This is a genomic window from Gilliamella sp. Pas-s95 (assembly GCF_009795795.1).
Classification (GTDB): Bacteria; Pseudomonadota; Gammaproteobacteria; order Enterobacterales; family Orbaceae; genus Gilliamella; species Gilliamella bombicola.
Genome location: NZ_WTFC01000017.1, coordinates 1 through 46,627, shown reverse-complemented (window position 1 = coordinate 46,627; position 46,627 = coordinate 1). Strand labels below are relative to the sequence as shown.

General features: G+C 35.2%; 38 protein-coding genes and 4 tRNA genes. 33 read left to right on the top strand and 9 right to left on the bottom strand.

Going from position 1 to position 46,627, the window contains the following annotated elements:
• Window positions 1-109: 109 nt before the first annotated feature.
• From GQ598_RS06185 to GQ598_RS06175, 3 genes are all read left to right on the top strand, one after another.
• Window positions 110-186: transfer RNA gene (locus GQ598_RS06185), tRNA-Asp, on the top strand.
• An 8-nt stretch (window positions 187-194) separates the two neighbouring features.
• Window positions 195-270, top strand: a tRNA-Trp gene (locus GQ598_RS06180).
• 134 nt (window positions 271-404) lie between these two features.
• Complete coding sequence (locus GQ598_RS06175; protein ID WP_091350762.1) at window positions 405-743, top strand: DUF413 domain-containing protein; 339 nt, start codon at window positions 405-407, stop codon at window positions 741-743.
• A 5-nt stretch (window positions 744-748) separates the two neighbouring features.
• On the opposite strand, the gene GQ598_RS06170 is transcribed toward GQ598_RS06175, so the two are convergent.
• The 3 genes from GQ598_RS06170 to znuC all read right to left on the bottom strand — a co-directional run bounded on the left by GQ598_RS06170 (window position 749) and on the right by znuC (window position 3,980).
• Entirely contained in the window at window positions 749-2,272 is a 1,524-nt protein-coding gene (locus GQ598_RS06170; RefSeq protein WP_160402956.1) for a YifB family Mg chelatase-like AAA ATPase, read from the bottom strand.
• Between the two features lie 132 nt (window positions 2,273-2,404).
• Window positions 2,405-3,205 carry a zinc ABC transporter permease subunit ZnuB gene (gene znuB / locus GQ598_RS06165; protein ID WP_091350760.1) on the bottom strand — a complete coding sequence of 267 codons (801 nt, stop codon included), beginning with the start codon at window positions 3,203-3,205 and terminating at the stop codon, window positions 2,405-2,407.
• Window positions 3,198-3,980, bottom strand: a complete 783-nt coding sequence (gene znuC, locus GQ598_RS06160; RefSeq protein ID WP_160402954.1) for a zinc ABC transporter ATP-binding protein ZnuC — start codon at window positions 3,978-3,980, stop codon at window positions 3,198-3,200. Before znuC ends, znuB begins: the two co-directional genes overlap by 8 nt.
• 141 nt (window positions 3,981-4,121) lie before the next feature.
• On the opposite strand from znuC, the gene znuA reads away from it, so the two are divergent.
• From znuA to GQ598_RS06110, 10 genes are all read left to right on the top strand, one after another.
• On the top strand, window positions 4,122-5,039 hold the full coding sequence (znuA, locus tag GQ598_RS06155; protein WP_160402962.1) for a zinc ABC transporter substrate-binding protein ZnuA: 918 nt from the start codon (window positions 4,122-4,124) through the stop codon (window positions 5,037-5,039).
• 28 nt (window positions 5,040-5,067) lie between these two features.
• On the top strand, window positions 5,068-6,417 hold the full coding sequence (gene mepM, locus GQ598_RS06150) for a murein DD-endopeptidase MepM (RefSeq protein WP_160402952.1): 1,350 nt from the start codon (window positions 5,068-5,070) through the stop codon (window positions 6,415-6,417).
• Window positions 6,418-6,547: 130 nt separating this feature from the next.
• Window positions 6,548-8,881 carry a bifunctional glycosyl transferase/transpeptidase gene (gene mrcB / locus GQ598_RS06145; RefSeq protein WP_202112700.1) on the top strand — a complete coding sequence of 778 codons (2,334 nt, stop codon included), beginning with the start codon at window positions 6,548-6,550 and terminating at the stop codon, window positions 8,879-8,881.
• 13 nt (window positions 8,882-8,894) lie between these two features.
• The gene (mutM, locus tag GQ598_RS06140; RefSeq protein ID WP_160402950.1) at window positions 8,895-9,704 is read left to right on the top strand and encodes a bifunctional DNA-formamidopyrimidine glycosylase/DNA-(apurinic or apyrimidinic site) lyase; all 810 of its coding nucleotides are present in this window, start codon (window positions 8,895-8,897) and stop codon (window positions 9,702-9,704) included.
• 414 nt (window positions 9,705-10,118) lie between these two features.
• Window positions 10,119-11,414 carry a Tol-Pal system beta propeller repeat protein TolB gene (gene tolB, locus GQ598_RS06135; protein ID WP_370516530.1) on the top strand — a complete coding sequence of 432 codons (1,296 nt, stop codon included), beginning with the start codon at window positions 10,119-10,121 and terminating at the stop codon, window positions 11,412-11,414.
• A 166-nt stretch (window positions 11,415-11,580) separates the two neighbouring features.
• Window positions 11,581-12,060 (top strand): peptidoglycan-associated lipoprotein Pal, encoded by a 480-nt coding sequence (gene pal, locus GQ598_RS06130; RefSeq protein ID WP_160402947.1) that lies wholly within the window; start codon window positions 11,581-11,583, stop codon window positions 12,058-12,060.
• 66 nt (window positions 12,061-12,126) lie between these two features.
• Window positions 12,127-12,867 carry a tol-pal system protein YbgF gene (ybgF, locus tag GQ598_RS06125; protein WP_160402945.1) on the top strand — a complete coding sequence of 247 codons (741 nt, stop codon included), beginning with the start codon at window positions 12,127-12,129 and terminating at the stop codon, window positions 12,865-12,867.
• A 132-nt stretch (window positions 12,868-12,999) separates the two neighbouring features.
• Window positions 13,000-13,075 (top strand) — tRNA-Lys (locus tag GQ598_RS06120).
• A gap of 216 nt (window positions 13,076-13,291) precedes the next feature.
• A complete protein-coding gene (murJ, locus tag GQ598_RS06115; protein WP_160402943.1) occupies window positions 13,292-14,830 on the top strand; it encodes a murein biosynthesis integral membrane protein MurJ in 1,539 nt (512 codons plus the stop codon).
• Window positions 14,831-15,364: 534 nt separating this feature from the next.
• Entirely contained in the window at window positions 15,365-17,041 is a 1,677-nt protein-coding gene (locus tag GQ598_RS06110) for a hypothetical protein (protein ID WP_160402941.1), read from the top strand.
• A gap of 347 nt (window positions 17,042-17,388) precedes the next feature.
• On the opposite strand, the gene dusC is transcribed toward GQ598_RS06110, so the two are convergent.
• From dusC to GQ598_RS06085, 5 genes are all read right to left on the bottom strand, one after another.
• Complete coding sequence (gene dusC, locus GQ598_RS06105) at window positions 17,389-18,351, bottom strand: tRNA dihydrouridine(16) synthase DusC (protein WP_160402939.1); 963 nt, start codon at window positions 18,349-18,351, stop codon at window positions 17,389-17,391.
• 8 nt (window positions 18,352-18,359) lie between these two features.
• Window positions 18,360-19,121 carry a molybdopterin-synthase adenylyltransferase MoeB gene (locus GQ598_RS06100; protein WP_160402936.1) on the bottom strand — a complete coding sequence of 254 codons (762 nt, stop codon included), beginning with the start codon at window positions 19,119-19,121 and terminating at the stop codon, window positions 18,360-18,362.
• Between the two features lie 77 nt (window positions 19,122-19,198).
• Window positions 19,199-20,518: an amidohydrolase gene (locus GQ598_RS06095; RefSeq protein WP_160402935.1), complete on the bottom strand. Its 1,320-nt coding sequence runs from the start codon at window positions 20,516-20,518 to the stop codon at window positions 19,199-19,201.
• Window positions 20,519-20,538: 20 nt separating this feature from the next.
• A complete protein-coding gene (locus GQ598_RS06090) occupies window positions 20,539-20,988 on the bottom strand; it encodes a hypothetical protein (protein WP_160402933.1) in 450 nt (149 codons plus the stop codon).
• Window positions 20,985-21,776 (bottom strand): DUF3100 domain-containing protein, encoded by a 792-nt coding sequence (locus tag GQ598_RS06085; protein ID WP_160402932.1) that lies wholly within the window; start codon window positions 21,774-21,776, stop codon window positions 20,985-20,987. Before GQ598_RS06085 ends, GQ598_RS06090 begins: the two co-directional genes overlap by 4 nt.
• A gap of 277 nt (window positions 21,777-22,053) precedes the next feature.
• Between GQ598_RS06085 and aspS the strand changes: the two genes are divergently transcribed.
• The 5 genes from aspS (at window position 22,054) to GQ598_RS06060 (ending at window position 27,476) form a co-directional block, all read left to right on the top strand.
• Window positions 22,054-23,811: an aspartate--tRNA ligase gene (aspS, locus tag GQ598_RS06080; RefSeq protein WP_160402930.1), complete on the top strand. Its 1,758-nt coding sequence runs from the start codon at window positions 22,054-22,056 to the stop codon at window positions 23,809-23,811.
• 9 nt (window positions 23,812-23,820) lie between these two features.
• Complete coding sequence (gene nudB / locus GQ598_RS06075; RefSeq protein ID WP_160402928.1) at window positions 23,821-24,270, top strand: dihydroneopterin triphosphate diphosphatase; 450 nt, start codon at window positions 23,821-23,823, stop codon at window positions 24,268-24,270.
• 14 nt (window positions 24,271-24,284) lie between these two features.
• Window positions 24,285-24,701 (top strand): hypothetical protein, encoded by a 417-nt coding sequence (locus GQ598_RS06070; RefSeq protein ID WP_160402927.1) that lies wholly within the window; start codon window positions 24,285-24,287, stop codon window positions 24,699-24,701.
• A 91-nt stretch (window positions 24,702-24,792) separates the two neighbouring features.
• Window positions 24,793-26,256 (top strand): 4-hydroxy-3-polyprenylbenzoate decarboxylase, encoded by a 1,464-nt coding sequence (gene ubiD, locus GQ598_RS06065; protein ID WP_160402925.1) that lies wholly within the window; start codon window positions 24,793-24,795, stop codon window positions 26,254-26,256.
• Between the two features lie 155 nt (window positions 26,257-26,411).
• Window positions 26,412-27,476, top strand: coding sequence for an SEL1-like repeat protein (locus GQ598_RS06060; RefSeq protein WP_160402923.1), 1,065 nt, complete (start codon window positions 26,412-26,414; stop codon window positions 27,474-27,476).
• Window positions 27,477-27,840: 364 nt separating this feature from the next.
• On the opposite strand, the gene ppc is transcribed toward GQ598_RS06060, so the two are convergent.
• Window positions 27,841-30,486: a phosphoenolpyruvate carboxylase gene (gene ppc, locus GQ598_RS06055; RefSeq protein ID WP_160402921.1), complete on the bottom strand. Its 2,646-nt coding sequence runs from the start codon at window positions 30,484-30,486 to the stop codon at window positions 27,841-27,843.
• 352 nt (window positions 30,487-30,838) lie between these two features.
• Here ppc and GQ598_RS06050 point away from each other — a divergent pair, with 352 nt between their 5' ends.
• The 15 genes from GQ598_RS06050 to GQ598_RS05980 all read left to right on the top strand — a co-directional run bounded on the left by GQ598_RS06050 (window position 30,839) and on the right by GQ598_RS05980 (window position 46,539).
• Window positions 30,839-31,330, top strand: a complete 492-nt coding sequence (locus GQ598_RS06050; protein ID WP_160402919.1) for an NADH-quinone oxidoreductase subunit J — start codon at window positions 30,839-30,841, stop codon at window positions 31,328-31,330.
• A gap of 1 nt (window position 31,331) precedes the next feature.
• Window positions 31,332-31,634, top strand: a complete 303-nt coding sequence (gene nuoK / locus GQ598_RS06045) for an NADH-quinone oxidoreductase subunit NuoK (protein ID WP_160402917.1) — start codon at window positions 31,332-31,334, stop codon at window positions 31,632-31,634.
• A complete protein-coding gene (locus tag GQ598_RS06040) occupies window positions 31,631-33,478 on the top strand; it encodes an NADH-quinone oxidoreductase subunit L (protein ID WP_160402915.1) in 1,848 nt (615 codons plus the stop codon). The genes nuoK and GQ598_RS06040 overlap by 4 nt, the downstream gene beginning before the upstream one ends.
• 15 nt (window positions 33,479-33,493) lie before the next feature.
• Window positions 33,494-35,038, top strand: a complete 1,545-nt coding sequence (locus GQ598_RS06035) for a NuoM family protein (protein WP_160402913.1) — start codon at window positions 33,494-33,496, stop codon at window positions 35,036-35,038.
• Window positions 35,039-35,044: 6 nt separating this feature from the next.
• Window positions 35,045-36,808, top strand: coding sequence for an NADH-quinone oxidoreductase subunit N (locus tag GQ598_RS06030; protein ID WP_160402911.1), 1,764 nt, complete (start codon window positions 35,045-35,047; stop codon window positions 36,806-36,808).
• Between the two features lie 185 nt (window positions 36,809-36,993).
• Window positions 36,994-37,323: a preprotein translocase subunit YajC gene (gene yajC, locus GQ598_RS06025; RefSeq protein ID WP_091348553.1), complete on the top strand. Its 330-nt coding sequence runs from the start codon at window positions 36,994-36,996 to the stop codon at window positions 37,321-37,323.
• A gap of 59 nt (window positions 37,324-37,382) precedes the next feature.
• The gene (gene secD, locus GQ598_RS06020; RefSeq protein ID WP_160402909.1) at window positions 37,383-39,239 is read left to right on the top strand and encodes a protein translocase subunit SecD; all 1,857 of its coding nucleotides are present in this window, start codon (window positions 37,383-37,385) and stop codon (window positions 39,237-39,239) included.
• Between the two features lie 15 nt (window positions 39,240-39,254).
• Entirely contained in the window at window positions 39,255-40,250 is a 996-nt protein-coding gene (secF, locus tag GQ598_RS06015; protein ID WP_160402959.1) for a protein translocase subunit SecF, read from the top strand.
• A 126-nt stretch (window positions 40,251-40,376) separates the two neighbouring features.
• Window positions 40,377-40,452 (top strand) — tRNA-Ala (locus GQ598_RS06010).
• A 183-nt stretch (window positions 40,453-40,635) separates the two neighbouring features.
• Entirely contained in the window at window positions 40,636-41,886 is a 1,251-nt protein-coding gene (locus tag GQ598_RS06005; RefSeq protein ID WP_065737821.1) for an integrase domain-containing protein, read from the top strand.
• Between the two features lie 720 nt (window positions 41,887-42,606).
• A complete protein-coding gene (locus GQ598_RS06000; protein ID WP_202112696.1) occupies window positions 42,607-42,975 on the top strand; it encodes a terminase small subunit in 369 nt (122 codons plus the stop codon).
• 417 nt (window positions 42,976-43,392) lie between these two features.
• Window positions 43,393-44,388: an Abi family protein gene (locus GQ598_RS05995; protein ID WP_160402905.1), complete on the top strand. Its 996-nt coding sequence runs from the start codon at window positions 43,393-43,395 to the stop codon at window positions 44,386-44,388.
• A gap of 323 nt (window positions 44,389-44,711) precedes the next feature.
• A complete protein-coding gene (locus tag GQ598_RS05990; protein ID WP_160402904.1) occupies window positions 44,712-44,894 on the top strand; it encodes a hypothetical protein in 183 nt (60 codons plus the stop codon).
• Entirely contained in the window at window positions 44,881-45,432 is a 552-nt protein-coding gene (locus GQ598_RS05985) for a hypothetical protein (RefSeq protein WP_202112695.1), read from the top strand. The genes GQ598_RS05990 and GQ598_RS05985 overlap by 14 nt, the downstream gene beginning before the upstream one ends.
• A gap of 162 nt (window positions 45,433-45,594) precedes the next feature.
• Complete coding sequence (locus GQ598_RS05980) at window positions 45,595-46,539, top strand: hypothetical protein (protein ID WP_160402902.1); 945 nt, start codon at window positions 45,595-45,597, stop codon at window positions 46,537-46,539.
• The last annotated feature ends 88 nt before the right edge of the window (window positions 46,540-46,627 follow it).

Sequence of the window (46,627 nt, the reverse complement as noted above, 5' to 3'; positions counted from 1 at the left end):
CGAACTCAGAAGTGAAACGCCGTAGTGCCGATGGTAGTGTGGGTATTACCCATGTGAGAGTAGGGTGCCGCCAGACTTTTAAATTTTATGTATACACACCAAATACGGTGGAGCGGTAGTTCAGTTGGTTAGAATACCTGCCTGTCACGCAGGGGGTCGCGGGTTCGAGCCCCGTCCGTTCCGCCACCTTATCTAGGGGCGTAGTTCAATTGGTAGAGCACCGGTCTCCAAAACCGGGTGTTGGGAGTTCGAGACTCTCCGCCCCTGCCAAAAAAAACGATAATTTGCTCTAATTTTAGTCATTTAGCCATTTTCATCTATATAAATAAAAGAATTTTGTTTACAGATTAACTTTGTCAATTATAATTCTCGCCCAAATACTTTTACAATCTAGAGGATAGAACATGGCTGAGAGTTTTGTAAGTCAACAACGTTTTTTTGATAATAAAAATTATCCAAGAGGATTTTCCCGCCATGGGGATTTTACTATTAAAGAAGCTTTGATTTTAGAAAAGCATGGTTGTGCTTTTAAAGATCTTGATGCAGAAACTAGAAATCCATCTACTGCAGAAGAAAAATCATTTGTAGCTGTTTGCAAAGGTAAAAAAGAGCCATCTACAGATTTTGAAAAAACATGGTTGAAGTATCTTTCTCGTATAAATAAACCAAAACGGTTTCATACATTATCCGGTGGCAAACCACAAGTTGATGTGACTGATGATTTTGTAGATAGTGATGACTAATTCTTTTAACCGATATTTTTGTGTAATTGAATTAGTAATCGATCCATAGAACGATAACTCAAAGCTTCTGAAATGTGTTTTCGTTCTATGTTTTTTGACAAATCTAAATCAGCAATTGTGCGTGATACTTTTAATATTCGATGCCATGCCCTAGCAGATAGCCCTAATTTTATTAACGCTTGCTCTAAATATTCATTATTTTCATTTGATAACTGACAATAGCATTGAATTTCTTTTGTAGTTAACTGACTATTTAATTTATTGTTTCTTTTAAATTGAATTTTTCTTGCCTGTAAAACTCGTTGTTTTACTGTTTCAGTTGATTCTGATTGAGTGGCATTTTGACTCAGCGTACCTTTAGGTAATAAAGGTACTTCAATAGAAATATCAAACCTATCAAGAAATGGTCCTGAAAGTCGATTTAAATAGCGTATTGTTTGTTGTGGTGTTGTTCTATTATGTGTTCCTTGATAATGTCCTGTTGGACTTGGATTCATTGCAGCTATTAATTGAAACTTTGCAGGAAATTTTATTTTTGCGTTTGCTCTAGAAATGATAATTTCACCCGATTCAATTGGTTCTCTCAAAGCATCCAATACTTTTCGATTGAATTCAGGTAATTCATCTAAAAATAATACTCCATTATGTGCTAGTGAAATTTCTCCTGGTTTAGGTATCGATCCTCCGCCAACTAGTGCAGCGGTTGATGCACTATGGTGAGGAGATCTAAAAGGTCTTTTACGCCAGTTTTTAATTGAGCCATTTGGACTAACTAAACTGGTTATTGCAGCACTTTCAAGTGCCTCTTCATCAGACAGTTGGGGTAATAAAGATGTTAAACGAGTTGCTAACATGGTTTTTCCTGTTCCAGGAGGACCAATTAATAATAAATTATGACTACCTGCTGCTGCAATTTCTAATGCTCGTTTTGCATGTTCCTGTCCGATTATATCTTGTAGATTAGCCGAGTTATTATCAATATCATAATATTCACGATATTGGACTGTTGGTAAATCAATTTCTTTGGATAAATACTGACATAACTCTAATAAGCTACTAGTAATCAATGTATTATTTTGATTAATTAAAGATATCTCAGATTGGTTTTCAGCCGAAATTATTAAGGTACGCTTTTTCTTTTTAGAAGAAATTGCAGCAGGAATAGCGCCCTTTACCGCTCTGATATTTCCTGACAAGGCTAATTCACCCAAAAATTCATAATGCAATAAATTATCTGTTGGAATTTGTTCTGTTGCAGCAAGAATAGCAATAGCTATTGGTAAATCAAAGCGACTTCCTTCTTTGGGTAGATCTGCTGGAGATAAGTTTACTGTTATTTTTTTAGCTGGAAAGGTAAAACCGCTATTAATAATGGCACTTCTAACTCGATCTTTAGCCTCTTTAACTGTTGCTTCAGGCAGACCAACTAAGACAAAGCCTGGTAGGCCATTACTAATATGAACTTCAACGTTTATTAAGGGCGCTTGTATTCCAATAGATGCTCGCGTATAAATAATTGCAAGTGACATAGTTTCTAATTATTAAAATGTTGATTTGTATTCTTATAATATTAGAAAATATCAAACAAGCCATTAATACCATTTTATTAATGGGATACAAAACGCAATAAATAATCCAATTTTGCAATGATTTTAATTCTTTCAATTCTTTTTATTTAAAATTAGTTTTGAAATAAATAGTGATATAAAAAATAGACAAGTATTACTTAATACTATTGATGGGCCTGTTGGTGTGTCGTAAATAAATGAAAATATCAATCCAGCAATAACTGATAACATACCGATTATTATTGCAACTAATGCCATTGTTTCGGGGGTTTTCGAATAATATTTGGCTGTTGCGGCAGGAATAATAAGCAAAGATGTGATAATCAGGGCTCCGACAAATTTCATCGATAGACCTATAGTTAACGCTAATAGGAGCGTCAAAAGTAATTTTGTGATCTGTACATTAATTCCATGGCTAAAAGCTAATTCTTCACTCACAGTAATGAATAAAATGTTATTCCATTGCCAAAATAATAAGGCACCAATAAATGCTACACAAATAATAATTTGATAAAGATCTGAATATGTTACTGATAACAGATCACCAAATAAGTATCCCATTAAATCAATACGAATATTGCTCATTAAACTAATTACTACCAAGCCAAGCGATAATGCACTATGAGCTAAAATACCAAGTAAAGTATCAATGGGAAGTTGTTTTTGAGCTTCTAACCAAATTAATCCTAAGGCGAGTAAAAGAGTTATAAAAATGACAGCATAAAATAAATTGATATTCAGTAAAAATCCAAATGCGATACCAAGTAAAGCGGCATGTGATAACGTATCGCCAAAATAGGACATCCTACGCCAAACAACGAAAGTACCTAACGGTCCTGTTATACTAGTTAAGCATAATCCAGCTAATAAAGATGGTAATAGTAACTCAATCATTATTTTTCCTTCCATAACTAGGCAAAACAATAGTCTTATTTTGATCAATAGAGGATTTGCAACAATCATGTTGGTGAGTGTGATGGTGTTTATAAACAGCAATTTGTGATGCCCCGTATTGGCCAAAAAGAGAAATAAACTCGGGGTCATTAGAAACGATGGCTGGCGTACCAGAACAACAGATATGATGATTTAAACAGATTACCTCATCTGTTTTTGCCATGACTAAATGAAGATCATGAGAAACCATTAATACACCACAATTAAATTGATTTTTTGCATCGGTGATTAAATCATATAATAACACCTGACCATTGACATCTACGCCTTGAGTTGGTTCATCAAGAATCAATAACTGAGGCTTCTTTGCTAAGGCTTGAGCTAGTAGAACACGTTGTAATTCACCACCTGATAATTGATGCATCGATTTATTGATCAAATATTCAACTTTTACCATGGATAATATATTAAGTATATCTTCGTTATTTAATTGCTTATTTAAGCGCATAAAACGTTTAACTGTAATAGGTAGTGTTGAATTTAGGTTGATTGACTGTGGCACATAGCCAATCGTTAAATTAGGTGAACGTACGATTGTCCCTGAGGTGCAAGGGACTAATCCCAAAATAACTTTTACTAGGGTCGATTTACCCGCACCATTAGGTCCTAATAATGTAATAATTTGATTAAGACGTATTCTTAATGAAACATCATATAATATTTTTTGATGGTCAATTTCCACCGAAATATTATTAAGAGAAATTAATGGCGTCATATTGTTGGGGGCCCTTGCCTATAAATATGTTATGTTATATTATAACAATAATTGGTTCTATTCTATCATAATTTATAAATATAGGATAATGATGTGAAAAAATATATTGTACGAAATAGTAAACAATTAGCTTCTTTTTTAATGATACTAAGTTCATTAGCATTTCTTCAAAGTATCACTAATTATGCTAACGCGAAAATTATTTCGTCTGTCAAACCGATAGGTTTTATCACTGAAGCCATTGCTTCTGGAGTGACTGATACTGATATTTTACTCCCTGATGGTGCATCTCCTCACACGTATTATTTAAAACCATCTGATTTAGCTAAACTAAAATCAGCTGAGCTTGTGGTTTGGGTTGGTGAAGATATGGAAGCTTTTATGCCAACAATTCTAAAAAGTATTGATAAGCAAAAGCAAATCGAATTAATGGTAATACCAGAAATTAACGCGTTGCTTCGTACTAGCCATGATGATGAGGAGGAGGAAGATAACCATTCTCATGATGAGTCTGTTCAAGATCATCATCACCAGCATGGTGAATATGATGAGCATATTTGGCTTTCCCCTGAAATTGCTAAGATTGTTGCGCAGTCAATTCATGATAAACTCATCAAGCTTTATCCAAATAAAAGCGCATTGATTGGTGAAAATTTAAACGAATTCAACATAAAGCTTGCAGAAACAGAACAAAACATTGCAAAAAAACTAATTACCGTACAAAATAGAGGGTATTTTGTGTTTCATGATGCTTATGGGTATTTTGAGGCACGGTTCGGATTGAAAAAACTAGGTAGTTTTACTATAAATCCAGCAGTTCAGCCAGGTGTTCAAAAAGTTTATTCTATTCAGCAAAAGCTCAAAGAACACCAAGCTGTATGTGTATTTCGTGAACCACAGTTTAGCCCAGCGGTTATTGAAAAATTAGTGGATGGGACAGATGTTCGAATTGGAGAATTAAATCCATTAGGAACAGGTATCGCTCTTTCAAAAGATGCATATTCACAATTTTTATTAAAACTAACACAGCAACTGTTGGATTGTTTAGATAAAAATTAGTTTTAGTAATAAATAGTTAAGGTTAATTTTGGCAAAACAAATAAAATCCCCTGATATTGAAAAAAATAATTTTAACATTCCCTATTTTTCAATATTAGGCGTTCTTTTTATTGTTATTTTATTTACCATTCTGTGGCGTCCACTTAATTTGGATCGCACTGTTTATGTTCCTTTAACTCCTCAAGTTGAAACTACTGTAAATGATAACTCTCATTATCTTTCTGATGATGGTAGAGTCGAGATAGTCAATGGGAAAGCAGCTACTGTTACCGAATCATCAGATGTTCCTGAAGATGAAATTGTAAAAGATGAATTAGATGATATCGTTGATGATAAAGATAACTCAGTGCAATATACTATTGTGCGCGGCGATACTTTGCATGATATATTAATTCGCTATAATGTTAATCGAAATGATATTTATCAGTTAACGACTAAATTTAAGCAACTGGCAAATTTAAGAATAGGCCAACAAATTAGCTGGACGACTGATGATAATCATAATTTGCAAACTTTTAGTTGGACAATATCAAGTAATAATATTCGAATCTATGAAAAATCGGGCAATAAATTTGTAGAAAGTTCCGAAATAGCTGAAGTTGTGCCACAAGATATTGTTATAAAAGGTGATATTAAAACTAATTTTGTTGCTGATGCTCGCAAAAGTGGGCTAACTAGTAATGAAATTGGTATTATTACTCGCGCTTTACAATGGCGTTTAGATTTTCGTCGATTACAAGTTGGTGATAAATTTTCAGTTGCTTTAACACGAGAAATGCATGGTAAAAATTTATCCAATAGCCAGTTGCTAGGCGTCCGTATAAAAAATGGAACCAGAGATTATTATGCTATTTTAGCTGATGATGGTAAATATTATGACATCAGTGGTAACAGCTTATCTCAAAGTTTTTTTCGTTATCCTTTAGCCACAAAAGCACGTGTTTCTTCTGGATTTAACCCACGCCGTTTGCACCCTGTTACAGGACAAATAGCACCTCATAACGGTGTTGATTTTGCGGTATCGCGTGGAACACCTGTATTATCTGTTGGTAACGGTGAAGTGGTCATTGCAAAGTATAGTGGTTCAGCGGGTAATTATATTGCTATCCGGCATGGTCGTCAGTATATGACCACTTATATGCACTTGGATAAAATTTTAGTCAAACCAGGGCAACAAGTGAAGCAAGGTGATCAAATTGGGCTATCAGGAAATACAGGGCGTTCCACTGGGCCTCATTTGCACTTTGAATTACATATTAATAACAAGCCTGTTAACCCGTTAACGGCAAGTTTGCCTATCTCGGAAGGATTAACTGGTAAGTCGAAAAAAGCGTTCTTATCAAAAGTTAAAAGTATTAGCTCACAGCTAAATTTCTAAATTTATACATTTATTCTACAGTTAAACACCTACTTACTTGAAACTTTTTCACAAAAAGAAGGGCGAGGTATCCTTCAAAAATTATGTTATCATAAGCTAATTTTATTGGATAATAAATGTTAGGTGCAGTTTGAACACATCAACTAAAACAGCAAAAAAACGATCTTCTAAAAGGACTAAAAAAAATAAAAAGACTACACTTTGGCGACGATTTTTAACATTACTATTTAAGTTATTTCTCGTATTTGCTGCTGTGGCTATCATTTATGGCGTCTATCTTGATCAACAAATCAAAGAGCGGATTGACGGAAATGTGTGGGAGTTGCCAGCAGCGGTTTATGGTCAAATTATTGATCTTGAGCCTGATAGTGAATATAGCTTAAACGATGTAGTGACACTATTAGTTGGTGCACAATATCGTCAGCAAGATACTAAAGCTACTCGTCCCGGTGAATTTATTGTAAGTAATGATGCAGTTGAAGTTTATCGTCGACCTTTTACTTTTCCTGATGGTGAAGAGCAAGCGTTTAGAGTCAGAATTACTTTTTATGAAAATCGTATCGATCGTATTACTAATCTAGAGACAGGACGTGATTTTGGATTACTTAAAATTGATCCTAAATTAATTACTATGATGCATTCTCCAAATGGCGAGCAACGGTTATTTGTGCCATTAAAGGAGTTCCCAGATTCGTTGTTACAAACATTAGTTGCAACGGAAGATAAACGTTTTTATGATCATCATGGTGTAAGTTTATATTCTATTGGCCGTGCTATTTTTGTTAATTTAACAACAGGTCGTACCGAAGGTGGGAGTACATTAACCCAGCAAACGGTTAAAAATCTTTTTTTAACTAATGAACGTAGTTTAAGTCGAAAAATACGTGAAGCTTATATGGCATTGATTTTGGATGGTCGTTATAGCAAAGAACGTATTTTAGAACTTTATTTAAATGAAGTTTATTTGGGACAAGCAGGTAGTGAAGAGATTCATGGTTTTCCATTAGCAAGTCTTTACTATTTTGGTCGCCCTGTTAATGAACTTACATTGGATCAGCAAGCAGTACTAGTTGGTATGGTAAAAGGGGCTTCACAATATAATCCTTGGACACAACCTCAACAAGTTATTGAACGTCGTAATGTGGTTTTAAAACTCGCTGAGCAACAAGGTATTATTGATGATGAGTTATATACTTTATTAAGTCAGCGCCCACTAACAGTTCTACCTAAAGGTGGCGTGATTTCACCACAGCCTGCATTTATGCAAGTTGTGCGTAGTGAACTTCGAAAACAGTTAGGTGATAAAGCAGATCATCTGTCTGGTATGAAAATTTTCACTACCTTTGACCCTGTGGCTCAATCCGCTGCAGAGCAGGCGGTTACTAATGAAATAGAGAAATTGCGTACATCAACCAATAAAGAATTACAAACAGCAATGGTGATTGTAAGTCGTGAGACTGGAGAAATTCGCTCAATTATTGGTAGCGCAGAACCTCGTTATCCGGGTTATAATCGTGCTTGGTTAACTCAACGAGCAATTGGTTCATTAGCTAAACCGTCAACTTATTTAACCGCACTTGGACAACCGGATCATTACCAACTTAATACTTGGCTTAATGATAATCCTTTATCAATTAAGCTTGATGGTGGGGGTTTTTGGGAGCCGAAAAACTATGATCGTAAATTCCGCGATCGGGTTATGTTAGTTGACGCCTTAGCGCTTTCACTCAATGTACCTACTGTTAATTTAGGTATGGCATTAGGGCTTGATGCAACAAAGAATACTTTACAAGCGTTGGGCGTACCCGCAGAGCGGATACCTAATTTACCATCAAGGTTACTTGGTGCTTTAGAATTAACACCGTTAGAAACTGCACAGATGTTTCAAACGATAGCTAATAATGGTCAACGTTCTCCACTTTCTATTTTAAGATATGTATTAACGGATAAAGGTGAGCTTGTTTATCAAAGCTATCCGCAACAGCTTCAGGCTGTATCTCAACAATCGGCATATTTAACTACTTACGCTATGCAACAAGTGGTTAATTCTGGGACATCTCGTTCATTAAAAGCTAAATACGGTTCGTTTAATTTAGCTGCTAAGACTGGAACAAGTAATGATTCTCGTGATAGCTGGTTTACAGGGATTGACGGTAAAAATGTTGCTGTTATTTGGATTGGTTTAGATGATCATTCCCCAATGAAATTGACTGGTGCAACGGGTGCTTTAAAAATTTATAGTGAATATTTACAAAATAACCCACCAAAGAAATTAGTATTACCACAACCTCAAAATATTTTTATGGTACCTATTGATAGCGATGGGCGGTGGCAATGTAATGGAAGTGGTATTCGATCTTTACCTGTATGGACGATTAATCCACAGAGCTTATGCTCTGGCAATAACCAGCCAGTACCTGCTCAGCAAGCACCAACTTGGGTTACAGACCTATTAAATAACTAAGAGAGGAAAGAATATGCCTGAATTACCGGAAGTTGAAACCAGTCGCCGAGGCATCTTACCTTATTTAAAGGGACAAACTATAGATAAAATTATTGTTAGACAATCTAAATTACGCTGGCCAGTTGATAGGGCTATAAGTAATGCTCATGGACAAGTTATTTTAGATATAAAACGGCGTGCAAAATATTTATTATTACAGCTATCTAACAATTGGATTGTAATTCATCTGGGAATGTCAGGTAGCTTACGTATTTTACAAAATCACCAAAGAGCAGAAAAGCACGATCATATCGATCTAGTCTTAGACAATGGTGTCATCTTACGTTATACCGATCCAAGGCGTTTTGGATCTTGGCTTTGGGCAAATTCATTAGACCAAATATCTCAATTACAACATTTAGGACCTGAGCCTTTAAGCAATGAATTTTCAGCAGAATATTTATTCAATAAAGCCCGAAATCGACAAGTTCCTATTAAAAACTGGATTATGGATAACCATATTGTGGTTGGCGTCGGTAATATTTACGCTTCTGAATCGTTATTTATGGCAAAAATCAATCCTAATCGTAAAGTAAACTCCTTACAATTAAATGAATTTGAAAGATTGGTTGCTTCCATTAAACAAGTTCTTACCAAATCAATAGAACAAGGCGGGACAACACTAAAGGATTTCCTTCAGTCTGATGGCAAACCCGGATATTTTGCGCAAGAGCTACAAGTTTATGGGCGCAAAGATGAACCGTGCATAATTTGTGGAATAGAAATAAAATCACAAAAAATAGGACAGCGTAACACTTTTTATTGTGAAAATTGCCAAAAATAATGGCATCTTTTTAAGCAAAATTACCACTTTCTTATGGTCACCACCAAAATTGTAAATCTTTTGATATATTCGTTCTTTTTCATGTATAAAAATATCTTTTCAAACTCTTTAAACCTTATTTAAATAGGATTAGTATAGATACATACAATTAGAATAATTTTTTTATTATTACTTTGAGTATTTTATAGAGTAAAACCATGAATATTATACAAATCTTTTTATTTTAAAGACTATGGACTTGTTACCGGATATCGGCTATCTTTCTCGCTATAAAATTGTTTATATTTTGTAAAGTTTAGTATGTGTAGCTAGTTAACGGCAATACATTAATTTTCAAAGGTTTTTTCTGTTTTTTTATCGGTTTATGTTTAATTTAACTCAATGTTTCTTGCTTTTATTAAGGAATTTAAGATGATCAAATTCGCTTCTCGCTTTTTGACAACTTGTTTTATTTTATTTTTTACCACGCTGGCTAATTCTGAAGTCAGAATTATTATTACCGATGGTGTGAATTCTGCTAAACCAATCGCTGTTGCTCCATTCAAATGGACTGGTGGCGGTGAGCCACCACAAATTATTGAAGATATTATTGCTTCTGATTTGCGTAATAGCGGTAAGTTTAATCCTATTGAAGTTAATCGCATGCCTCAAAAGCCAACCACTGCTTCAGAGGTGACCCCTGCGGTATGGAACAATCTTGGTGTTTCAGCAGTTGTAGTTGGTTCAATTCAACCTGATGCATCCGGAAAATACCTTATAAATTATCAATTAGTTGATACAGTCAACCGTCCAGGTACCGTTCTGGCACAAAACCAATTTTCTATTGAAAAACGCTGGGTTCGTTATGCGGCGCATACTGCTAGTGACGAAATTTTTGAATCACTAACGGGTATTAAAGGCGCATTTAGAACCCGAATTGCTTATGTTGTTAAAACAACCAAAGGGCCTTTTTCGCATGAATTAAGAGTATCTGATTATGACGGTTATGATCAAACCACAGTTCATCGTTCTAAAGAACCGTTAATGTCTCCTACTTGGTCACCTGATGGTAAAAAATTAGCTTATGTGACTTTTGAGGGCGGTCATTCTGCATTGGTTTTAAAAACATTAGAGAGCGGTGCTGTTCAAACAATTGCATCTTTTCCTCAACATAATGGTGCTCCGGCATTTTCTCCAGACGGTAGCAAATTAGCTTTTGCTTTATCTAAAGGAGGAAGCTTAAATTTATATATGATGGATTTATCTAGCAAAAAAATCACGCAAATTACATCTAGCCGTAGTAATGATACGGAACCATCTTGGATGCCTGATAATCAAACTATTGTTTACACATCTGACCAAGCGGGACGTCCTCAATTATATAGTATTAATATCAATAGCGGTTCTCCTCAAAGAATAACGTGGGATAATACGCAGAATCAGAACGCTCGAGTATCACCTGATGGTTCTTTTATTGCAATGATCTCAACTAATAATGGCGAACAACATATTACTCGATATGATATGGACACAAAAACTTATCAACGTTTAACCGATACTTTTTTAGATGAAACGCCAAGTATTGCACCAAATGGTACTATGATTATTTATAGTTCATCACAAGGATTAGGTACCATTTTGAATCTTGTATCTACCGATGGTAACTTCAAAGCAAGGTTACCAGCAACTGATGGACAGGTAAAATTCCCAGCATGGTCACCATATTTATAAGAAGAGCTTAAAAATTATACAATATTAAGATTATTAAAATTGTGTAAAGTTTAAGGTCGTTATAATATATACTTCTAATCTTTCTGGTTAGTAACTGGCGTTACTTTTAAGTTGGTTAGATTTATAAAATATAAGTAATAATTTATTTAACAAAGGAGTTAATACAATGCAATTTTCTAAATTTCTTAAAGTAGCAGCGGTTGCTTTACCATTAATCGCTGTAACTGCATGTTCATCTAATAGTAGCCGTAATGCAGGCGGTAATTTAAATGGTACTTTATCAAAAGAAGCCTTAGAACAACTTCAAAAATTACAACAAACTAATACAGTATATTTTGATTTTGATAAATATAATGTTAAGTCTGAATATGAAACATTATTAAATGCACACGCTGTATTTATTCGTGCAAATAACGTAAAAGTTGTTATCGAAGGTCATGCTGATGAACGCGGTACTCCTGAATATAACATCGCTTTAGGTGAACGTCGTGCAGCTGCGGTTAAATCATACCTACAAGGTAATGGTGCTTCTGCAAGCCAAATGGAAATTGTTTCTTATGGTAAAGAAAAACCAGCTGTATTAGGGCATGATGAAGCAGCTTATGCTAAAAACCGTCGTGCTGTAGTAACTTATGCTGGATATTAATAGCATCTTATAACGGCTGATTATTCAGCCGTTTTTATTTTTTAAGTTCACGCCGAGTCTAATAATATGCATAAAAAAATACTCACATTGTTCCTGTTCCTTTTATTTACAGGTTATGGTTGTGCTGCGGGTAGTTCTGATATTGATCGAACTATTCAAGCTCAAGGGCAGTTAATAATTCAAAACCAACAAAAAATTAGCGATTTACAAGCCGATGTAGATACACTCCGCGGTCAGTTAGAGGAAACAAAATATCAACTGAATCAGACAATTGAACGCCAAAAAATGATTTTACAGCAAATGGCTAATGGTTCTGGATTTTCATCAAATTCTAATTCTGACTCACAAGAAAATAGCTCCGCTCCATCTTCTGATTCGACTTCATCAACATCTTCGTCGTCAGATTTATCGGGATGGACAACCTCAGGTGATGATAAAGCTGATTATAATTTTGTTATGCAGTTTGTTAATGAAGGTAAACAAAATAACGAGGCCATTGCTGCGTTTCAAAAGTATTTAAAAACCTACCCAAAGTCTAATTACCGAGCCAACGTTAATTATTGGCTTGGTCAACTTTCATATAAACAAAACAAAAAAGATGATGCTTCATTTTATTATGCGACTGTGGTAAAAGATTTCCCCTCTTCACCAAAAGCCGCTGATAGCCTTTATAAAGTAGGATTAATTTTACTTGATAAAGGAGACACTAAAAATGCCAAAGCGGTTTTTCAACAAGTGGTGAATAAGTATTCAAAAGATAAGAATGCAGTTGCGCTTGCGAATAAAAAATTAGCGTCACTAAAGTAAAGTGTATAAATAACCGGCTATTGCGTAAAAATGACAATAAAAGGGTTGCGTAGCATTATAATTATAAGTATTATACCAACCCGAAATTGCTTGTGGCTTTAAGCATTAAAGCTAAAGTGGTTTTTGTCAAATGGGTCGTTAGCTCAGTCGGTAGAGCAGCGGACTTTTAATCCGTTGGTCGAGCGTTCGAATCGCTCACGACCCACCATTTATCTAACAAATTCATATCAATATTTATTACTTCATAAAGAATCCATAATCACAGTCTTCGAATTGATTAAGTGCACAAGAGCTGAATATAAAAATCATTAAATATAATTTTTGTGTTTTTCTTAAAAGCCAAGTTAATGGAAAAAAGATGGTGATTTTAGTTAATAATTTGTAGACTATGTCCATTGTCCGTTTTAGGCACGTTATATTATCAATGAATCTTCTAAAATCTTTAGCCACAGTTAGTTCAATGACGATGGTCTCTCGCGTATTAGGTTTTGTGCGTGATGCTATTATTGCGCGTTTTTTTGGCGCTGGCATGGCGACCGATGCTTTTTTTGTGGCCTTTAAACTTCCTAATTTACTACGGCGTATTTTTGCTGAAGGTGCTTTTTCGCAAGCCTTTGTGCCTATTTTAGCTGAATATAAAAATCAGCAAGGGATTGAAGCAACGCGTACCTTTGTTGCTTATATTGCAGGTTTATTAACGCTAGTATTAGCTATTGTTACTTTAATTGGTGTTGTCAGCGCACCTTTTGTTATTATGTTAACTGCACCAGGATTTATGCAAGAGTCAACCGAAAAATTTGAACTTGCAACGACCATGTTGCGTATAACCTTTCCTTATATCTTTTTTATATCACTGGCTTCACTTGTTGGCGCTATACTCAACACATGGAATCGTTTCTCTGTTCCCGCTTTTGTGCCAACACTACTTAATGTGAGTATGATTATATTCACGCTATTTTTAACACCTTACTTTAACCCTCCGGTATTAGCGCTTGCTGTGTCGGTTGGTGTTGGTGGGATTTTACAATTACTCTATCAGCTACCTTATTTAAAAAAGATTGGCATGCTAGTCTTGCCTCGTATAAATTTTAAAGATAGTGGTGTTTGGCGGGTTTTAAAACAGATGGGGCCGGCAATTTTAGGGGTATCTGTTGGGCAAATATCATTAATTATTAATACTATTTTTGCCTCATTTCTTGTTTCTGGCTCGGTTTCGTGGATGTATTATGCGGATCGATTAATGGAATTCCCTGCCGGTGTGCTTGGTGTGGCATTAGGTACTATATTATTGCCATCGTTAGCTAAAAGCTTTTCTAAAGGCGATCATAAACAATATTCAGAGTTGTTAGATTGGGGATTGCGCCTCTGCTTTTTATTGGCTTTACCAAGCACGATTGCATTAGGTGTTATTTCTCGCCCGCTTATATCAACGTTATTTGAATATGGCCAATTTACCTTAAATGATACATTGATGACACAGCGAGCTTTAGTTGCTTACTCTATCGGTCTACTTGGATTGATTTTAATTAAAGTGTTAGCACCCGCATTTTATTCGCGTCAAGACATTAAAACACCCGTCAAAATTGCAATTGTCACCTTAATTTTAACACAGCTAATGAATCTCGTTTTTATTGGGCCATTACAGCATGCAGGCCTTTCACTATCCATTGGTTTAGCCGCTTGCTTTAATGCTGGATTATTGTATTGGCAATTACGTAAAAAACAACTTTATCAACCGCAATCCGGTTGGTATGGATTTTTAATCAAAATCATCATAGCGGTAATTTTAATGTCTGCGGCATTATGGTTTGGTTCACACTTATTACCTGACTGGTCAACCGGTTCAATGTTGGTTCGTATTGGGCGATTGTTTGCATTGGTAATTGTTGGAATCGTTGTCTATTTTGCGTCGTTGATTGCTATGGGATTTAAGATCAAACACTTTATTAAACGAATTGATTAACAACAAACAATAATTAAAATTTTGTTAAAAATTTTAGATAACAGGAACGTTTAGGTAAAATTAATAATGAAATAAGATGAATAAAGTGTCTTTTTTTACTCTCCCCATTATTGGTGGTGTAGTTTATTTTTTATTGAGTTGTTTTTTTTTAGACGTATTTCGGTTACTAGATTTTGATATTTCAATTTATTTCTATCAAAATAAATTTGTAGATACATTATGGTTTTTTGGCCTGTTGTCGCTTGTTCTTCATTACGCTAATGTTCATATTGTTAATAAAATCAATGTAATATTATTGATTTTTATGATGATAATATTTTCAATAATTGCTGCATTTATTCAACAAAGTATAATTATTTATTTCTACGAGCTATCTATTTAATAAAACTTTACAAATTTTCAACAAAAAAAATAGCGCATTATTAATCAACAGGATATGATTCAGGCACTTTAAAATAAAGTAGTGCTCATTAATTGAGCTGTTTTTATTTAAATTTAAATAAAAACATAAATTTAATTGACTGGATAATCGAAATGCGTTACCATGACTATCATATCTGGCATCTTGCTTGCCAAACCTACGCCCTAAATCTTTTTTATTTTCACTATAGTCAAAATCAGACTCTTTTCTTATTTTTATCACCGAAGTTATCGAAATCATCACGTTTAGTAAAGTTGTCGGATATATCGGTGTTTTTTTTGTGGAGGTTGAGTTTTTTACCTTTTTCATTTTTCTTCTCTAACCTATCTAATTTATTTAGGTTATCTAAATCACATAACTTATTTAAATCAACTAAATTCTCGCTGTTCTTTGCACCACTGCTTTTATTATCATACACGCAAGGTTCTCAGGCATTAACATCGCATACATCAAGGAAAATTGAGGGTAACGCGCCGTATTTAACGTTTGATGGTGGACTAACTAAAGTGACTTCGACGGATAATCTATTAGCTATTGAGTTGCCGGATGGTAGAACCCTCAAGCCATCAACTAACACATCAAGTTCGAGAAATCCGATAAAGCTAGTCAATGGAACTACTTTTAATGATATACACATGGTGGTGCCATTATCGGTAAATACAGTCAGTTTAAATGACTTAATTACTCAAGGTAATTGGGGAGATGACGATGGGGATGGTCAGGGTACTAATGGTGTTACTGCGACGGGAAGTGTATCGGTGAGTTTTACTGATGCGGATAATAATACTGTAAGTCGTAGTGAAGCATTAGATATTTGTAAGGTTCCTTATAAGATGACATTAAGTAGTACAGGAGGAGGTTTACAAACAAAGTACGGGTTACCTAATACAAGAAATTTTAGTAGTCAAACAGTGACGTATTATATTAATCCGTATGGTGGTACTCGTATTTGTTTTGTCAGGCCGAATACTAATGGTTCTGTCTTCAAACCCTCTAGCATGGTTCCTAATAAGGGATTTTTAGTTCAGTCAACAAGTTCGTCATCTTACGGCCTTAATTTTCCAACAATGGGGGGGGATGGTTTGTATTTTGATTTACTCATAGCTGGGGTTGATGCCAGTCAGTTGACATGGCCTTCAGTCTCGCGTGGAGGGATAACAGCTACGGTGAGTTGGAGACTGCCAAAACAAGGTGAGGAAGAGGATGCGTGGATTTATGAGGATGATGATAGATCTAGTTATGTAACGCGAGTAACCTTAACGGGACCTAAGGCAAGTGATGCTCAAATGCAGTCAGATAATCCTAGCCCTTTAACCGTGCCATCTTTGCCGCAGACATTTGAGTTGGTGGGTAGAGATAGTAGTGGGAATGAGGTGAGGTATGGATTTGTGTTGAGACAGTGGTTTGTCCATCGAGGTACTAAACAGGATTATTGGTCTAACCAAATATCTTGGTGTGGTAGTTTGGGTTATCGTGCGCCAAAGCTCAAGGAGTTAACTAACGCGAAGTGTGGTTCAGATAATCGGTTCCCATGTTATGATGGCATAGATGGTGCCACGCCGTCGTCAAATACATGGTATAACACGCGTTATATAGGCGCAGGATTTTTCACGGAGTGGGGCGACTTAGGCCATTATTACATTGACGGGGGCTCCAACTTTATAGGCTTCTGGGACTCCAGCTGGACAAGCGACGCTACAGATAGCGGTGTCTACTTTGTTGTCTATGGCGGTGATGTCCGCATTAGAGATGGGTCGTACCGCGAGCACATTTATTGCACCACACCTTAGCTTTTATTTCTTAGCCCTTAATCCTTAGGCCGTGGAGGGGGGGGAGATGGTGCAAACAGAGGATAATTTATTAAAGAACAGCGCCCTAGCGTAGTTGGGGCGCTTTATTGGGAGTGCGGTTGTTGTGGTTTAAATTCGAAGTTTATTTTGTTCAACAAAGCTAATACGTCCGAAACCACTGCACCCAATCAATTATAATCACAAAAAAGTATTGATTTATTAAAGTTTTTTGGTGAAATAGCTTGTCAAAAACTTTAATAAAATCAATACCTTTCCTGACCGATTTTTATGAACCCCCATCCCTCTACATCGTTATAATAAATGAACACCAATTAGCTATTTTATTATTACCTAAGGCGCTTATTTAGGCTATTATTCGCTAAAAAATCACAGATCTCTTGCTGTGATTTGAGTGTTCGAATATTTTGTAGAACGTCTGCTGCTTGAGCATAGTGCTGTTTTAAGTAAGCAAGCCACTGTTTGATGCGTGCAGAATGATAAAGCGGTTTAACGTCATCTATGGAGGATGTTGCATAGTGGATCAATATTTCCATCACTTGTTGCCAATTGAATGGTGATTGTTCAGTTCGAATCATATTGGCTAAGTTAGGAATCGTTAAAATACCACGGCCTAGCATAATATCGTTAGTTTGGCTTTGGTTTATGCAATTTTTTGCATCCTCAATAGAAAAAATTTCACCATTAGCAATAACGGGTATGTTTAGATGTTGTTTGATTTGACCTATTGTTTGCCAATCTATTTTTTCGGCTTTATAGCCGTCTTCTTTGGTTCGACCATGAATGGCAATTTCATTGGCACCGGCAAGTTCAATTGCGCTTGCGATGTCGTGACAATGTGATTTATTATCCCATCCTAAGCGAATTTTGACTGATAACCTATTGGTTACTCCGATCGCTTGCCTTACTTGGCTGACAATATTAAATATCTGCTCGGGATATTGTAATAAATAAGCGCCTCCGTGACTACCAACGACCGTTTTGGCAGGGCAACCAAAATTGATATCGATACCATAGGAGCCTAATTCAATGGCTTTAACGGCATTTTCTGCCATCCATTCTGGCGACTGGCCAAGAATTTGCACCCGAACTGGCGTGCCAGATTTAGTTTTTCCGTTATGGTAAAGCTCAGGACATAGGCGATAAAAGGTTCGATTAGATAATTTATGATGGGTTACTCTAATAAATTCAGTCACACAATAATCAAATTGGTTAATTGAAGTTAAAAGTTGTCTGACTTGATAATCAAGCACACCCTCCATGGGTGCTAAAATAATGCGGTTAATTTTCATTGCGAAACCTAATTAGTATGACTGTTTCCACAAATGCGACAGTTAAGTTGTTTGGTAAATTTAACTTGGTTAAATTCCATTGTCATTGTATCAATCATTAGTACACGACCAATTAATGGTTTTCCATATTGGGTTAGCACTTTGATGGCTTCTAAGGCTTGCATGGTGCCAAACATGCCAACAAGCGGCGCCATGACACCTGCTTCAACACATGTGAGTTGATCTTGACCAAATAAGCGACTCAAACAGTGATAACAAGGCTCATCAGGCTGATAAGTAAATACGCTTAATAACCCCTCCATACGGATAGCTGCACCAGAAACGAGCGGTCTTTTTACATGAAAACAACAACGGTTAATTTGCTCTCGTGTCACTAAGTTATCAGTACAGTCGATGACAATATTATGCTGTTTGATAAGCGTAATGAGCTTGTCATCGTCAAGTTGCTGATGCACTGTGTCAATTAACGTATTGGCATTGATATTGGTTAAGGCTTTTTTTGCGACCTCGACTTTGTATTGATTGATATCTGTTTCGGTATATAAAATTTGTCGATTTAGGTTGGATTTTGATATGGTGTCAAAATCAACTAACGTTAATTTGCCTAAACCCGATGCAGCCAAATAGAGTGATGCCGCACAGCCAAGTCCGCCTAAACCGATGATCAGTGCTGAACTGTTTTTTAATATTTGTTGTTTATCAATATCAAAACCACGCAATGTGATTTGTCTATCATAACGAAACAGTTCTTGATCAGTCAGTTCTTGCATAGTGGATGATTATTGGGTTAATTATGACAAAGCATTATAACAGAAACTTGGCACACCAATGTGCCAAGTGATTAAGATTATTTGTCAAAGCCAGATAGGAATGTTAAATATTCTTCTTTGGTCATAAGTGGCTTATATTCTGACATCAGCGTTTGTGCAGCTTTGGCGTCGTCATAAAGTAAATCGATAATTGTACAAGCCATCATTTGCGCAGGACGGATATAAGCCATCTCCTCATCAAATACGGTATAATCTTTACCGTGTAAAACACCCCGAACCGAACCAATCCATGGGTGGCTAACAGGCATTATGTGGGATAGATCGCCAGTATCGGTGCTTCCTGTCATATGAGGGGCAACTGAAACATTTTCTTCACCAATTAACTCTTCGGCATTACGTTTTAAAAGCTCGTTAAGCGTTGGATTGTTATTTAATGGTAAATAGCCAGGCAAGTCCTTAATTTCACAGGTGGCACCAACTGCCATAGCGCCTGCTTTTAGTGCTTGATTAATTCGTTCATTGGCATCAATCATGGCGGGCACATTGCCTGCTCGCACATAACTTTCCATTCTCACATCGCTTGGAACTACATTAACTAAATCACCGCCCTGAGTAATAATCGGATGGAATCGAATATAGTCTTTTTCTTGAAATGTTTCGCGAATCGCGTGTACACCCATCATTCCCATCATTGCTGCGTTTAAGGCATTGACACCTGCATGTGGTGCAGCAGCTGCGTGTGATGCTTCGCCTTTATATTTAATCAGTTTACCGATAAAACCATTACTGGTGGTTGATATTTCGATAAAACCATCTTGGCGGTCATTGGGTACGCTAGTTAAGTGTATTTGCAGTGCCATATCAACATCGTCAAATTCACCCCGCGAAATTAGCTCTGGTTTGCCACCAATATATTTGATTTTACCTTCTTTAATTAAGCGATTTCGATAAGTGATTTCAACATATTCTTCAGCAGGCACCGCAAAAGGTACGACATCGCCCGCTAAAAATTGCATAGCTCCTGCATCAATTAATCCCATCGTAACTGCCATCATATTGGCAATTTGCGCATTATGCCCACAACAGTGCGCAGCGCCAGATGTTTCGTCAGCAGCAGGGTGATCAGCACAAATAATGGCATCAAGCTCACCAATAACAGCAATGCTGTACTGACTACCTTTTCCGCCTTTTAAGCGACCTTTTACGCCAGTTAGAGCTAATTTATTTTTAAATGGTACACCCAATTTTTCAAAGGCTTCTTCGACTTTTTTAGCGGTTTTGTGTTCTTTATAACCAAGTTCTGGTTCTGCCCAAATTGACTGAGCAATCGCTTTGATGTCAGCTTTTCGGTTTGCTATTGCGTTACAAACCTTTTTTTTAAGTTCTTCTTTTGTCATACGTTAAATCCTAATTCAAATTAGATAACACCTTCCCAATGCAAGGTGATTTGTGCAATGATTGCCGCAAAAATAAAGGTACCTGAAAACACGGCTAAAGAAACAGGAATGATTCGCCAAGAGATACTTTTAAATAATGCTAAATCTTTGCCAATAGCTAGTCCTGCATAAGCAAGTACTGGGGTACAGACAGCCAATAAAGAAACTTGATCAGTAATTGAAACAACTTGTTCGTGATAAGGAAAGATTGGTGATGAAACAACTGCGGCTACGACTGATACCCATAATATAACTGGAAATTTGTTTAATAGTGGAGTTTTACCAACTAAATAGCCGGCTATTGAGATAGCAACTAAGATTGATAATGCTTGTAGTGACAGCATAAAATCAATTTTGTAACCTACAGTATTGCCGGCGGCCATAATAATGGCAACTAAGATCAGTAAAAATATTGTTTCTAGGCATTTCATGATAACGCTCCTTCTTTGTTACGTCGTAAGCGGGCAAAAAGGTTATATAAGAAAGAGGCAAAAGGTAACGAAAATAGTGTATAAATATAAATACCAACAATACTTGATATTAAATTTGCTGTTGTTGCATAGGCTTTGATTTCGCTAGCCATTTGAGGATAAAGATCACTTATTGGTGCAAGTGATGCCGCCATCATACTACCACTTCCAACCCCAGCCCCCATCGCTAACGCATAAGGATGGAGGATATCTAATTTTGCCATTACGCTAGCAAGTATGCTCATCCAAATAGCGCCATAAAGCGTGCCACACACATACATTGCCATAACACCACGACCTTCAGCAGAATCTAATCCATATTTGTCGGCAACGATCGCGATATTGGGTTCGCGAGCAACTGAATAAGTTGCGCCCACCGCTTCGCGTTTCATGCCTAATATCATTGCCAGTGGTAAGCCTAATAAAATCGTGCCGGCAAAATGACCTAACTCTTGAAAAACTAAGGCTAATTTCGCATCTTCTAAAATCATATCAATTTTAGGACCAACCGAAACGCCAAGCTTGGCAACAAGTAGCATTAAAGTAACCATCATGATGGTACTGGCATGATTCATATTTTTTAGTTTTAATATTTTAAATTTGGGAAGACTAATTATTCCGCCAATAATCATGGCGTATAACATCGGGTACACTGAGATAGTCCAAATCGATTGTTTACCGATGAACTCACATACTAAAACAACGACTAGTGCAAGAGCATGCACTCTGTAGTCTTTTAACATTTCCATCCTTATGGCCTCATAGAATATTTTATTGTTAATAAAATTAGTTATGGTCACTAAAATCATAAGCAACAATTATCATTGTGTAGTTAATATACATAACCTAATTTACTTACGTCAACAAACAAGTTCCATCAATTACACGTTAGTAAACAATATGGTAATAACAACACAAAATATTTAAACAATTAAAGAAGAAATCTCAATAAATGCCTTTATAAGGGTTTTATTTGTTTTATAATAAACACTATTTTTAAAGATTGATACTTAAACAGGATATTTTATGCGTTCAATTTATTGCGGTCAGTTAACGGCATCTCATATTAATCAAGAAGTAACATTGTGTGGGTGGGTCAATAAACGTCGGGATTTAGGCGGTATGATTTTTATTGATATGCGCGATCGTGAAGGCATTGTTCAGGTGTTTTTCGACCCAGATTATCAACAAGCGTATCAACTTGCGGGTGAGTTACGTAATGAATTTTGTATTCAAATCAAAGGAAAAGTAAGAGCTCGCCCTGAAGGTCAAATCAATAAAGAGATGGCAACTGGCGAGGTTGAAATTCTGGCCACTGAGCTGACTATATTTAACCGTAGCGATGTTTTACCTCTTGATTTTAATCAAAACAATAGTGAAGAACAGCGTTTAAAATATCGTTATATTGATCTTCGTCGCCCTGAAATGGCAACGATTTTTAAAACTCGAGCCAAAATTACTGCGTTTGTTCGTTCATTTATGAACGAGCATGGTTTTTTAGATATTGAAACCCCTATGTTAACCAAAGCAACACCGGAAGGAGCTCGAGACTATTTAGTGCCAAGCCGAATTCATAAAGGTGAATTTTATGCCCTTCCACAATCGCCACAGTTATTTAAGCAATTGCTGATGATGTCAGGATTTGATCGCTATTATCAAATTGTAAAATGTTTTCGAGATGAAGATTTGAGAGCTGATCGTCAACCTGAATTTACCCAAATCGATGTTGAAACGTCATTTATGACGGCCGAACAAGTGCGTGAGGTTATGGAACAAATGATTCGTGAACTTTGGTTGCATGTTAAAAATGTCGATTTAGGCCAGTTCCCTATCATGACTTTTGCTGAGGCGATGCGTCGTTTTGGTAGCGATAAACCCGATTTACGTAATCCGCTCGAAATTATTGACGTGGCTGATATTGTTAAAGATGTTGATTTTAAAGTGTTTTCAACTCCAGCCAATGATCCTAAAGGTCGCGTAGCTTTACTTTGTGTACCAAATGGCGCCCAATTAACACGCAAGCAGTTAGATGAATATACACAATTCATTTCGGTTTATGGTGCTAAAGGTATGGCATGGATTAAGGTTAATGAACGCCATAAAGGCTTAGAAGGCGTACAAAGCCCTGTGGCAAAATTCTTTAATGAATCACAAATGGAAGCCCTACTTAATCGAGCCAATGCTAAAGATGGCGATATTTTATTATTTGGTGCCGATAGTTATAAAGTTGTAAGTGATGCACTCGGTGCATTACGTTTAAAAGTTGGTAAGGACTTAAGCTTAACTGATGAAAGTAAATGGGCTGTGCTTTGGGTTGTTGATTTCCCTATGTTTGAAGAAACCGATGAAGGACTAACGGCGATGCATCATCCATTTACATCACCAAAAGATTATACACCCGAAGAGCTTATCAAGAACCCGGAAAATGCTGTTGCGAATGCTTATGATATGGTTATAAATGGTTATGAAGTGGGTGGTGGATCGGTTCGTATTCATCGCAGTGAAATGCAGCAAGCAGTTTTTTCAATTTTAGGTATTGATGAGCATGATCAACGTGAAAAATTTGGCTTTTTACTTGATGCATTAAAATATGGCACACCACCTCATGCAGGATTAGCATTTGGATTAGATAGACTAAGCATGTTATTAAGTGGAACCGATAATATCCGCGATGTGATAGCATTTCCTAAAACAACTGCGGCCGCATGTTTATTAACCGATGCGCCAAGTCCAGCAAATGCGGCAGCATTAACTGAATTGGGTATTGAAGTAAGTAAAAAATAGCGATATGTGATGCAAAAATTTAAAAATCCTGAATCTGTTCTGGTAGTGATTTTCTGCCAGACAACTAATCGTTGTCTTATGTTGCAGCGTAAGGATGACCCTTGTTTTTGGCAATCAGTTACAGGTAGCATGGAAACAAATGAATCGCCATTAGATACTGCGATTCGTGAAGTTCTTGAAGAAACAGGCATTGATATTATAGGGCAAAATCTTAAGTTAATAGATGCAAAGCATACCGTTGAGTTTGAGATTTTTCCTCAATTTAGACATAGATATGCGCCAGAAGTTAAAATAAATAAAGAACATTGGTTTTATCTACCTCTTATTAATGAGATAACACCTGTGCTTACTGAACATTTAGCTTATCAATGGCTAACGATTGATGAGGCTACTAGTCTTACTGTATCGCCAAATAACAGTGAGGCTATTGTTAAAATTCATAGTTTGATTAAATCTTAATTAAGAGGTCGAAAATGAAATTGAGTCTATCTGCTCTTGTATTTTCCTGTTTATGTTTTTTTATACCAATCAGTCATGCTGAAATAAGTATAAAAAAGTGCCAATTCAATCAAAGTGATTATATTATTTTTGATGAATATGACGCTAAAATCGCTGAGAAGATCATTGATTATAAATTACATGACCAACCCGAAAAGCGTGAAAATAGTATTATTCAGATATTTGCTAATGAAAATAGTGATGATCGCAATGACTGGCTCGCCTCGTTCCGATTCGATGATGAATCTGAAGAATATTTATTTTATCAAGTTGAGCAGGATGAATTTATTGAAATCGACAAAAAGCAGTTTGAAACCCTATTACCTAAAATTGTGGCGTGTAATCAAAATAAACAAGTACCTATTTACAGTGAAAACTTTGATGCTGATTAATTAAATTGAACGACAGGTTTCCATTGAGGATTAAAAGACTTTTTTAGATTTGGTTAACTCAAGATGAGCTAGTAACAGGGAGTGATAATACATGCATTTTTCAAATTTTAGAGATTTTTTAGATTATCTTGAACAGCAAGGTGAATTAAAACGAATTACTTTTCCTGTTAATCCTTATCTTGAAATGACCGAAATTGCTGATCGCGTATTACGCAGCGAAGGTCCTGCCTTATTATTCGAAAACCCAATTGGCTATGATATGCCTGTTTTATGTAATCTATTTGGCACAGCTAAGCGCGTTGCGATGGGTATGGGGCATGAAGATACTTTAGCTTTGCGTGAAATTGGTGAGTTATTGGCATTTTTGCGTGAACCCGAACCACCCAAAGGCATACGGCAATTTTTTAATGTATTACCTAAATATAAACAAGTACTAAATATGCCAGTCAAACATCGTTCATCAGCCCCTTGCCAAGAGGTGATTTTTAAGGATGATGAAGTGGATTTGACGCGTTTACCCATTATGCATTGCTGGCCTGATGATGTGGCACCGCTGTTATCTTGGGGACTGACTATTACTAAAGGTCCTTATAAAGATCGACAAAATGTGGGTATTTATCGCTTGCAGCTTTTAGGCAAAAATAAATTAATTATGCGCTGGCTTTCACATCGTGGTGGGGCGCTTGATTTTGCCGAGTGGCAACAAGCAAATCCTAACCAAAAATTCCCTGTTAGTGTTGTGATTGGCGCTGATCCGGCAACCATTTTAGCTGCAGTGACACCCGTGCCAGACACTTTATCCGAATATGCTTTTTCTGGATTATTACGCGGTAGTCGAACCGAAGTGGTGAAATCGTTATCAAACGATTTAGAGGTTCCAGCTAGTGCAGAAATCGTGCTTGAAGGTTATATTGATCCTAATGAGTTAGCATCAGAAGGTCCGTATGGTGATCACACCGGTTATTATAATGAAGTTGAGCAATTTGCTGTATTTACCGTGACACATTTAACACGTCGTAAAGATGCGATTTATCATTCAACCTATACCGGTAGACCACCAGATGAACCCGCGGTAATGGGACTTGCGTTGAATGAGGTCTTTATACCAATTTTGCAAAAACAATTTCCTGAAATTGTCGATTTTTATTTACCCCCCGAAGGATGCTCATACCGTATTGCGATTGTGACAATTAAAAAACAGTATCCAGGCCATGCTAAACGAGTCATGATGGGGGTTTGGTCTTATCTAAGGCAATTTATGTATACAAAATTTGTGATTGTCTGTGATGATGATATTAATGCCCGTGACTGGAAAGATGTTATGTGGGCTATTTCAACACGTATGGATCCACAGCGTGATACTACTTTTATTGATAATACACCTATCGACTATTTAGACTTTGCTTCGCCGGTTTCTGGATTGGGTTCTAAAATGGGGTTGGATGCGACTAATAAATGGAAGGGGGAAACCAATCGCGAGTGGGGAAAGATTATCAAGAAAGATCCTAAAGTTGTTGCTCGGATTGATGAAATTTGGGATGAACTTGGTTTATAATTTAATATATTATGTTGTTTATTAAAGGGAAAATAAACTCATATAGCTTGATATTAAAAATATATAATTTCAAAATGAATAAGTATTAAACAAAAACTATTCCCTTTGGTCGCATTTATGTATAATTATTATTAATATCATTATAATTAAAAAATATGAAAAAAAATCAAATTTTATTAGTACTATTATTATCCATTTCTTGTTGTGCAATGGCTACAAATTATAAGGTGCAATCAAGCGATGCCCAATTAAAGCTTAAAGAGTCAGAGTCGTTGCTCCCTTCTTTGCGTTTGTCTGCAGAAAAAGGAAACGCAGAAGCTCAGTACTCATTAGGTGGTATTTATAAACAAGGATTGGGTGTTGAAGAAAGTGATGTTCGTGCTTTTTTTTGGTACAAAAAAGCAGCCGAACAAGGACTTGCCAAAGCACAAAATAATTTAGGGTTTATGTATCAAAATGGTCTAGGTACTGAGCGTAATTTAAATGAAGCGTTTAAATATTTTAAATTAGCTGCAGCTCAAAATTATGCATTGGCTAAATATAATTTAGCTTTAATGTATAAAGAAGGTGACGGTATAGGAAAAAACACATTAGCTGCGATTGATTATTTTTCACAAGCAGGTGATGAGGGTATTTATGATGCTTATTTAAATCTCGGTATTATGTATTTTTTTGGTGATGGAGTAACAAAAGATCGCATGATAGCGGCTGATTGGTTTAGTAAAGCTGCGAAAGATAATATTCCAGAAGCGCAATATTATTTAGGGCTAATGTCAGAAAATGGCGATGGTCTAACCCAAGATTATGTTGCCGCTAACTATTTTTATACACAAGCGGCAGAACGAGGGTATGTGCTAGCTATGTATAATTTAGCTATTATGTATGCGACAGGAACGGGAACTAAACCAGACAATACACAAGCTGCATATTGGTTTACTAAAGCTGCTGAAGCGGGTAATGCCGATGCCCAATATAATATTGGTGTGATGTACGATGTAGGCGGTGGTGTTGATAAAGACGAGAAAAAAGCCGTTGAATGGTATCTAAAAGCTGCAGAGCAAGGCAGTGTAGATGCTCAATATAATTTAGGTGTTAAATATCTGGAAGGTGAAGGTATTGATAAAGATCAAGAGCGTGCTATCTATTGGTTCACTAAAGCTAGCGAACAAGGCGATCAAGACGCTAAAGCTTATTTAGAACAGTTATTACCTAAAAAATAAAAAAACATTGTGCTTTTTAGATTGTTGACAAACCTCGATATCATTCGGGGTTTATTTTTTTATTGGGATGTTACCGAAAATACTTAAAAATATGCTATCGGCTAACATACATTATTAAATGATTATTATAAAAAACAAAAAATAAAAAATTCAATAAAATCAATACCTTTTCTAACAGTTTTTATTGAAAATAAGATTGATTTTTGTTCGGCGGAGGGAGCTTATCTTTGATGTAGGTGGATTTAGAGCATTTGAGTTTTTTCGGCATTGAGCAATAACTTTGGCTATTTTATACATCAATGAAATCAAAGAACTCGTTAGAAAACGAGTTCTTTGTTAACAGCAGAAAAAGTATTGAGCTTTTTTATCCTGAGTTTCGCATACCAGCTGCAATTCCAGAAATAGTAATCATTAATCCCTGTTCTACTATAATATTTTCGTTATCGTTGTATTTTCGTGAACGACTTAATAACTCAGCCTGTAATAAATTTAATGGTTCAATATAAGTATTACGCAATGCCACCGACTGTGCTATCCAAGGTAAATCAGCCATTAAGCTAATATCATCGGTAATGGTTAGCACGGTATTGATATCTTGGGTTAACAAATTTCTTAGTTCTTCACCTAATGGCCATAGTGCAGGATCGACTAAACGTTGTTCATAATATTCGTGGATGTTTGGTGCGGCTTTGGCATAGACCATTTCAAGCATACCTAATCGAGCATTAAAAAAAGGCCAATTGTGATACATTTCTTTAAGAAGATTTTGTTTACCCTCTTCAATAGCTACTCTAAGTGCACTACCGGCACCAAGCCAAGATGGCACCATTAAACGGTTTTGTGTCCAAGCAAAAATCCATGGAATAGCACGTAAACTTTCGATACCACCGCCAGTTCGACGTTTTTGTGGTCTTGAACCAAGTGGTAATCTACCTAATTCAGCTTCTGGTGTTACTGCTCTAAAATAATCAACAAACTCAGCTCGTTCTCGTACATAACTGCGATAGCAATTGCACGAAATTTTAGACATTTCATCCATGATATTGCGCCATTCTTGTTTGGGTGCAGGCGGCGGCAATAAGTTGGCTTGTAAAATCGCTGATGTATACAGCATTAAACTGCTTAGAGCAACTTCTGGTAGACCAAGTTTAAAACGGATCATTTCACCTTGTTCGGTAACTCTAAGTCCGCCTTTTAATGAACCCGGTGGTTGTGAAAGCAGTGCCGCATGTGCTGGTGCTCCACCTCGACCTATTGAACCGCCTCGCCCGTGGAATAGCACTAAATTAGTATCATACTTTTCAAATAAGCTAACTAATTCTTCTTGCGATCGATATTGTGCCCAAGATGCTGCGAGTGTCCCTGCATCTTTAGCCGAGTCGGAGTAGCCTATCATTACCATCTGCTTACCTTGAATTTTGTCGCGATACCAAGGAATATCCAGCAGTTTTTGCATCACCGATTTTGCGTTATTTAAATCTTCTAATGTCTCAAATAACGGTGCAACAGGAATATATTTTTGGCAATCAACAATTTTCAATAACAAGTAAACAGCTAATATATCAGAAGGGGCTTTAGCCATTGATATTACGTAAGAGGCAATCGATTCTTCGCCAGCTTTTTGGATAACACGACAGGTATCTAAAACTTCTTGAACCATTTGATCTGGTTGCCAGTTATAAGGCAATAATGGTCGATTAGATTGTAATTCAGTTAATAAAAACGCTTGTTTTTCTTGCTCTGTCCATTTTGCATAGCTACCTAAATTAAGCTCTTTGGTTAATGCATCAAGCGCTTCAGTGTGTACTGAGCTGTCTTGGCGAATGTCTAATTTAACTAATTGTAAACCAAAACTTTTAATGCGTCGTAAAGTATCAAGTAATGGACCATGGGCTATAGTTGACATACCGTGATCAATTAATGACTCATAACAGGTATAAAGTGGCATCCATAGCTGTTCATTTTTAATTAAAATATCACTGGGTGGTAATACTCGCTCATTATTCAGCAAAGCTTCAATATAATTGTGAGTGTTAATCAAACGTGTTCGTAACTGTTTCATTACAGCTCGATAGGGCTCGGAAACAGTTTTGTTTTTTTCATCTAATAGATCAATGACTGAATCACTACATTCCGTCATTGAAAGTTCACGTACCAGTATTTGAATATCTGCTAAAAATAACTCAATTGCCTTTAATCTCGCTTGTAGCATGACCTTTTCGGTTACTTTAGCTGTCACATTTGGATTACCATCACGATCGCCACCCATCCATGAGGTAAATTTAATAGGCACATGATCAACTGGTAATTGCTCATCAAAGGCATCGACTAACTGGTCATTAAGTTCACGCAAAAATAGCGGCACACCTTCCCATAAGCTATCTTCAATGACCGAAAATCCCCATTTAGCTTCATCAATGGGGGTAGGGCGTTTTTTGCGGATTTCATCGGTATACCATGCCTGACAAACTAACTGTTTTAAGCGGCGCATAATTCGTTCTATTTCATAGTCGGCTAAATCATCATGATCCAGTTGAGATAAACAGTTATTAATAGCCGTATAAGTATTTATCATGGTTCGGCGATTAATTTCTGTCGGGTGTGCAGTTAGCACCAATTCAATCGATAACTCATTAATCGCTTCGGTAATAGTTTGATTTGAAAAATCGAGATTTTTAAGTGTACTAAATAATTCAGTCATTTTTTTGGGGCTACTAGATGCTTCTCCATGGGGAGAAATACCATAATATTCAGCAGCCGTATTGACTAAATTTAAAAACTGATTAAATGCCCGTGCAACATGTAATAAATCATCATCATTAAGGTTTTCAATTAATTTGAGTAGCTCATTATGTGCTTGGGTGTTTCCTTGTTGAGCTGATTTTGATAGCTTTCTTATTTTTTCAACTAAATCAAAGGTTTCATTGCCAGTGGCGCGTTTTATTGCATTGCCCAGTAAAGTGCCTAACATATTGACATTACTTCGCATTGAGGAGTATTGGTTATTCATGATTCTCTCATCTTAGATTTTATTATGCCTAAGCACCTTTAAGCTGCATGACCCAAATGACAAATTAATGGGATAGGTATAATGATTGGTTAATGTGCTTAATTTATATACTTTATAACAATTTCGCTTTGAATTTAAATAATAAAATTTTATGGTTTTTATTTTTTTTAGTTGTTTTAATTATATTTACCATGAAAGATCAACAAATAAAAATGTCACATTTCATTGTGATATACTCACCCAAATACAGTTTAATAAGCTTATTTTTCGATGAACACTGTGTTTGTAAACTGTATCTTGATATCATTTGGGTATATACTAACAGCATTATCAATACATATTGGATTATTTAATGATCGCTGTTTTTTATATCGCGTCGATTATTGCTGTTTTTGCCAGTGTAAAAGTGATTAGTAGTTTAAGGATTGATAAAGCAATCTTATACCTTGTTATTTCACTTTTTGCATCAGCGTTGATATTTATTCTGCTTGATAACTATTTTTTTGCCGTTTTATATATCCTATTATTTATTGGTGGATCGGTAACTATTTTTTTACTTGTTGCTTCAATTTTGAAAATTAGTGTGGATACTGTAGAGCATAACAAAAACGGTATTAGTCCAAAAATTTGGTTAGGACCGTTAATTTTAGCCTTTATTTTGCTTGTTGTTCTTATTTATGGTGTAGTAAGTGTTAATTACTCAGAGTTAAAGGAATCTCATGAATTAATGCATGAAATGTCCATATATGCCTACATTTTGATGGCTGAATTAGCCCTGTTTTTATTATTAGGTGCAGCCGTGATTTCTTATCATTTTATGCATCGGCTTATGTCGGAGAAATAATATGATTCCACTCATGTATTGTCTTATTTTTGCCTCTATTTTATTTGTAATTGGTCTATTAGGCGTAATGATTCGACGTAATTTTTATTTTTTATTACTTAGCCTGATTATTATGAATAATGGTGCAATAGTTGCATTATTTGCGGCAGGTAGCTATTGGCAACAATCCGATGGACAAGTGCTTGCAATACTAGCGGTAATAACAACCTTTGCTGAAGTTTGTGTTGGCCTTGCGTTAATGATGAAACTATTTTATCGTCGAAAAATCTTTAATATTGATTCATTGAGTGAAATGAAAGGATGAATTTACTTTATTTAACTATTATTGTTCCCTTGCTCACTTTTCTAATATTAGTTTGCTTTGGAAGGCATATTCGATCAATTAATGTGATGATTATTGGTATTAGTACTATGCTAGTAATTACATTAATTACTATCTTTTCTTGTATTGACTTTATTTCAAACATAGTTCCAGACATGAGCTTAGTTTATACAAGACCATTGTGGAATTGGTTTTCTGTAGGCGATTTTATTGTGCCTATTTCTTTAACATTAGATGGTTTATCACTAATTTTTTTAGTTTTAATCTCATTCTTCGGTTTTTTGATCTACTTCTTTGCTGCCTGCTATTTAACGTCCAGCAAGGATATTTATAACTTCTACGCTTACAGTAATTTATTAATTGCCAGTATATTAACTGTCATATTAGTTGATAACTTGTTTGTTATGTTAATTGGCTGGGAAGGTGTGAGCATAAGTACTTACTTACTTATTGGTATCTACTATCAACAGGCTCGTAATGGTTATGCGGCTGTAAAGGCATTTATCATGATGCATTTAACCGATATCTTTTTAATCCTTGGCATATTTTTATTGTATCAAACCGTAGAGACATTAAATATTCGTGATGTTTTGACGCAATCTCATGATAATTTGGCGGTCGATTCAGATATCATCTTTTGGATAACTTTAATGCTGTTCCTTGGTGCAATGAGTAAGTCTGCGCTATTTCCTATGCACTCATGGTTTGCTCAAACAACATTAGCACCAATGCCTGCGGTAGCTTTATTACAATCATCAACGGTGATTTTAGCTGGAGTATATTTAGTTTTAAGGCTTAGTAATTTGTTTATGATGTCAAATGACGTGCTTGCTATTATATCAATAATGTCATCGTTAACCATATTATTTGCTAGTACTATTGCCTTAGTACAGTATGATATTAAACGAATTATCACCTATATTAATTTAGCGCAAATTAGCTATCTATTTTATGCTTTTTCAACGCAGAATTGGAGCTTGTCTCTTAATTACTTAATTAATTATGCTGTAACAAGCACATTGCTGATTTTAGCTTCATCAATTTTAATCAAAAAATGCCAAGGTGAACGCGATATAAGCAAAATGGGAGGCTTAATTAAATCGTTTCCGATGCTATATTCGGTATTTTTGTTTATTATGATATCACTAAGTGCTATGCCTTGGATTTCATCATCATTTTATATCAAGGGCGATATCATATTGGGCTTAATGACTCAAGATAAATTGATATCTGGGACCATTGGTTTATTAGGTATTTTGCTTTCTAGTTTAAATATTTGGCGTTTAATTTCAATAATATTTTATCACAAACAAAAACAGTCTGACTTTGCAAAAACTAAATGGATAAGTTATTTGCCAATTTTTATATTACTGATATTTCCTACCGCGTTATTTATCTATTTCCCATTACCAATTCGCGGTATTGTTCCAATCGCTGAGTTAGACACTAACGGACAATTACTTTTCCAACTACTGTTAGCCGCAGTGACAGGATTAAGCTTCTTGATTGCCTATATTTTGTATGCACGTCCAAATAGCGAAGTACAAGAAGTTTTAAATACGCCAATGATTAAATTCTTTTTACGATTATGTAATAGTGATTGGCGTTATGATTATTTGTTGCATACTCTATTTGTTAAACCTTATGTCTACCTAGCTAATTTATTAAAAAAAGATCCATTAATTTTATGGGATAATTGGATTTTGTGGGGTATTAGAAAGGTAAATGAATTCATCGTTGACTTAGAAAATGGGCAAATTCGATGGTATATGCTGTCAATGGTTATAGGTAGTATTACCATATTAATGTTACTGATTTTTATTTAAAAGGTGTAATCATTCATGTTGTTATGGCTTGTTTTTTTACCTGTAATAGGCGGATTTATTGGTTGGTTATGCCATGTATGTCTACAACGAGGCGTTGTTTCTGTCAATGTACAAATTCGTTGGTCAAAATTACCAATAATTGTAGCATTTATCACTATTTGTATTACATTATTGATGACGATAATATTATGGATAGATGCCGTAAATGTATTAAATCAAGGGGAAAACTGGATAAAAGAAATTAATTTGGATTGGATCCCCTTATTAGGTATTCATTTTCATCTTGTTTTAGACGGTCTATCGATGGTTGTGATCACTGCAACTCTATTCATCGTGTTATTAACGATTATCTATTCGAGCAAAGAAAGTCTAAATAATCTTGGCTTGTTTTATTTATGCCTATTATTTATGACATCAGCCATTATGATGTTATTTGTAATCACTGATTTATTTTTAATGTTCTTCTTTTGGGAAGCCGTCGCGATTCCTATCTATTTTTTAATTTCGCTATGGGGACGACGAGATTCAAGCTCACAATTGCGTTTTAATGGTGCCAGCAAATTTTTGATTTATACTCAATTAAGCAGCTTACTTATGCTTATCTCTATTGTATCACTAGCCTTAATTAACTGGAACTTAACAGGGCATTGGACCTTTGATTACCAGGTATTAACAAAAACGCCAATTTCAAGCAATACCGAATTTTTGCTTATGCTTGGGTTCTTAGCCGCTTTTATTGTGCGAATCCCTTTTGTTCCTTTTCATGGTTGGTTTATTGAAGCCCATATGGAATCTTCAACAACTGGATCGATGATGATCAGTGGATTGTTACTTAATACTGCAGCATTTGGCTTACTTCGTTTTGTTATACCGCTATTCCCAAATGCTTCCGTCATGATTATGCCAATTATGTTAGTTCTTGCTCTGCTTACAATTGTTTATGCTGCGCTAGTTGCATTTAATCAAACGGATATTAAAAAACTTATTGCTTATATTCATATTGCGTTAATGGGATTTGTCACAGCCATTATTTATAGCGGTTCTGTTGTTGCTTATCAAGGTGTGGTTATTCAAATGATTGCTATCAATTTAGCAATAGTTGGCATGTTTATAATTAGTGGATTATTGGGGGAATGTTACTCAACACGAAACATAACTCAGTTTATTGGCCTTAAAGAGCGAGTACCTTATCTATCTTCATTTACCTTGTATTTTATCTTAGCCGTATTGGGTATTCCTGGCACAGCTAATTTTGTAGGTAATTATATGATGTTACTTGGTAGTTATAGTACTTTTTCGTTCTATACAATTTTGCTCGTAATTGGATTATTATTGCTGTCTATTTCATTTATTGTTCGTATGCAGCCTATTTTTTATGGAGCTGTCGATAAAGGGACGGCGCCAAAATATCTTCTTAGTAAAAAAGATCTTTTGTTATTATCAAGCACTTTAATTGTCCTTATCTTTATTGGTTTGTATCCTCAAGTAGTTTTAGATATGTCTTATTCTGTTGTGAATCAAACACAACAATACATAACTACCGAGCGAGTGGGAGAGTAATCACCTATGATAGCTTTATCACCTATTTTTGTATTAAGCTTTGCCATCATTGTTTTATTATTTTTATTGTTCGTTTTTAAAATAGGTACCAAAGGATGCGCTATTTTAACGGTATGTGGATTATCCTGTGCATTGATTTTCTCTGTGATAGTTGGTTATAAAATTTCGTTTAGCACGCAAGCTATTACGGACATAAGCAGTGACAATATGCAAATATCGGTACCAGCTTCTGACCCTATTAAAGAACCCAATCCATCGAACGAAGAAACAATTGCAATTGATTCCGTGCCTACAGAATCGGTGGAATCTTCAAATGAAAACATAAGTATTGACGATAATATCGATAACAGCGCTGTTGATAATAATGCCGATAATAATAATAATGCTGATATAAATATGGATGCTAACTCTAATTCCCATATTGATGATGGCTCTAACATTGACGACCCTTCAATGGCAGAATGGAAAGCGCGCCATATCACCGCACTTTTTACTTGTGATGGCTACGGTTTACTTTATACCAGTTTGATTTTAATGATATCTATTGCAGTTGCATGTTTCGCTTATCGCTGGTTTAAACAAGAACAGGCTCAGCACGGATTATTTTATTTAATTCTGCTTTTTACGGTATTAGGTGGTGTAACACTTGTATATGCCAGCCATTTAATCGCTTTTTTTGTTGGAATTGAACTATTATCCATTCCTTTTGTGGGATTAATTGGTTATCAATATACGCAGACTCATTCATTAGAAGCTGCTGTTAAATATATGATTTTATCAGCTGTTGCTAGCGTATTTCTATTGATGGGAATCGCTTTTTATTATGCAACGACAGGAGAATTGACTTTCAGCGGGTTAAGTTACCAGCTGTCAACAATGTCTTACCCAAGCACATTACTACTAATAGGTGTTTGCTTGATGTTAGTTGGTATTGGTTTTAAATTATCATTGGTACCATTTCAACTTTGGTTGCCTGATGTTTATCAGGGGGCACCAACGGTTATTGCTTTATTATTATCAACAGTTGGAAAAGTTGCGGTTTTCTGTGCAATCGCAAGACTATTCCTATTGGCACCGATAGTGAATAATGAAACCATCCGTATTATTTTAGTTATTATGGCTTTTTGTTCTATTTTGTGGGGCAATTTACTAGCGTTGAAGCAAAGTAGCTTAAAGAGATTACTTGCCTATTCATCAATAGCGCATTTCGGCTATCTATTTACGGCTTTAATTGCTGTTCAGTATCAAGTGCTTGCATTAGAAACCATTGGCGTTTACCTAATTGGCTATATTTTAGCTAATATCTGTATATTAGGTGCTATCAGTTTAGATTCGCATTCTAATGAACTGCAAGACCATGAAAACGAAATTGATCTTTCGGGTCTATTTTGGCGCAGGCCAATCCTTGCATTAGCGATGGGCATTGGCTTTTTATCTTTAGCAGGGACACCTCTAACTGCCGGTTTCGTTGGACGATTTTTACTGGTGTTATTAGGCGTAACTGCGGAATTATGGTGGTTAGTTGCCGCTGTGGTTATTGGTAGTGCATTAGGACTTTATTTTTATGCCCGTTTAATTATCAATCTTTATATTAAACCGCCTTGTCGAGATGGGCAAATGTTAAGTGGCACTTCGATTAAGTTAAAATGGACAGATATTAGAATAAGCGAGTTAATCATCGTATTATGTGCCTTATTGACTCTGCTTTGTGGAATTTACCCTAAATGGTTATTTAACTTAGTTAGTATGGCGCAATATTTAACTACGTAATTAACTTTTATCCGCCTTCATTGCTTGGTTGGCGGAGTTATATTAACCGAAGTAGCTTAAAACACTTTTTATACTAAAACGCATGCTTTCCTGAAATTTTTTGACAAGAAATAGTTAATAACAGATTTATTTATTGTGTTATAATTCCGACCTTTGAAAATTTAGTTTAAAACAAGAGGACCAGTATGGATTTTTTAATCTCTAATGCCTATGCAGCCGATGGTAGCCAACCAGGTGGCGATTATATTATGCCAATTATGTTAGTTGTGTTTGGTTTATTTTTCTATTTTATGATTATGCGCCCACAGCAAAAACGCGCTAAAGCACATCGTGAGTTAATGGCATCAATTTCAAAAGGTGATGAAGTGTTAACTAGTGGCGGGCTTATAGGTCGTGTAGCAAAAGTTAACGAAAATGGTTACATCGCGCTAGAGTTAAATGATACGACTGAAGTTGTGATCAAGCGTGACTTTATCGCATCAGTTTTACCAAAAGGGACAATGAAATCACTATAATAGAGCTTTATCTATTATGTTCATTGTATTAATTACCTAATCCTACAAGAGAATATGTCGTGTTAAACCGCTATCCTTTGTGGAAATACATCATGTTGGTCGTTGTCATTTGCTTCGGCCTTCTTTATGCACTTCCAAATATTTATGGTGAAGATCCCGCTATACAAATTTCAAGTTCAAATACTGCCGAAATCAATGTCGCTACACGAGATCAAGTTAAAAAACTTTTGTCCGATAATCATATCCAACCGAAATCATTAGTTTATGACAATAAATCGATATTGATTCGTGTTGGCGATAACGATACCCAACTTAAAGCAAAAGAACTTATATCAGAAGCATTGGGTGAAAAGTATATTGTTGCATTAAATTTAGCACCAGCAACGCCTGCATGGCTTACTGTGTTAGGTGCAGAACCGATGAAACTGGGTCTTGATTTGCGTGGTGGTGTTCACTTCTTAATGGAAGTCGATATGACCACTGCATTAAGTAAACTCACTGAACAATCTATAGAAAACATCAAAGCTGAATTTACTAATAGCAAGTTAAACTATAAAACGATCAGCAAAGATAGTAATCAGCAAATTGTAATGCAATTTGATAATACTGAAGATCGTAATAAAGCCATTACCAAGATCAATGGGATACAAGATTACAAAGTGATCTCTCAACGCGACAACAGTATTGTCATCAATGTTAGTGAACAACGTTTACAACAAGCGAAAAATGATGCTGTACAACAAAACACTACCATTTTACGTAATCGTGTTAACCAACTTGGTGTTGCTGAACCAATTGTTCAACGTCAAGGGGCAGATCGTATTGTCGTTGAATTACCCGGCATACAAGACACTGCATTAGCCAAGCGTATTTTGGGAGCAACGGCAACACTAGAGTTTAGACAAGTTAACGAAGAGAGTACGTCTAATTTGCCGGCTATTCTAAATGGTGATAAGCGTATTCCTTATGGTTCAGAAATTCAGTATATGGAAGACGGTCGCCCAGTACTACTTTATAAACGCATTGTATTAACTGGCGATCATATTACCGATTCTTCATATCGCGTTAATCAATATGGTCAACCCGAAGTTGCTATTACACTTGATGGTTCGGGGGGTAAAAGAATGCTTGATTTTACCCAAAAAAATCTTCATAAAGCGATGGCAACCTTATTTGTTGAATACAAAGATACTGGTAAACGTGATGAAAACGATAAACCGATCTTTGAAAAACAAGAACGAGTTATCAACGTCGCGACTATTCAGGGTATTTTCAGTGATCGCTTCCAAGTAACTGGTATTGGTAGTATTGATGAAGCTAAAAATTTATCACTATTATTACGTGCAGGAGCATTAATTGCACCGATTCAGATTATTGAAGAACGGACAGTTGGGCCATCAATGGGGCAAGAAAATATAACCCAAGGCTTAGAATCTTGCGCATGGGGTTTATTGATTTCTGTCATTTTTATGCTTGGGATGTATCGTTTGTTTGGTGTGTTTGCAAGCCTTGCATTAGTTGCAAACTTAATTTTAATTGTTGGTGCAATGTCTTTACTTCCTGGAGCAACGCTAAGCATGCCCGGTATCGCAGGTATTGTATTAACTGTGGGTATGGCTGTTGATGCCAATGTACTGATTAACGAACGAATAAAAGAAGAACTTAGTAATGGACGTGGCGTTCAGCATGCAATTAATGAAGGGTACGCAGGCGCTTGGAGCAGTATTTTCGATGCGAACCTGACCACTTTAATTACTGCTGTTATCCTTTATGCAGTTGGTACAGGATCAATTAAAGGTTTTGCCATTACACTAGGCATCGGTATTGTAACATCAATGTTTACATCGATTGTCGGTACTCGTGCATTAGCCAATCTTATTTATGGCGGTCGTCGCGTTAATAAGTTATCAATTTAGAGGTTTATTGTGAGTATTACTAAAAAACAAAATCATGATGTTAGAGAATTGAATCATGGTCGCAGAGTCCTCGACTTTTTAAAATTTGGCTTTATTTCTTTTGTTATTTCAATGTTATTAGTTGTCGCATCGTTTGTGGTTATTTTTGTTAAAGGATTTAATTTAGGACAAGATTTCACTGGCGGTACGACAGTTGAGCTCACCGTAACAAAAGCTGTTAACCTTGATGACCTTCGTAACAGTTTACGCAATGCTGGCTATCATGAACCGATAGTACAATATTACGGTAGTAGTAAAGATATCATCATTAGATTACCTTCGGCTAAGCAAGAAGACGGTGCTGCATCATCTGCTATTGATAATGCACTAGGCACAAAAATTTCCAATTTAATCCATAAAGATATTGATGCAGAAGCTCAAATTAAACGGATTGAATTTGTCGGTCCAACAGTTGGAGCTGAACTTGCTCAAGATGGTGTTTTGGCTATATGTGCTGCATTAGTGTGTATTTTAATCTATATTGCATTTCGCTTTGAGTGGCGATTTGGTACGGGTGCGGTTGTTGCCTTAGCTCATGATGTTGTTATTACTGCAGGTTATCTATCACTATTTGAACGAGAACTTGATTTAACTATCATTGCAGCGATGCTATCAATTATTGGTTATTCACTTAACGATACCATTGTTGTTTTTGACAGAATTCGTGAAAATTTTAGAAAGATTCGCCGAGCAGAGCCTTACGATGTTATTAATATCTCGTTAACACAAACTTTGCATCGTACTTTAATGACATCAGGTACAACCCTTGTTGTGGTGATTATTCTGTATATTTTTGGTGGTTCAATGTTAAAAGGTTTCTCTGAAACATTAGGCGTTGGTATTGTACTTGGTACAATCTCATCAATTTATGTGGCTGCGTATATGTCGCTTAAATTGGGCGTAAAACGTGAACACTTTATGCCACCTAAAATTGAAGCAGAAGGCGCAGATCAACCTTCAATATTGCGTTAATTATGTAAACTCTGCCATCAATAGGCAGAGTTTTATTAGCCTGTTTTTTAAACAAATAATATCAAATCGATTGACACTTATTATTTAGTTGCATATTATTAGCCACAGTTTTATCCCTTTCTATTTGGGGCCATAGCTCAGCTGGGAGAGCGCAACGCTGGCAGCGTTGAGGTCAGGGGTTCGATCCCCCTTGGCTCCACCAATTCAATAATCAGTAACATTCTTTTAAACCCTATAAAGTACACCAAATCCAGTAATAACAAGCCTTAAAGTCTATTTTATTGCCCATTAAGTATCAGTAAGGTACATTTACAACCATAATTTTTAGGTATATGCTTAGGTATACAGACGCAATATACTTATATATCGTATACCTAAAATAATTATGGCAAGGAAAACACATCCATTAACAGACACCCAAATAAAAGCAGCCAAACCAAGAGATAAAGATTACTCTTTATTTGATGGCGGTGGTATGTATCTCTTAGTTAAATCGAATAATTCTAAAATCTGGCGTTTTAAGTATACGCGTCCATATACCAAAAAGGGCGCATTAATTAGCTTCGGTAGTTATCCTGAGGTTTCACTACAGCAAGCGCGAAAACAACGAGATGAAGCGCGAGAATTAATAAAGCAAGGTGTAGATCCTCAAGAGCACAAAGCAGAACAAGAACAACGTAAGCATGACGAAATTACTAGCACCTTTAAAAAGGTAGCCGCTGATTGGTTTAAAGTTAAAAGTGGCAAAGGACTAACTGAAAGCACCTTAAAAAGAACGTGGGAATCGTTAGAGTTACATTTATTTCCTTATATTGGTGATAAATCAATCTTTAAATTAAAAGCAAAAGAATTTATTAAGGCCATGGAGCCACTAAGAGCTAATGGTAAATTAGAAACAATTAAAAGACTTTGCCAACGTATCAATGAGATTATGTTTTATGCGGTGAATATAGGCTTGATTGATGCTAACCCAGCAGCCAAGATAAAAGATGCTTTTGAAAGCCCTATAAAAGGGCAAATGCCAACAATAAACGCGCAAGAGCTGCCCCAATTTATGCAATCCCTTGCTATGGCCAGAATCGAATTACAAACGCGTTGCTTGATTGAATGGCAATTATTAACAATGACACGCCCAAATGAAGCGGTAGGGGCAAAATGGCAAGAGATTGATCTAGACAATTGCTTATGGGTTATTCCTGCCGAAAAAATGAAAATGAGGCGAGAGCATACTATTACACTCAATAAGCAGGCTATGGCTATATTATCAATTATGAAGCCTATAAGCGGGCATAGAGAGCATATATTCCCAAGTATGAAACCGCCTTATACAACCCCGATGAATAGTAGTACTGCTAACATGGCAATAAAGCGCATGGGATATAAAGATAAGCTTGTTGCGCATGGCTTAAGAGCTTTAGCAAGCACGATATTAAATGAGCAAGGCTTTGACCCTAATATTATTGAAGCGGCACTAGCCCATGTCGATACTAATAGCGTCAGGCGAGCCTATAACCGTGCTACTTACCTAGAACAGCGCAGAATCATGCTTGACTGGTGGGGTGACTTTGTCGAGCAAGCAAGCCAAGGAAATGTCTCACTATCAGGTAACCGCAATTTAAAGCTAGTTAATCATTAACCATATCACGCTATTCATACCGTGCCCCATATTTGGGTTACACACTTCAATTCTCCATAATAACCACTCCTCATATCTGAGGGGTGCTTTTTTAAATGTCATCCTTTACTTATACCGATTATTAGGCTGTTTTTTTATTCTTACCTCCCCATAATCTTAAACTTTTAATATAAAGTGTTCACTACTATTCACTAACCTAATATTAATTTATATATATCAATATATTATATACTTATTATATATATTTTTTGGTGTTCACTAGTATTCACTACTGTTCACTACTATACACATTATTAAAACAATCTTGATCCTGTAATTAACCAATTGAAATATAAATATATTTATATGGCGCTATTTTTTTATTAAAATAAAATAATTATTAATCATAATGTTAAGTTAGGGTGATTTTAAGGTTGATCCAGGGCTATTATTAGAGGAAAAGAATAAATGCTTTATGGTGATTTCCACCATACAGGGAGATTACAGAAAAGGTAACATTAAAAAAACTAAAAAAATCGGGTTAGCGTTAAAATGAATGAGGGTGGGCGGTTTATAACGTATAGGGTCGTAGGAATTTACACCCCCCTCCTCTTGGTTGGTTTAGTGAATTTTTGGACACGTTAGAAAGCAATCTAATAATTCGCCTTATTGGATTATAATAGTCTTATTATTAGTAAGTTAGGTGGCAATATGGTAGGGCGAAAATCAAAGGTAAAGGACATGTTAAAACTAGGGCAAGAGTATTTGCATAAGCAGGGCTATATCAAAAATGGCGAAATCATTCCCTCTATGGCTGGACTGGCTTTATATGCTAACTGTTCAAGATCCAGTTTATATAATTATGCGAGTTCAAGCGAAGAATTTAAGGATCTGTTAGAACTTATCAAAGCGCGCCAAGAAGTGGAGTTAATTAACAAAGGCTTAAAAGGTGAGTTTAACGCGAGTATTGCTAAATTGATGCTTGCTAATCATGGTTATTCTGAAAAGCAGACATTAGATCATCAATCTATGGGTAGTAGCATTATAGCCAAATCTAAACCAGTGCGCATAGAACTAGTATCGCCATCACCAAAGGATTTAACCGCCTGAAATCCCCCTGCTCCAAATTAGCTACTACTTATGGAATTTAAATATCTTAAAATCCGTTTAATTAATGAGAACTAAATACAATTTCTTCAATAAAAAGACAAAAGGTGGTTTAAGAGTTTATTATTAATTAGATTGAAAAATGAGCAATCAAAACTAAGATTAATTTTATTGAAAACACAATATCTACTTAGCTTTTATGTAAAAATAACTACATATAGTGTTTTTAGAAAACTCTTTCATGTTAAGCGTCAATAAAGGTCAATAAACATTAGTAGACATGTTACAAAAAATAATTATACTAGCTCCTAACAGTGCCCCTTTATACCTCTACATTTTTTGGTCGTTAATCTTTAATTTTGATTAATGCCTAAAACTTGATACGTTTGGGGCTTTCTTTTTTCTACTACATAATATTTTATGGCTAACTTAAAACCACATCTTTCATATGAAGATCAGCTAATAAAGTTAGAAAATCGGGGGATGATTTTCTCTGATTTAGACCGCAAACAAGCCCAAAAGAAGTTGGCCAATGTTGGATATTATAGGTTATCGGGCTATTGGTACCCTTTTCGAAAATTAAAAATCCCACCGCCTTCTGATAAACTTGAATCACGAAGAAATGAAAATTTTATAGAAAATACTCTATTCAGCAATATCTATAAGCTATATTTGTTTGATGTTAAGCTTAGAAATATTATTTTTTTGGGGCTGGAACGAATAGAAACATATTTAAAAGCGATTATTGCTTATGAGTTAGGAAAAATTTCACCAACTGCATATAAAGATAAAAAAATAATAGATAATAATTCACATGACAAACATGATAATTGGTTAAATAATTTAAATATTTTAATAGATAAAAATAAATCTAATGATTGTATAAAATGGAATATAGAAAAGTATAACGAAATTCCTATATGGGCTATTGTCGAAATATGGAATTTTGGAACAATGTCTAAATTTTATGGAATCCTTGATGATAAATATAAAGTTGCTATATGTAAATCGATGAAATTTCTCAGACCAAATAGCAAAAATGTGAAATTATCACTTAAGACATCATTAGAATATTTAAATATCATTAGAAATAGGTGTGCTCACCACGTTCGGTTATGGAATACCTCCGTGTCAAATAATAAAATTAATTTAGAAATGTTTGATAATTTAGATCTAAATGTCGCTAATTTAAATAATGATAGCCCTGAACTATATAGAATAGCAGGAATTATTTATATGATTTGGAGTTTTACATTACGTATTTCAGAGCATTCAGATTGGTTAGAAACAATTGTAAATCATATAAATGATCCTTATTATGTTAACGCTGTTAAATATTCTCAAATGGGGTTTAATAATGGAAGCTTAATTGGCATAAATAATTTGCTAAAATTGTATAAACAGCAAACTGAATAATTTATCTCAATAAAATCTCACATCTAAAACAAATTTCATTTATATAATTACTAGTACTTATATAGGTATCCATTCAGGTATCCAGTGAAAAGCATTTAATAAATGGATACCAATTTAATCATAAAAGCCAGTTATCTTCATTATGAAGACAGCTTATAAAATTCTTTCATAAATTTTAATTTAAAGAAAATTAAATATTTATTATTGTTTTTCTCATATTTATTTATATTCTGTTTTAAACAGTAAAATACATATTGATATAACAAAATAGAGCTATATAATATTACACAACTTGTGTAATTGTACTTTTTAGGAGGCATAATATGGCTACATCATCATTTAGCAAAACGTTTGTTTTGGCTGAGCCTCGTGACATTAATGTATTTCAGGAACTAGAGAAAGCACAAAGTACGATAAAAACTCGCGAGCGAGACGATAAAGCAGAATCTAAAAAAGCAGTAAAATTATTTTCTAAAGTTTTAACCCGAAAAAATGCTCACGGTTAATCTGGATGAACTTATTAATGAATATGACGAGGAGGAAATAAAAAGCCTCCTTTGTTGTTTTTCTTGCCCTAGAAATAAAGATTTACAAGATTTCTTATGTAATTCAGCAATAGAATTTAGCAAAAGGAACGTATCAAAAACCTATCTTATTATCAACGAAGATAATCTTGATATTCTCGCCTATTTTTCTTTAGCATTTACATCAATACAATCAAGTAATTTTGAAATATCTAAAACATTAGTATCTAGTATGGATGGCTTTAATAAGCACGCTACAGAAATAAAAGTTCATTTGATTGGTCAAATTGGTAAAAATTTCGCAATTGAAAATAATCCTATAAATCTTGGGTTAATATTACAAGAAACTTTCACAATAATTAAACAAATCCGCGCTATGGCTGGCGGTAGATTTGCTATATTAGAATGTAATAATAATCCCTCATTGATAGCACTATATAAAAAATACGGATTTAAAATATTGCCCACCCAAGAAGATGACGATCATCTTATCACTATGTGTATAAAAATTCCTGATTAGTCACCCCAATAATTTCATATCTAAAATAATTTAATGTATATAAACACAGTGCTATAATGTACCTAACTGTATATTAATGTATTATTTGCGTCTAGGCTGATCCCCGAACATTCGCAACCCTAGCGAACTGGCGCAAATATCTATTAGGGGCGTGAGGGGCGTATGGCATTACCAGAAAGACGGTTTTACACTTTAAATAAAGCTGTTGATAAAATTAATAAAGTTATTAAAAATAGAACTGTAGATACTGAAGATTTATTATATTTTGCTTTTGAAAAAAAATTAGAATTATGTGTTCATTATTATTCTCCTAACTCAGCAGGTAAATGCGGAAATATTTTTATTCAAGCTGAAAATGATGTTGATCTCGATTTGCTGCCTATGCTATTCCCAGAAGAAGGTAATTTAAATAATATTATTAAAACTGAATATGGTAGAATAAATTGTAATTTATTTTATAGAAGTGAAGAACTAAAGAAAGAATTTCCAATCTCATCCTATAATTATCAATATCCTTTCGTTAATTCTGACTCAGATATATTTTATATTCACTCTTTGTTGGCGATAGATTTATCTACCATTCAATATCCAATCATCGATGATATAATAATAAATAAATTCTCTCTTCCCGCTGAGAGTTGGGCTATTTCTGTTGATACTTACCGTCTTTTGAAAGAGCATAATGAATTAGACTTACTAAAAAGTATTAAAGTTAATGCTATTGTTGAATTAGATGATCCTGTAAAACTATCTCCAAAACAGATGTTGATAACATCTAATGAATTAGAAAATTTTTTAAATGGGAAAGAAAAAATAGAGTCTAATTTTGTTAAAAGCAGTTTCATAGGTAGACCTGAAAATAGTTTTAAAAAAGATATTATTGAAATAGCAAAATTAACAAGAAAGCAATTTCCTACATGTTCAGGTAAATCATTATCTCAAAAAATATATGATTATTTTAATCATCTACCTGAATTTCCAAAGCGTGGGAGTATTGAACAGTATATATCTTTATCAAATGAACTACCTCGACAAATAGAAAGAGATTTAAAACTGAATTACGAATTAGTCATACCAGAACATTTAAAACACTTAAAAAATAAATAAACTATTAGGGGCTGTTGATCTTTGCTGTACATAAATTGCTCAACAATACATTGGCAGCCACATTAACATAAATGCCAGTGATACCATA

Excerpts from the sequence above, each read along its gene's own strand:
- GQ598_RS06175 (WP_091350762.1), top strand. The coding sequence starts at position 405 with ATGGCTGAGAGTTTTGTAAGTCAACAACGTTTTTTTGATAATAAAAAT.
- GQ598_RS06170 (WP_160402956.1), bottom strand. The coding sequence starts at position 2,272 with ATGTCACTTGCAATTATTTATACGCGAGCATCTATTGGAATACAAGCG.
- znuB (WP_091350760.1), bottom strand. The coding sequence starts at position 3,205 with ATGATTGAGTTACTATTACCATCTTTATTAGCTGGATTATGCTTAACT.
- znuC (WP_160402954.1), bottom strand. The coding sequence starts at position 3,980 with ATGACGCCATTAATTTCTCTTAATAATATTTCGGTGGAAATTGACCAT.
- znuA (WP_160402962.1), top strand. The coding sequence starts at position 4,122 with ATGATACTAAGTTCATTAGCATTTCTTCAAAGTATCACTAATTATGCT.
- mutM (WP_160402950.1), top strand. The coding sequence starts at position 8,895 with ATGCCTGAATTACCGGAAGTTGAAACCAGTCGCCGAGGCATCTTACCT.
- pal (WP_160402947.1), top strand. The coding sequence starts at position 11,581 with ATGCAATTTTCTAAATTTCTTAAAGTAGCAGCGGTTGCTTTACCATTA.
- ybgF (WP_160402945.1), top strand. The coding sequence starts at position 12,127 with ATGCATAAAAAAATACTCACATTGTTCCTGTTCCTTTTATTTACAGGT.
- murJ (WP_160402943.1), top strand. The coding sequence starts at position 13,292 with ATGAATCTTCTAAAATCTTTAGCCACAGTTAGTTCAATGACGATGGTC.
- GQ598_RS06110 (WP_160402941.1), top strand. The coding sequence starts at position 15,365 with ATGCGTTACCATGACTATCATATCTGGCATCTTGCTTGCCAAACCTAC.
- dusC (WP_160402939.1), bottom strand. The coding sequence starts at position 18,351 with ATGAAAATTAACCGCATTATTTTAGCACCCATGGAGGGTGTGCTTGAT.
- GQ598_RS06100 (WP_160402936.1), bottom strand. The coding sequence starts at position 19,121 with ATGCAAGAACTGACTGATCAAGAACTGTTTCGTTATGATAGACAAATC.
- GQ598_RS06095 (WP_160402935.1), bottom strand. The coding sequence starts at position 20,518 with ATGACAAAAGAAGAACTTAAAAAAAAGGTTTGTAACGCAATAGCAAAC.
- GQ598_RS06090 (WP_160402933.1), bottom strand. The coding sequence starts at position 20,988 with ATGAAATGCCTAGAAACAATATTTTTACTGATCTTAGTTGCCATTATT.
- GQ598_RS06085 (WP_160402932.1), bottom strand. The coding sequence starts at position 21,776 with ATGGAAATGTTAAAAGACTACAGAGTGCATGCTCTTGCACTAGTCGTT.
- aspS (WP_160402930.1), top strand. The coding sequence starts at position 22,054 with ATGCGTTCAATTTATTGCGGTCAGTTAACGGCATCTCATATTAATCAA.
- nudB (WP_160402928.1), top strand. The coding sequence starts at position 23,821 with ATGCAAAAATTTAAAAATCCTGAATCTGTTCTGGTAGTGATTTTCTGC.
- GQ598_RS06070 (WP_160402927.1), top strand. The coding sequence starts at position 24,285 with ATGAAATTGAGTCTATCTGCTCTTGTATTTTCCTGTTTATGTTTTTTT.
- ubiD (WP_160402925.1), top strand. The coding sequence starts at position 24,793 with ATGCATTTTTCAAATTTTAGAGATTTTTTAGATTATCTTGAACAGCAA.
- GQ598_RS06060 (WP_160402923.1), top strand. The coding sequence starts at position 26,412 with ATGAAAAAAAATCAAATTTTATTAGTACTATTATTATCCATTTCTTGT.
- ppc (WP_160402921.1), bottom strand. The coding sequence starts at position 30,486 with ATGAATAACCAATACTCCTCAATGCGAAGTAATGTCAATATGTTAGGC.
- GQ598_RS06050 (WP_160402919.1), top strand. The coding sequence starts at position 30,839 with ATGATCGCTGTTTTTTATATCGCGTCGATTATTGCTGTTTTTGCCAGT.
- nuoK (WP_160402917.1), top strand. The coding sequence starts at position 31,332 with ATGATTCCACTCATGTATTGTCTTATTTTTGCCTCTATTTTATTTGTA.
- GQ598_RS06040 (WP_160402915.1), top strand. The coding sequence starts at position 31,631 with ATGAATTTACTTTATTTAACTATTATTGTTCCCTTGCTCACTTTTCTA.
- GQ598_RS06035 (WP_160402913.1), top strand. The coding sequence starts at position 33,494 with ATGTTGTTATGGCTTGTTTTTTTACCTGTAATAGGCGGATTTATTGGT.
- GQ598_RS06030 (WP_160402911.1), top strand. The coding sequence starts at position 35,045 with ATGATAGCTTTATCACCTATTTTTGTATTAAGCTTTGCCATCATTGTT.
- yajC (WP_091348553.1), top strand. The coding sequence starts at position 36,994 with ATGGATTTTTTAATCTCTAATGCCTATGCAGCCGATGGTAGCCAACCA.
- GQ598_RS06005 (WP_065737821.1), top strand. The coding sequence starts at position 40,636 with ATGGCAAGGAAAACACATCCATTAACAGACACCCAAATAAAAGCAGCC.
- GQ598_RS06000 (WP_202112696.1), top strand. The coding sequence starts at position 42,607 with ATGTTAAAACTAGGGCAAGAGTATTTGCATAAGCAGGGCTATATCAAA.
- GQ598_RS05995 (WP_160402905.1), top strand. The coding sequence starts at position 43,393 with ATGGCTAACTTAAAACCACATCTTTCATATGAAGATCAGCTAATAAAG.
- GQ598_RS05990 (WP_160402904.1), top strand. The coding sequence starts at position 44,712 with ATGGCTACATCATCATTTAGCAAAACGTTTGTTTTGGCTGAGCCTCGT.
- GQ598_RS05985 (WP_202112695.1), top strand. The coding sequence starts at position 44,881 with ATGCTCACGGTTAATCTGGATGAACTTATTAATGAATATGACGAGGAG.
- GQ598_RS05980 (WP_160402902.1), top strand. The coding sequence starts at position 45,595 with ATGGCATTACCAGAAAGACGGTTTTACACTTTAAATAAAGCTGTTGAT.